This window comes from Pseudoalteromonas sp. SWXJ133 (genome assembly GCF_015864365.1).
GTDB lineage: Bacteria > Pseudomonadota > Gammaproteobacteria > Enterobacterales > Alteromonadaceae > Pseudoalteromonas > Pseudoalteromonas arctica.
On the sequence record NZ_JADYXJ010000024.1, the window covers coordinates 1 to 57,671 of the forward strand.

The 57,671-nt window shown below is 38.8% G+C and carries 57 protein-coding genes, 2 tRNA genes and 1 riboswitch (1 of these 60 running past the window's edge); of the genes, 24 read left to right on the forward strand and 35 right to left on the reverse strand.

Annotation, left to right across the window (positions count from 1 at the left end):
* Positions 1-605: 605 nt before the first annotated feature.
* The 8 genes from I6F40_RS15580 to I6F40_RS15615 all read left to right on the forward strand — a co-directional run bounded on the left by I6F40_RS15580 (position 606) and on the right by I6F40_RS15615 (position 6,636).
* Positions 606-1,538 carry a CHAD domain-containing protein gene (locus tag I6F40_RS15580; RefSeq protein ID WP_166378647.1) on the forward strand — a complete coding sequence of 311 codons (933 nt, stop codon included), beginning with the start codon at positions 606-608 and terminating at the stop codon, positions 1,536-1,538.
* A 26-nt stretch (positions 1,539-1,564) separates the two neighbouring features.
* The gene (locus I6F40_RS15585; RefSeq protein ID WP_024589503.1) at positions 1,565-2,464 is read left to right on the forward strand and encodes a DUF350 domain-containing protein; all 900 of its coding nucleotides are present in this window, start codon (positions 1,565-1,567) and stop codon (positions 2,462-2,464) included.
* Positions 2,465-2,467: 3 nt separating this feature from the next.
* Positions 2,468-4,189 carry a polyamine aminopropyltransferase gene (locus I6F40_RS15590; RefSeq protein WP_166378645.1) on the forward strand — a complete coding sequence of 574 codons (1,722 nt, stop codon included), beginning with the start codon at positions 2,468-2,470 and terminating at the stop codon, positions 4,187-4,189.
* A gap of 79 nt (positions 4,190-4,268) precedes the next feature.
* Positions 4,269-4,682 carry a YjfI family protein gene (locus tag I6F40_RS15595; RefSeq protein ID WP_004335098.1) on the forward strand — a complete coding sequence of 138 codons (414 nt, stop codon included), beginning with the start codon at positions 4,269-4,271 and terminating at the stop codon, positions 4,680-4,682.
* 24 nt (positions 4,683-4,706) lie between these two features.
* Positions 4,707-5,399 carry a PspA/IM30 family protein gene (locus tag I6F40_RS15600; protein WP_004335088.1) on the forward strand — a complete coding sequence of 231 codons (693 nt, stop codon included), beginning with the start codon at positions 4,707-4,709 and terminating at the stop codon, positions 5,397-5,399.
* Positions 5,400-5,473: 74 nt separating this feature from the next.
* Positions 5,474-6,112, forward strand: coding sequence for a DUF4178 domain-containing protein (locus tag I6F40_RS15605; RefSeq protein ID WP_166378643.1), 639 nt, complete (start codon positions 5,474-5,476; stop codon positions 6,110-6,112).
* The gene (locus tag I6F40_RS15610; protein ID WP_010554828.1) at positions 6,109-6,435 is read left to right on the forward strand and encodes a hypothetical protein; all 327 of its coding nucleotides are present in this window, start codon (positions 6,109-6,111) and stop codon (positions 6,433-6,435) included. Before I6F40_RS15605 ends, I6F40_RS15610 begins: the two co-directional genes overlap by 4 nt.
* Positions 6,436-6,450: 15 nt before the next feature.
* The gene (locus I6F40_RS15615) at positions 6,451-6,636 is read left to right on the forward strand and encodes a hypothetical protein (protein WP_024592231.1); all 186 of its coding nucleotides are present in this window, start codon (positions 6,451-6,453) and stop codon (positions 6,634-6,636) included.
* Between the two features lie 29 nt (positions 6,637-6,665).
* Here the strand turns inward: I6F40_RS15615 and I6F40_RS15620 are convergent, their stop codons facing one another.
* The 5 genes from I6F40_RS15620 to I6F40_RS15640 form a co-directional block, all read right to left on the reverse strand.
* Complete coding sequence (locus I6F40_RS15620; protein ID WP_024589501.1) at positions 6,666-7,067, reverse strand: hypothetical protein; 402 nt, start codon at positions 7,065-7,067, stop codon at positions 6,666-6,668.
* A gap of 10 nt (positions 7,068-7,077) precedes the next feature.
* Complete coding sequence (locus I6F40_RS15625) at positions 7,078-7,611, reverse strand: hypothetical protein (RefSeq protein WP_024592229.1); 534 nt, start codon at positions 7,609-7,611, stop codon at positions 7,078-7,080.
* A 110-nt stretch (positions 7,612-7,721) separates the two neighbouring features.
* Positions 7,722-9,098: a class II fumarate hydratase gene (locus I6F40_RS15630; protein ID WP_166378641.1), complete on the reverse strand. Its 1,377-nt coding sequence runs from the start codon at positions 9,096-9,098 to the stop codon at positions 7,722-7,724.
* Between the two features lie 11 nt (positions 9,099-9,109).
* Positions 9,110-9,475 (reverse strand): hypothetical protein, encoded by a 366-nt coding sequence (locus I6F40_RS15635; RefSeq protein ID WP_231609379.1) that lies wholly within the window; start codon positions 9,473-9,475, stop codon positions 9,110-9,112.
* A 101-nt stretch (positions 9,476-9,576) separates the two neighbouring features.
* A complete protein-coding gene (locus I6F40_RS15640; protein ID WP_010554833.1) occupies positions 9,577-9,762 on the reverse strand; it encodes a hypothetical protein in 186 nt (61 codons plus the stop codon).
* 200 nt (positions 9,763-9,962) lie between these two features.
* Here I6F40_RS15640 and I6F40_RS15645 point away from each other — a divergent pair, with 200 nt between their 5' ends.
* Positions 9,963-10,553 (forward strand): DUF938 domain-containing protein, encoded by a 591-nt coding sequence (locus I6F40_RS15645; RefSeq protein WP_166378639.1) that lies wholly within the window; start codon positions 9,963-9,965, stop codon positions 10,551-10,553.
* On the opposite strand, the gene I6F40_RS15650 is transcribed toward I6F40_RS15645, so the two are convergent.
* From I6F40_RS15650 to I6F40_RS15665, 4 genes are all read right to left on the reverse strand, one after another.
* Positions 10,530-11,669: a GNAT family N-acetyltransferase gene (locus I6F40_RS15650; RefSeq protein ID WP_166378637.1), complete on the reverse strand. Its 1,140-nt coding sequence runs from the start codon at positions 11,667-11,669 to the stop codon at positions 10,530-10,532. The genes I6F40_RS15645 and I6F40_RS15650 overlap by 24 nt on opposite strands.
* Before the next feature lie 6 nt (positions 11,670-11,675).
* Positions 11,676-13,076: an alpha/beta hydrolase gene (locus I6F40_RS15655; protein WP_166378635.1), complete on the reverse strand. Its 1,401-nt coding sequence runs from the start codon at positions 13,074-13,076 to the stop codon at positions 11,676-11,678.
* Entirely contained in the window at positions 13,066-15,786 is a 2,721-nt protein-coding gene (locus I6F40_RS15660; RefSeq protein ID WP_166378633.1) for an ATP-binding protein, read from the reverse strand. The genes I6F40_RS15655 and I6F40_RS15660 overlap by 11 nt, the downstream gene beginning before the upstream one ends.
* Before the next feature lie 72 nt (positions 15,787-15,858).
* Positions 15,859-16,314: an Lrp/AsnC family transcriptional regulator gene (locus I6F40_RS15665; protein WP_007579788.1), complete on the reverse strand. Its 456-nt coding sequence runs from the start codon at positions 16,312-16,314 to the stop codon at positions 15,859-15,861.
* 136 nt (positions 16,315-16,450) lie between these two features.
* On the opposite strand from I6F40_RS15665, the gene I6F40_RS15670 reads away from it, so the two are divergent.
* Complete coding sequence (locus I6F40_RS15670; protein WP_197193185.1) at positions 16,451-17,620, forward strand: PrnB family protein; 1,170 nt, start codon at positions 16,451-16,453, stop codon at positions 17,618-17,620.
* A 1-nt stretch (position 17,621) separates the two neighbouring features.
* On the forward strand, positions 17,622-18,746 hold the full coding sequence (locus I6F40_RS15675) for an aminotransferase class V-fold PLP-dependent enzyme (RefSeq protein WP_166378629.1): 1,125 nt from the start codon (positions 17,622-17,624) through the stop codon (positions 18,744-18,746).
* On the opposite strand, the gene I6F40_RS15680 is transcribed toward I6F40_RS15675, so the two are convergent.
* The 4 genes from I6F40_RS15680 to I6F40_RS15695 all read right to left on the reverse strand — a co-directional run bounded on the left by I6F40_RS15680 (position 18,730) and on the right by I6F40_RS15695 (position 20,306).
* A complete protein-coding gene (locus I6F40_RS15680; RefSeq protein ID WP_007579794.1) occupies positions 18,730-19,218 on the reverse strand; it encodes a DUF4124 domain-containing protein in 489 nt (162 codons plus the stop codon). The two genes, I6F40_RS15675 and I6F40_RS15680, sit on opposite strands and share 17 nt — an antisense overlap.
* A gap of 491 nt (positions 19,219-19,709) precedes the next feature.
* Positions 19,710-19,802, reverse strand: a tRNA-Ser gene (locus I6F40_RS15685).
* A gap of 53 nt (positions 19,803-19,855) precedes the next feature.
* Positions 19,856-19,946, reverse strand: a tRNA-Ser gene (locus I6F40_RS15690).
* 219 nt (positions 19,947-20,165) lie between these two features.
* Positions 20,166-20,306, reverse strand: coding sequence for a hypothetical protein (locus tag I6F40_RS15695; RefSeq protein WP_010554841.1), 141 nt, complete (start codon positions 20,304-20,306; stop codon positions 20,166-20,168).
* Between the two features lie 326 nt (positions 20,307-20,632).
* Here I6F40_RS15695 and I6F40_RS15700 point away from each other — a divergent pair, with 326 nt between their 5' ends.
* Positions 20,633-21,502 carry a diacylglycerol/lipid kinase family protein gene (locus I6F40_RS15700; protein ID WP_166378627.1) on the forward strand — a complete coding sequence of 290 codons (870 nt, stop codon included), beginning with the start codon at positions 20,633-20,635 and terminating at the stop codon, positions 21,500-21,502.
* Between the two features lie 37 nt (positions 21,503-21,539).
* On the opposite strand, the gene I6F40_RS15705 is transcribed toward I6F40_RS15700, so the two are convergent.
* A complete protein-coding gene (locus I6F40_RS15705; RefSeq protein WP_007579798.1) occupies positions 21,540-22,469 on the reverse strand; it encodes a DMT family transporter in 930 nt (309 codons plus the stop codon).
* 102 nt (positions 22,470-22,571) lie between these two features.
* Between I6F40_RS15705 and I6F40_RS15710 the strand changes: the two genes are divergently transcribed.
* Positions 22,572-24,014 (forward strand): aminotransferase-like domain-containing protein, encoded by a 1,443-nt coding sequence (locus tag I6F40_RS15710; RefSeq protein ID WP_166378625.1) that lies wholly within the window; start codon positions 22,572-22,574, stop codon positions 24,012-24,014.
* 76 nt (positions 24,015-24,090) lie between these two features.
* Here the strand turns inward: I6F40_RS15710 and I6F40_RS15715 are convergent, their stop codons facing one another.
* The gene (locus I6F40_RS15715) at positions 24,091-24,885 is read right to left on the reverse strand and encodes a YggN family protein (RefSeq protein ID WP_166378623.1); all 795 of its coding nucleotides are present in this window, start codon (positions 24,883-24,885) and stop codon (positions 24,091-24,093) included.
* A 388-nt stretch (positions 24,886-25,273) separates the two neighbouring features.
* On the opposite strand from I6F40_RS15715, the gene I6F40_RS15720 reads away from it, so the two are divergent.
* Positions 25,274-25,459, forward strand: a complete 186-nt coding sequence (locus tag I6F40_RS15720; protein ID WP_007579801.1) for a PA3496 family putative envelope integrity protein — start codon at positions 25,274-25,276, stop codon at positions 25,457-25,459.
* Positions 25,460-25,577: 118 nt separating this feature from the next.
* On the opposite strand, the gene I6F40_RS15725 is transcribed toward I6F40_RS15720, so the two are convergent.
* From I6F40_RS15725 to I6F40_RS15735, 3 genes are all read right to left on the reverse strand, one after another.
* Complete coding sequence (locus I6F40_RS15725) at positions 25,578-26,075, reverse strand: glutathione peroxidase (protein WP_166378621.1); 498 nt, start codon at positions 26,073-26,075, stop codon at positions 25,578-25,580.
* A gap of 73 nt (positions 26,076-26,148) precedes the next feature.
* Positions 26,149-26,448 (reverse strand): AzlD domain-containing protein, encoded by a 300-nt coding sequence (locus tag I6F40_RS15730; protein WP_004335020.1) that lies wholly within the window; start codon positions 26,446-26,448, stop codon positions 26,149-26,151.
* Positions 26,445-27,149, reverse strand: a complete 705-nt coding sequence (locus tag I6F40_RS15735) for an AzlC family ABC transporter permease (protein ID WP_024589490.1) — start codon at positions 27,147-27,149, stop codon at positions 26,445-26,447. Before I6F40_RS15735 ends, I6F40_RS15730 begins: the two co-directional genes overlap by 4 nt.
* A gap of 107 nt (positions 27,150-27,256) precedes the next feature.
* Here I6F40_RS15735 and I6F40_RS15740 point away from each other — a divergent pair, with 107 nt between their 5' ends.
* The 4 genes from I6F40_RS15740 (at position 27,257) to I6F40_RS15755 (ending at position 31,410) form a co-directional block, all read left to right on the forward strand.
* Positions 27,257-27,913, forward strand: a complete 657-nt coding sequence (locus tag I6F40_RS15740; RefSeq protein ID WP_166378619.1) for a cytochrome b/b6 domain-containing protein — start codon at positions 27,257-27,259, stop codon at positions 27,911-27,913.
* 88 nt (positions 27,914-28,001) lie between these two features.
* Positions 28,002-28,074, forward strand: a riboswitch (cyclic di-GMP riboswitch).
* A gap of 96 nt (positions 28,075-28,170) precedes the next feature.
* Positions 28,171-28,734 carry a chitin-binding protein gene (locus I6F40_RS15745; protein WP_197193186.1) on the forward strand — a complete coding sequence of 188 codons (564 nt, stop codon included), beginning with the start codon at positions 28,171-28,173 and terminating at the stop codon, positions 28,732-28,734.
* A gap of 141 nt (positions 28,735-28,875) precedes the next feature.
* A complete protein-coding gene (locus I6F40_RS15750) occupies positions 28,876-30,951 on the forward strand; it encodes a S9 family peptidase (protein WP_197193187.1) in 2,076 nt (691 codons plus the stop codon).
* A gap of 60 nt (positions 30,952-31,011) precedes the next feature.
* Positions 31,012-31,410: a hypothetical protein gene (locus I6F40_RS15755; RefSeq protein ID WP_010554850.1), complete on the forward strand. Its 399-nt coding sequence runs from the start codon at positions 31,012-31,014 to the stop codon at positions 31,408-31,410.
* A gap of 22 nt (positions 31,411-31,432) precedes the next feature.
* Here the strand turns inward: I6F40_RS15755 and I6F40_RS15760 are convergent, their stop codons facing one another.
* Positions 31,433-32,185: a LytR/AlgR family response regulator transcription factor gene (locus I6F40_RS15760; RefSeq protein ID WP_197193188.1), complete on the reverse strand. Its 753-nt coding sequence runs from the start codon at positions 32,183-32,185 to the stop codon at positions 31,433-31,435.
* A 238-nt stretch (positions 32,186-32,423) separates the two neighbouring features.
* Here I6F40_RS15760 and I6F40_RS15765 point away from each other — a divergent pair, with 238 nt between their 5' ends.
* The gene (locus tag I6F40_RS15765) at positions 32,424-35,369 is read left to right on the forward strand and encodes a TonB-dependent receptor domain-containing protein (RefSeq protein WP_197193189.1); all 2,946 of its coding nucleotides are present in this window, start codon (positions 32,424-32,426) and stop codon (positions 35,367-35,369) included.
* A 283-nt stretch (positions 35,370-35,652) separates the two neighbouring features.
* Here the strand turns inward: I6F40_RS15765 and I6F40_RS15770 are convergent, their stop codons facing one another.
* Positions 35,653-36,126 carry a Dps family protein gene (locus I6F40_RS15770; RefSeq protein WP_004334993.1) on the reverse strand — a complete coding sequence of 158 codons (474 nt, stop codon included), beginning with the start codon at positions 36,124-36,126 and terminating at the stop codon, positions 35,653-35,655.
* A 334-nt stretch (positions 36,127-36,460) separates the two neighbouring features.
* Here I6F40_RS15770 and I6F40_RS15775 point away from each other — a divergent pair, with 334 nt between their 5' ends.
* Complete coding sequence (locus tag I6F40_RS15775) at positions 36,461-36,670, forward strand: hypothetical protein (RefSeq protein ID WP_007579816.1); 210 nt, start codon at positions 36,461-36,463, stop codon at positions 36,668-36,670.
* Here I6F40_RS15775 and I6F40_RS15780 read toward each other — a convergent pair.
* On the reverse strand, positions 36,667-37,272 hold the full coding sequence (locus I6F40_RS15780; protein WP_010554854.1) for an alpha/beta fold hydrolase: 606 nt from the start codon (positions 37,270-37,272) through the stop codon (positions 36,667-36,669). The two genes, I6F40_RS15775 and I6F40_RS15780, sit on opposite strands and share 4 nt — an antisense overlap.
* A 184-nt stretch (positions 37,273-37,456) precedes the next feature.
* A complete protein-coding gene (locus tag I6F40_RS15785; protein ID WP_166378609.1) occupies positions 37,457-37,993 on the reverse strand; it encodes a YaeQ family protein in 537 nt (178 codons plus the stop codon).
* A gap of 91 nt (positions 37,994-38,084) precedes the next feature.
* Between I6F40_RS15785 and ylqF the strand changes: the two genes are divergently transcribed.
* From ylqF to fusA, 4 genes are all read left to right on the forward strand, one after another.
* Complete coding sequence (ylqF, locus tag I6F40_RS15790; protein ID WP_024589485.1) at positions 38,085-39,029, forward strand: ribosome biogenesis GTPase YlqF; 945 nt, start codon at positions 38,085-38,087, stop codon at positions 39,027-39,029.
* A 633-nt stretch (positions 39,030-39,662) separates the two neighbouring features.
* On the forward strand, positions 39,663-39,809 hold the full coding sequence (locus I6F40_RS19915) for a hypothetical protein (protein ID WP_197193190.1): 147 nt from the start codon (positions 39,663-39,665) through the stop codon (positions 39,807-39,809).
* A gap of 3 nt (positions 39,810-39,812) precedes the next feature.
* A complete protein-coding gene (locus I6F40_RS19920; protein ID WP_442960750.1) occupies positions 39,813-40,001 on the forward strand; it encodes an HTH domain-containing protein in 189 nt (62 codons plus the stop codon).
* 206 nt (positions 40,002-40,207) lie between these two features.
* Entirely contained in the window at positions 40,208-42,292 is a 2,085-nt protein-coding gene (gene fusA, locus I6F40_RS15805) for an elongation factor G (protein WP_024593825.1), read from the forward strand.
* 721 nt (positions 42,293-43,013) lie between these two features.
* On the opposite strand, the gene mdoH is transcribed toward fusA, so the two are convergent.
* From mdoH to ubiE, 13 genes are all read right to left on the reverse strand, one after another.
* Positions 43,014-44,975 carry a glucans biosynthesis glucosyltransferase MdoH gene (gene mdoH / locus I6F40_RS15810; protein WP_166378605.1) on the reverse strand — a complete coding sequence of 654 codons (1,962 nt, stop codon included), beginning with the start codon at positions 44,973-44,975 and terminating at the stop codon, positions 43,014-43,016.
* Complete coding sequence (locus tag I6F40_RS15815) at positions 44,947-46,566, reverse strand: glucan biosynthesis protein (protein WP_166378603.1); 1,620 nt, start codon at positions 46,564-46,566, stop codon at positions 44,947-44,949. Before I6F40_RS15815 ends, mdoH begins: the two co-directional genes overlap by 29 nt.
* A gap of 319 nt (positions 46,567-46,885) precedes the next feature.
* A complete protein-coding gene (locus I6F40_RS15820; protein ID WP_166378601.1) occupies positions 46,886-49,606 on the reverse strand; it encodes an ExeM/NucH family extracellular endonuclease in 2,721 nt (906 codons plus the stop codon).
* 127 nt (positions 49,607-49,733) lie between these two features.
* Positions 49,734-50,744, reverse strand: coding sequence for a porphobilinogen synthase (gene hemB / locus I6F40_RS15825; RefSeq protein ID WP_166378599.1), 1,011 nt, complete (start codon positions 50,742-50,744; stop codon positions 49,734-49,736).
* Between the two features lie 12 nt (positions 50,745-50,756).
* Entirely contained in the window at positions 50,757-52,610 is a 1,854-nt protein-coding gene (locus I6F40_RS15830) for a sensor domain-containing diguanylate cyclase (RefSeq protein WP_197193192.1), read from the reverse strand.
* Positions 52,610-53,395, reverse strand: coding sequence for a TatD family hydrolase (locus I6F40_RS15835; protein ID WP_166378595.1), 786 nt, complete (start codon positions 53,393-53,395; stop codon positions 52,610-52,612). Before I6F40_RS15835 ends, I6F40_RS15830 begins: the two co-directional genes overlap by 1 nt.
* Positions 53,395-53,910 carry a hypothetical protein gene (locus tag I6F40_RS15840; protein ID WP_166378593.1) on the reverse strand — a complete coding sequence of 172 codons (516 nt, stop codon included), beginning with the start codon at positions 53,908-53,910 and terminating at the stop codon, positions 53,395-53,397. The genes I6F40_RS15835 and I6F40_RS15840 overlap by 1 nt, the downstream gene beginning before the upstream one ends.
* A 1-nt stretch (position 53,911) precedes the next feature.
* Positions 53,912-54,652: a twin-arginine translocase subunit TatC gene (gene tatC / locus I6F40_RS15845; protein WP_004334958.1), complete on the reverse strand. Its 741-nt coding sequence runs from the start codon at positions 54,650-54,652 to the stop codon at positions 53,912-53,914.
* 48 nt (positions 54,653-54,700) lie between these two features.
* A complete protein-coding gene (gene tatB, locus I6F40_RS15850) occupies positions 54,701-55,033 on the reverse strand; it encodes a Sec-independent protein translocase protein TatB (RefSeq protein WP_024599713.1) in 333 nt (110 codons plus the stop codon).
* Between the two features lie 5 nt (positions 55,034-55,038).
* Positions 55,039-55,287, reverse strand: coding sequence for a Sec-independent protein translocase subunit TatA (gene tatA, locus I6F40_RS15855; protein WP_149594401.1), 249 nt, complete (start codon positions 55,285-55,287; stop codon positions 55,039-55,041).
* Positions 55,288-55,367: 80 nt separating this feature from the next.
* Complete coding sequence (ubiB, locus tag I6F40_RS15860) at positions 55,368-56,969, reverse strand: ubiquinone biosynthesis regulatory protein kinase UbiB (protein ID WP_166378591.1); 1,602 nt, start codon at positions 56,967-56,969, stop codon at positions 55,368-55,370.
* Between the two features lie 9 nt (positions 56,970-56,978).
* The gene (locus tag I6F40_RS15865) at positions 56,979-57,659 is read right to left on the reverse strand and encodes a ubiquinone biosynthesis accessory factor UbiJ (protein WP_197193193.1); all 681 of its coding nucleotides are present in this window, start codon (positions 57,657-57,659) and stop codon (positions 56,979-56,981) included.
* Between the two features lie 11 nt (positions 57,660-57,670).
* Position 57,671 carries a 1-nt sliver of a bifunctional demethylmenaquinone methyltransferase/2-methoxy-6-polyprenyl-1,4-benzoquinol methylase UbiE gene (gene ubiE / locus I6F40_RS15870; protein ID WP_024589468.1) on the reverse strand. The gene runs 755 nt beyond the window's last position, so only 1 of the gene's 756 nt is visible here; its start codon lies beyond the right edge, outside the window; the stop codon is cut by the window's right edge — 1 of its three bases falls inside, at position 57,671.

The window sequence follows — 57,671 nt, forward strand, 5'->3', positions numbered from 1 at the left end:
TAGCGACTACCGACGTTAAAATCATGAAAAATCTCCGCTCAGCAATGAGTACGCAGCATTTTCACTATGACTCTCCACCGCTGTGGGCACTACGACATCCTACTGCGTAGCGCACCAACTTTAAATTGTAGAAAGCCCGGATCTAACGATTCGGGCTTTTTTACGTCTGCAGAAAAGTAAAATAAGCGTAATTAATGTACACACATCAACACCTAGCACGTAGGTCGGGTGAGCGCCGCGACTCCCTACGCTGAAAGTACCGAAAGTACCCTTATACCAACCTGCATAAATCTTTAATCAATTTAACGAATTAAATTGCACTATACGTCGTTAAAATTTTTTATTTAGAACTACTAGATACAAAAATTTTTGCCTAGTTCTAGCGTAATTTTCTTAACGTTAAATAGACCCCATATATAAGCAGATTGGTATTATAAAGCTTCTACTTCAATTCTAACCTCACGATACGACTCAATATCTTCACTAAATCACAGTCTGATTTAAAAGCTAGCTACTTCTTCTCATTTTGTTGCAATTTCATTCTTGGTTTAATAAGTGACCTGTGTAAAACTACCTCAGTTAATTTAGTAAATCAGGTGACATGAATGTCGAATATTAAAGCTTGGAAACTTATAAGCCTGTTTTGTTTGTTCGCAGTGCTTATGGGTTGTCAATCGAAAGAAGAGCAGCTGCAACAAACAATTCAAGAGTCTATTAAAAAGGTAGATACGGAGCTGTCTCAGCTTGGTACTGCACTCGATAATGGAAGTGTACGCAATGCTGTGTTACTTAAAGAATATGGCGAGCTTCTTAAAAAACAACAACCAGAGCTTACAAAAGTTGTTGATGTAATTACCCTTGATGCAACGCGCCAAGGCGCACTTTATAGTGGCTTAACACAGCGACTTAAAGAGATTAAAGGAACTTACTTAATTCCTCCTTACGAAGATACGTTACATAGCATTGATTTGTTGCGTGATGCATCTAAACCTACGCTATTTTCTGATGCGTTAACCGATCCTATTAATATGCTAGCTGATATGTCCAAAGGCACTTTAGCGCGTGTAGGCGCAATTAGTAAGCAAGCTGAAGGTGAGGGTGTTGGTAACCAAATGGTAGGTAACCCTAACTATGGTAACTGGCAATCAAATAGTAACGGTATTAGCTTTTGGCAATGGTACGGAATGTACCGTATTTTAGGTGATGTATTTGATCGTGTTGAATACGGAAGCTGGAGTAAGCGCCGAAAGTATAGCTATTACAATGACTATGGCCGCTCGCGTTATTCAAGCCCTAAACAAATTAAAACCCAAAGCGCGCTAGAAACACGCACGCGCCAAACATACCAACGCCAAGGTAAGCAGTTTACAAGCCCTTATGCGAGTAAAAAAACAGGTGCATCAGGTTTAAGCCGTAGTAGTTATACGCCAGCAAAAAGCCGCAGTAGTTATTCTCGTTCGAGCAGTTATAGCAATAGCTCAGGATCGGTGCGTGATAGCGGTAGCAGAACCTCTCGTGGCGTGAGCCGTGGTAAGTAAAAGAATAAAGTTGGAGTTAGAATAATATGTATGAATTTAATGGAATAACTATGTGGTCACTGCAAGCGCTGGCGATTGATTTTGCAATTATTGTTTTATTATTTGTAAGCCTTAAATATATAAAAGGCTGGGTTTCAAACTTACATGCAAATGATGAAATAACAGAGCGTGATAACTTTGCTTTTGGTATTAGCTTTGCCGCTGGCTTAGTGGCACTGGCGATTGTATTAACGGGTGTAAGTAGCGGAGCTTTTGCTGCAACACTGCAACAAGAAGCACTACAAATGTTAGCTTATGGCGCATTAGCAATTGTACTTATTAAGTTGGGTCACTTTTTTCAAGATAAAGTAGCTCTTCGTAAAGTAAGCCTGCACGACGAAATCGTTAAAGGTAACGTTACAGCTTCAATAATTGATTTTGGCCATGTTGTCAGTGTTGCTATCGTTATTCGCTCAGCTCTTTTATGGGTGGCTACTGACGGCTGGCATGGTCTTCCAATTGTAATTGCCGCCTTTATTATAGGTAGTGTTGTATTACTACTTGTTAGCCAGTACCGAGTGCAGTTATTTAAGCGTACAAATAAAAGTGGCGACTGCCTACAACAAGCAATTGTTGATGGTAACTTAGCTGTGGGTATTCGTTACGCTGGATTTTTAGTCGGTAGTGCATTAGCTATTACAGCAGCAACGGGTGTTGCACCTTACGCGGCTGATAATATTAATGCGAGTTTACTATACTGGGCTATTAGCGCAGTAGTGAGCCTTGTTGCATTTATTATTTTGCACTTAGTGACAATTAAAATAATTTTATCTGGTTGCGATATTTCCGATGAAGTTAATCGTCAAAAAAATGTAGGTGTAGCTACTATTTCTGCAGCAGTATCATTTGCTGTAGGTATCACTATGGCAACATTACTAGGCGCATAATCAGTGTCATCAACCACAACTAGCCCAAGTAAGTCTCGCTTACTTGGGCACGATATACTACTTATTACTGTTATGGCCGTGCTTGCTGGGTGCGGCCTTATTTATGAATACTTACTGTCTCATTATGCGGGCCGTGTACTTGGCTCGGTAGAGAGCGCTATTTACGCCATGATCGGTACTATGATTGTAGCAATGGGCTTAGGCGCTTTTTTAGCGCGTTGGTTTAAAGATGCATTTACCGCTTTTGCTTGGCTAGAAAGCATTATTGCTTTGGTTGGCATGGGCTGCATTTTAGCGATAGCGGGTGTAATAGCAGTTAGTTATTCTCTTCCTCATTTATTTTCGAGCATTTTTAATTTACCCCCTGATGTTGTACTTAATGGTTACGTATTTCAAAAGCTACAAGAGTGGTCACGTTTTCTACCTTATGTTTTTGGTTTAATACTGGGCTTATTTATTGGTATGGAAATACCGCTTATAGCGCGTATTCGTCAGCATGTTTATGGTCGGTTTTTAGAAAACAACGCAGGGACTATTTATGGTGCCGATTATATTGGTGCTGGTATTGGTGCAGCCATTTGGGTAAGTATCATGCTCTCAATGCCTATAATGCAAGCTGCAGCGTGGACGGCGTTATTTAATATCATTGCGGGGCTCGCGTTTTTATGGCGCTACCATACCCATGTGCGCTTTGCTAAGGCACTTTTAGTTTGCCATATAGTATTACTGGCATTATTTGGCTTTATTTTAGTATTTGGCAGTAGCTGGATGAACAGTCTAAGTAATGTTTTATACAAAGATAAAGTAATTTATTCGCAAGCAACTAAATACCAACACGTAGTTTTAACCGAAAGATTAAGCAAAAACCAACCTCAGCCAATTACCGATTTATATTTAAATGGGCGTTTACAGTTCTCAAGTATTGATGAGCAAATATATCACTCAATGCTGGTTTACCCTGCAATGCTTGCCTCTAACAGACACGACCGTGTATTAATAATTGGTGGTGGTGACGGGCTTGCACTTAGAGATGTTTTAAAGTGGCCTGTAAGTGAAGTAACGCTAATAGATTTAGACGCGCAACTACTCAATTTATTTGGTCATAAAGACGGTGACTTTACGCCGCCAGAGCACATCAATAAGCGATTGCTACAGCTAAACAATAAATCGATGCATGATTCGCGAGCCAACATAATTGTGGGTGATGCATTTTTAGAAGTTGAAAAACTGCTTGATCAATCTAAGCAGTTCGACACTATTTTAATTGATTTACCTGACCCTAATCATCCTGATCTAAATAAAATGTACAGTGACTACTTTTATAATCATGTACGGCAGTTATTAGCACCCGATGGCGCAATGGCGGTTCAATCAACCTCACCTTATCACGCTAAAAAAGCGTTTTTAAGCATTGCTAAAACAGTTAAAGCTGCTGGGTTTGAGTATGTTGAGCAGTATCAGCAAAACATACCTTCTTTTGGGCAGTGGGGCTGGACTATAGCGACTAAAATGGGGCAGTCGGCCAGTGGCCGTATTAATGATGCGACGGCTATGCCTGTGCCATCAAGATGGATTAGTAAAGAATATTTATTGGCAAGTTTTGTATTTCCTAACCACTACTTTGAACAAGTTAAAAGTATTGAGGTCAATAGGTTAGGGTCTGGTCAGTTGTATGATTACTACCGAACTGCATGGCAAATAGAAAGCGAATTGTATAAAAACTAATAAAACATGGTTGACATAATATGTCGACCATGAGAATCTTAACTCAGACATAATATGTCAAACGACAAAAGGCAGAGACATGGAATTAAATGAACTTTCAATAAAATTAGCTTCTTTTGAAACTGAAGGCGCTAACTTTGAGTCTTTCTTGATTGCCAACCCAGGCGAGCAAGATGTTTTACAAGTCATTGTTGATGGAAATGATGAGCTTCCAATTTTTGTTACGCAAACGCAAGAGCAGTTATTATGTATTAGCTACTTGTTTGACGAAGATGAAGTTAAAAGTGAATTACGCAACGAGTTAAACGAAACATTACTACGTTTAAACGTGCCAATTCCACTGAGTGCATTTGCTAAAATCGATAACAAATACGCGATTTTTGGTGCACTGTCGGTAAATTCATCATTGGATGACGTTACCCACGAACTAGTGACATTAGCCGATAACGCTATCGATGCACTAGAAGCCGTGACCTTGTATTTAAACGATTAATAGCTAGTTAGTGGAGTTAAGATTATGAGTATTTTAAAAAAATTATTTACAGCAGTACGTGGCGGCGCTCGTGAAGCAGGCGAAGCAATTGTAGACAAAAATGGCATCCGTATTTTTGAGCAAGAAATTGCAGACGCGCAAAATGCACTTCACCGTGCTAAAAAAAGCCTTACTGAAGTAATGGCCAAAGAAATGCAAACTAAGCGTAAAATTAGCGCTGTAGATGCATCAATCGCTGAACATGAAGCGTATGCAGGCCAAGCTCTTGAAAAGGGCAACGAAGCATTAGCATTAGAAATTGCAGAAAAAATTGGTGACTTTGAAGCTGAAAAAGCTGAAAACGAGCAAGTATTGTCTGGCTTTAGCAATCACATTGTTGCGCTTAAGCAGCAAGTTAAAGATGCTGAAAAATCGATTAAAGAGAATCAGCGTCAGCTTACAATGGTTAAAACCACTGAAAGCGTACAGCAAGCAACAATGGCTGTTAACAGCACGCTTAATACAAACAGCTCGTCTATGACATCGGCTCGTCAATCGCTTGAACGTATTAAACAGCGCCAACAAGATCGAAGTGACCAGCTTGGTGCTGCAAAGCAACTTGAGTCAGACGTAAATGGCGATGACTTAAAAGCAAAAATGGCTGAAGCAGGCATTGGCGACACAAGTCCAAAAAGCGCTGATATTTTAGCTCGCATCAAAGCGAAGCAAAATAGCTAACCATTACGTTTATACTTTAAAAAGGTAACCGAGTTTTTCTCAGTTACCTTTTTTGCTTAGAAGGCAGCCTTCCTATGTTTAATTTTTTCAAATCTAAAAAAGAGCCAGAACGTCAACTTAATCATCCGAGCGATCTTAAAAAAGGCGACATGTTTAGCGTTATTGATTCATTTGCCTATCCTGCATGGTTAAAGGGTGAAACGTTACGTGTTACTGATATTCAGACTTACCAATATCAGCACAGTAGTGATACTGAATTTGTACTTGAGACAAATAGCGGCCAAGTTGTATTTTTACAAATTGAGCAAGATGACGGCGAAGAGTGGGCTAACTTTTCTATTAAAATTCAGCGAAACGAAGTTGAAGAGATATTTAGCCTTGATGAGTTTGCGCGTATTTTTGATGAAGAGTCGTTAACCCACATTACAGTGCAAAATACACCAGAGCGCTTTATGCAGTTTTTAGCTAAAAGCTACCAACAAAGCGAGTCGCCTTATGTGTGTTATTTCCATAATAAAGACTACCGCAACCAAGCATTACCTCGTTATGAGCAAGAAGGTGGTGAGCCATGTGAAATGATTTGCTTAGCGTCAGATAATGAAGGCTTTGGTTTAAATATCGAAATTTGGGATGGCGGCGAAACCGAAGTATCGCTAACGCTCATTCGTCCAATGTCAGACATTGTAGACTTGTTTCCCGGAGATGCTAAGTGAGTGATGCTAAAGATAAGTGGTTACGTCAGGAACAAGCTGTACGTGCCACACAAATGGCATTCGATCTAAGCAGCGAAGTTCAAAAGCTGATAAAAAAGCAGGCAATTGATCAAGAGCTAACGCCGTCAGATATGATCCGAAAAATACTTGGCTTAGACGTAAAGTCTAAAAAAACGCGTCAACGTTTATCGTTTAACTTAAATGATGATGAAATAGCGCAACTAGCCAGTCGCTTTGATGTACAAAGCGATGATAAGCGAGCCGTAAAACAACAAGTAGCTGATTTATTAATAGCTCACACTAAAAATAAAAAAGTGAAATAATTTAATTAGGTTTTTATGAATATTGTTTTAATTGCTTACTTAATTATTTTTGCGTTGTTTGGTACTGCGGCGAGTTATTTTGTACGTTTTATTTATGCATATTGGGTGCTTAAAACAATGCCCATGAAATACATTATTAAAGCTGGTATTTGCGTGGTACTGGTGGTAGTAATTTCAGCGTTAATTCCGTATTTAAGTTAACGCTGAAATTAGCTTATACGCGGCCGTTTTTATTTTATATCAAACGACTGGCATTGGTGGTTAATACACAGCGATTGCACTTCAAGTACAGGAGAACAATCAGTTAAGCCTTGTGCTTTATTTTGTATGTTTTCTTGTTTTGTTATTTGTTGAGCAAGCTGTTCTGCTTCTTCTTGAGATGTGTTTAGCGTTGAATAAACAGCATATTTACTCGGTCCGCCGCATGCGCGGGCGCCCACTTCAAGTACTTTGCACTGAAAGCTTGCAGTGCAGCTGTTATTACTCACCATGTTATTCAGATCATAGTTTAAGTCAGATAAGTTTTTACTTTGCTCATTTGACGTCACAGTACTAGCACAACCACTTAGTAATAAAATGCTGCTAGCAATGCTTAAAATTGATAGTTTAATTGCCGATGGTAAACAACTCATAACGTTATCCTTAAAATGCACTTACCGCTGAGCCTTCAAGTTTAACACATTTATTTTCAACACACTGTGTGCTTGGCGTTGTTAAATGCTGACAAATGCTCATCATCCCTTTTTGTGAATTATAACTACTTTCAAGCTTAGTAATTTTGTCGCTAAGGACAGCTACTTGTTCCTCAGATGCTGCGTTTGTTGAGTACACAACAAAGCTGCTTGGCCCACCACATGCGCGACTGCCTACTGCACTTATTCTGCATTGGGTGCTGGTATCACATTGCTTATCTGTAATTAGCGTATTTAATTCGGTTTTAGCTGTTTTTATATCGTCTATTGAAACGTTTTTTAAATCAGCTTTTGGTATTTTTTCAGCAACTACGTTCTTTTTAGTATTTTCCTGTAATTGAGTGTTTTCTTTTAGCTTTTGTAGCTCTTGCTTTGGTGCTTCAGCTTCTGAGGTGATTGTTACTTGCTGCGTTTCAGTGGGTGCTTTATCTAAGCATGCAGTTAAACACAGTGGTAAAAGTATGGCTAACAATGGGGTACGCATAACAAACCTTGATAGTGATGAAATATTCATCACTATCATACACGGTGCATTTTTTACGGCAATAAAAACTATATTATCAAGTAATTAAAGCCGTGAAAAATACCGTTTTGTTAAAGTCCACCCTGCGTTAGTTTGGTGGGGTTAAGTAGTTTTTCGAGTTCACTGCGTGGTAAATCAGTTTCTTGTTCGGCTACATCAATAATAGGGCGGGCTTCTTTATAAGCCTGCTTTGCTATTTTTGCTGCTTTTTCATAACCTATCACCGGGTTAAGTGCCGTCACTAAAATTGGATTTTTAGCGAGCGCTTTATCTATATTAGGCTGATTTACCTTAAAGCTGGCAATGGCTTTATCGCCCAATGCCTGCGCGCTATTGGCAAGTAATTCTATGCTTTGTAAAATATTATACGCAATGACTGGCAGCATAACGTTTAGCTCAAAATTACCCGCTTGACCTGCTACGGTAATAGTGGCGTCGTTGCCAATAACTTGTGCGCTTACCATGGCTGCGGCTTCTGGTATTACTGGGTTTACCTTACCTGGCATAATGGATGAGCCTGGTTGAAGCGCTTCAAGCTCTATTTCACCTAAACCTGCAAGTGGTCCTGAGTTCATCCAGCGTAGGTCGTTGGCTATTTTCATTTGTGCGACAGCGAGTACTTTTAATTGCCCAGAAAGTGCGACGATGGCGTCTTGTGAACCTATATTATAAAAAAAGTTACTACTGGGCGTAAATCTAATACCTACATTGGCACTCAGATTTTCTGTAAATTTTGCTGCAAATTTAGGGTCGGCATTTATTCCTGTTCCAACGGCTGTACCGCCTTGTGCAAGTTCGCATACACGCTCTAAGCTATGTCTAATTCCTGCTGCGGCATGATTAACTTGTGACTGCCATGCACTTAGTGTTTGATCAAACGTTACAGGCATTGCATCCATTAAATGCGTACGGCCCGTTTTAACTATATGGCCTACTTCAGCTTTTTTCTTTTCCAGGCTTTGCGATAAGTTTTCAAGCGAAGGAAGTAATTCATACACTACATTTATTGCGCTACTGAGTGCGATAGCAGTAGGGACTACATCGTTAGAACTTTGCCCCATGTTTACATCATCATTAGGGTGAATGCTTTCACTGCCTAATCGGCTAGCAAGCGTTGCAATAACTTCGTTGGCATTCATATTTGAGCTTGTGCCTGAACCAGTTTGAAAAATATCAACGGGGAAATGCTCAACATGCTCGCCATCAATGATACTTTGACAAGCTTGCTCAATTGCATCGGCTTTAGCTTTGCTTAAATGGCCTAGCTCACAGTTACTTTGTGCAGCGGCTTGTTTTATATAAGCCAGTGCAGTTATAAATTGCTTTGGCATAGGTAAGCCACTAATGGCAAAATTATTAACCGCTCGCTGTGTTTGCGCCTGATAGAGCGCATCAGTAGGTACTTTTAGTTCGCCCATGCTGTCTGATTCTGTTCTAAAGTTGCTCATAAGTGTGCTCCTTAAAAAGGGTTGAATTCGTGACTAAGAATACGAGCTTCACGCTCAAGTATTAAAAATTGTGCAGTATTGTTATGCACTTTATAAAACCATTTTAGTGCTAATAAAGGTTTGTATAACTGCTCTAAACATTGTTTACGAATAGCATTATGTATAAGAGGGTCGCACATTTTGTTCATAATTTCATGGTGTGTGCGTCTAAGATAAAACTCTTGAAGCAAGGGATTACGTTGTTGCTCAAATTTTTTGGCGACGTTAAGGGCGGTTTCTATGTAATCGGCAACGAGCATGGGTGCATGCAGACCAGGTCTTAAGCAATGGCAAGAGAGTTCTTGATGGTAACGATGCTGGGCATAATTTGAAGACATAAAAAAACCGACTTAAGTTAACGATAATAGTTATCATTACATTTAATCGGTTTCAGTGTAAACAGTTATTATAAAAATTATTTGCGATACTAATTTGAGTTTTAATTGTAGCCAAGAATAAATATCTGATCTGTTTCATGTTTGGTCATCGCCTGTTGATTATGTTTAGGGTGCGAAAGTAAATCGATTACTGTTGCTCTCATATCAACGGCGTAACTATGATCGTCGGTGGTTTTTTCGGTTATAGCAATAGCTGCGTCTACAGCGGTATAAGGGGGTATATGCATAATTTTATCCTTTGAAATTTAATATAAGTTAAACCCTTTAGTGGGTTAGTTATATAAAAGCATATTACGTACCAATCATAATAAATTAGCTCAACCATATGATAGTTATAGTGTTTAAAAATTATCTTTTTTTCATCACGACAAAATAAGCTAAATTTGCTTTACTGTTGTGCATTAATCTACAATTTTGGTGCACAGTAATGACAAAGCCATTTTCACAAGCCTGTGAAAACAATAAAACCCCTATTTTAGAGCAATTAAAGGACGTATTAAAAAATACTAAAACAGTACTCGAAGTTGGCTCAGGAACCGGCCAGCATAGTGTTTTTTTTGCAGAGCAATTACCACATTTACAATGGCATACAAGTGATCGCGCTATAAACCACGAAGGGATTAACTTATGGCACCGCGAAGCTAATTTAACTAATTTGCATGCACCTCTTGAGCTTGATTTAAATAATGAGTGGCCAGTAGATAAGGTTGACGCTATTTATACTGCAAACACATTTCATATTGTAAGTTGGCAATTAGTTGAGCGTTTTTTTGACGGTGTTAAACGCCACTTAAATAGCGACGGTATGTTGTGTATTTATGGGCCATTCAAATACCAAGGTGAATTTACCAGCCCAAGTAATGATGACTTTAGTGCCTTTTTAAAAGAGCGCGATCCGTTAAGTGGAATAAGAGATTTTGAAGCAGTTGAACAACTAGCTAAGCAAGCAGGGCTTACGCTTATTAGCGATACAGCCATGCCTGCAAATAATCAGTTACTCGTTTTTAAACGGCAGTAATGAGCTACATTGCTCTTTATATATATCAATATGGCCGCGTTCACGCTTTAAGTAGTCGCTTATTGCATTACTGAAGTCGCCATCAACAATATGGTGAGCAGAGTAGGTAAGCACGGGTTCAAATCCGCGTGCTATTTTGTGCTCACCTTGTGCACCAGAATGAAAACAGTTGAGTTTATGCTTTATTGCAAACTCAATACCTTGGTAATAACACAATTCAAAGTGCAGCGAATCTACTTCCTCACTTGCTCCCCAGTAGCGCCCATAAAGCGTATTTTTACCTACTAAACTAAGTGTTGCAGCAATCACGTTATCGTCTTTTTTGGCCAGCATAATAACGAGACTGTTAGCCATTAAGGCATGTAAAAGCGTAAAAAACTCCATATTTAAATAGCCCAAATGACCAGAGCGCTTTAAGTAGGTGCGCTGATAAAACTCACAAAACAATTGCATTATCTCGGGCGTAATTTGCGTTCCTTGCAGCCATTCAATATCAATGTTCTGTTGCGCTATTTTAGCTCGCTCTTTTTTAAGGGATTTACGTTTGCGTGAGCTAAGTATTTGCAAAAAGTCGTCAAAGGTTTCAAAACCTTTATTAAACCACTGAAACTGCACACCCACTCTTAGCATGGCGTGTTGCTCAGTTAATGATGTTGCTTGAGCTTGATCGCAAAAGTTAACATGCCATCCCGACCATCCTTGCTGAGCACTGTGTAAGCTAAGTTGCTCTGTAATGTACTGATATACCGTATTTGGGTTAGCGTGCTCGATAGCAATACGCTTGCCTTCAATAGGGCTAAAGGGAATGCCAGATAGCCACTTGGGATAATATTCTAAACCGTGTTTTTCGTATGCCTCAGCCCATGCCCAGTCAAATACATACTCGCCGTATGAATGACTTTTTAAATACCCGGGTGCAAGTGCAACGAGCGTATCATTTTCAAAAATAGCGAGGTGATGGGGCTGCCAACCGCTTTTTTGTGTTACGCATTGGCTTTGTTCAAGGGCATATAAAAAAGCATGTTGAGTAAATGGTTCATCACCAAATAAACGTTGCCACTGCGCCTGATCAATCTCATTAATACTGCTAAACCATTGGTGCGAAAACGTTCCCATGACTACTTACCTTGTAGTTGTTCTAAGCTGTTCTACGTTTTTAATAAACGTACTAATTTGCATTTTAAGCTCGGTAAAATGAGGATTATAAGTTAAGCGCTGTAAAGCCGGATAGTGTTTTAAGTTGGCGCTTGTATGCTCTCCTAGTTGTGGGTTTTTAGTTGTTTTACATGTTTTATATAGGGACTCGTCGTTAATAAAGCTGCCACAATTGCGATAAGTTGCGTTAATTCCATAATGTGGATTTTGCGGTGAGTTAACAACAGCAATATGCGATATACCATGAACCTTTTTACATTGAGGTGTTGTGCATTGCGGATTATTTACTGTGTAGTCACTAGCAAAGTCTGGCGGTAAAATATCAGTGCTTCCATAAAGTACTAAAGTATCGAGCGGTTTATATTCGGTTGAATTACCTTGGTGTAATGCACTTAATAATTTTAGCGTGGCACGCGTATCTATCGTGGTATCAATGTCGGAAAGTACACTAAAAATAGGCAATTTAAGTGCAGGGCGTTTGTTTAAACTACTTACGCTTGCAAGTGACATTGCATCGTATGAAGCGGCAGCTGCATTTAAAGAAAATGATTCATACTTAGCAAAGTCTACATCGGCGTCTTTATCAATCCAATTAACAAAGGGTATGGCATCAATCCACTTTGCTATCCAGCCGTACTTATTATGTGGCTCGGAGCCTGGCGAATAAAGCATAAGCGCTTTAATTTTAGGGGATACAGTGTGTTTGGTTGCGTAATCAATAAGTAACGCTGCACCGGTAGAGTAACCTGCGAGTATCACCTCATCAAAGTCTTGTACGGAGCGTTCAATACCGTATTTTATTGCTTGTTGCCATTGGCTAACGTCTACATTGAGTAACGCACTTGCGGCGCTTCCATGTCCTGGTAATAAAATAGTACGCACAGTATAGCCTTGCTGATAATACACTTGTGCTAAATCGTGATACGTAAAGGGTGAATCAGTTAGCCCGTGGATTAGTAGTGCAACTTTATTACTGTTTGGATGCGTGAGCTCAAAAGGAGCAATAATATCTGCAATAGTAGGGTCAGGTTTTCGCGTACCTTGTGTTACTAATTGCTGATAGGTTTGTGTAATAACAGGGCATGGCATATTTGCACGTGGATTGGCTTTATTTATATGTTTATATGCAAAATCTAAGTAATCGTTAAATGGCAAAAGGGCGTGGTAATTAAAGCGCTGGTGGTTGTGCTCATTTTCAAAGCGTAATAAGCCTTGTTGCTTACTTTTTGTTATAAATTTAAAGTTGCTCGCCTGCGATATACAGTTTTGAGCGACAGCTGTATGAGAAAAAACACTTAAAACAAAACCAAAAGCTACTCTTAAAAATACTCTTAAAACTATTCTTAAAATTAAACCACTATTGTTCATTAACTTCTGCATATTGGACAAGACACTCGGTTAGCTTAATGAGTTCAAGCGGTTTTGCAAGATGTTGATTAAATCCAACTGCTTGTGCATGTGCTTTATCCTCTGGCATTACGTCGGCAGTTAAAGCAATAATCGGGAGTTCTTGTTTGGTTTTAAACTGCCGAATCAGTGCAGTTGCTCTATAGCCATCCATTATAGGCATTTGGCAATCCATAAGGACTAAATCAAAATGTTGTTTTTTCACTATATCGACCGCCAACTCACCGTTTTCTATCATATACGGCACAATCCCTAACGAGCCAAGCATCGCTTTAATAACCATTTGATTTACTGGGTTATCCTCTGCGACCAAAATGTCTAGCGAAGTAATATTAGTATTATCAAATGTAATAACATGTTCTTTTTTAGGTTCTGTTGTTTCTAATCGCATTGAAAATGTAAAAGTAGAGCCTTTATCTATTTCACTTTTAAGGGCTATTTCTCCCCCCATTAATTGGCTTAGCTCTTTTGCTATTGTTAAGCCAAGCCCTGTACCGCCAAACTGCCTTGAGGTAGAGCTATCAGCTTGGGTAAATGCGTTAAATAATTTTTTATGCTGGCTTGGTTTTATACCTATTCCGGTATCACTAACGTTTATAACAAGCTGTACTTTATTGGCGGCAGTAAACTCTGTTTCTATGTTTAAAGTAACGCTGCCTTGGCTTGTAAATTTAATCGCGTTACTACATAAATTAAGTAATACCTGCTCAATTCGCATAGGATCACCAATAAACCAGGTATTTAAAGGTAGCTTTGAGTTAACTTGCCAGTTAATACCTTTGTTAAGTGCGCTTTGTTCAAACATATTGTCTATGCGTGTTATTAAGGCACCTAGGTCGAATGCAATAGATTCAATAACTAACTTTTGGGATTCTATTTTTGATATATCAAGAATGTCATTAATTAAGTTTAATAAACTTTTAGATGATGAGTTTATTTTATCTAAATAGCCAATGAGTGTACTTGCACTGTCTGTTTCTCGAGCAAGTGAAGAAAAACCAATAACGGCGTTTAATGGTGTACGTATTTCGTGGCTCATATTCGCTAAAAATTGGCTTTTAGCCTGATTAGCTAAATCAGACTGCTGCTTTGCTTGTGCGAGTGAGTGTGTACGCTCAGCAACTTGACGTGTAAGTGCAATTTGTTGCTGATTAAACAGCAGTAAAACCATTAAAATTAAAGAACATACGGCAACTTGGAGTATGAGCAATAATAGAGTTAGTTGGCTATTATGTTGTGTTAAAAAGCTTTCTTTAAGGGCTAGTTTTACAATCCATTTTTGCCCTGCAAAGTCCACGTCAAACGACATTAAACGGCTACCTTTGGCTTGCTGAACATCTTGAGAGTAATTACTATAAAACGGCGGTGTGTTTGTATCTTCGTATATACCAATCGAAAACATATCAGACTGTTCTTTAGAAATGGCCTGCTCAATAATACTACGCACTAAAAATATACCAGTGGCATAGCCTTTAATTGTTTTTTCATCGTTATATTGAGAGTACACAGGGGCAAATAATAAATAGGCTGGTTTAGGTTGTTTGGTTTGCACCAACTGAATTATTTTAGTTCCGACTGGCATGTACTTTATAGCGGGGTTAAGCAGAGAGTTTTTTCGATCAGGGTTTGAAAATACATTAAAGCCAATCGCTTTTTGATTACCATTAAAAGGAGCTATGTATTTTACTATAACAAGGGGATCGTTAATTTCAAGAGGTTCGCCAACTATATCAATATCTAAATGGTAAATGTTTGATATTTCTTGAGCAAAGACTTCGCATTGATCTTGAGGTATTTTTGCATTCCACGATAAAGCGTTAATAAACTCGTATTGAGTTAGTAACTGACTAGCATAAGAATAAAAATCTTGCTGGCTCAGCATGGGAGATGATTGAACCTGACTTGCTAAGCTCTGCACTGCAATAATACTGCGATTTGTATATCTATAAAGGCTGTTTTCTATAACGTGGACTTCACGTTCGGCAATTTTAATAGTGCTTATACGATTTTCCTGATCGTATAATTGTGTTGTTACCGCGACTGATAAAAATAAAACTGAGCATACTGCAATTGTCGGAAATGCCGATATAGTATGTTGATTAGACTTTTGTGGTAATAAAGAAAGTAAAAACGGAGTCGCAATTAATACCCCTAATGTATCGCCAAGCCACCAGTAAATAACATTATTCCAATGATTATCAATACTGTAAATTGAGTTAAATTGACTCAGTGCGAATACGCCAAAGTTAGCTGAAATTAAGCTGACCAATATGGCTATGACTAAAATAAAGTAAATTATATTCTTGCGCTTTTTAAAGCGCAGCGGGTGACCAAGCCAATACTTTAAAAGAGCTGCGCCGACCATTGCCTGTATAACAACACCAAAGGCGATATACATTGCCTCGTTGAATGAGTTGCCGACCAGGACTAGCTCATGAGCTGAACTGTCAAAAATATTTAGGTTAAACGCAATTGCAGCTACAAATAAAGGCGGGATAAAGCGCCACCACCAAATATAACAACCGACTAGAGCTATGCCGGCAGGTAACCAAATTGGAATTATTTGCGAGTTAAAAGCAAGTTTAGTGAGTGCTATGCCGACTAAAAAATATGCTAAAGCAAACATAATGTAAAAAATAATGGAATGATTTTTAGAGTTAAAATTTTTCACATAAGGTCCAAGCAATTATTATTATCGTTTTGAAATATCAGTATAGCTAACAGTAAGTTATTTTGGTTATTTTTATAATGGTAACTGTTTTTTGCTAAATGACTGCTTTAACACGACTGTTGATTCTATATTTGCAATACAACTTAAACTACCTAGTTGATGTTTTACAAACGTTTCGTAGCTCTCAAGATCATGTGCAATGATTTTTAATAAATAATCATAGCTTCCTGATATTACACAACACTCTAATACATGTGGTAATTTTTCTACATGTTGCTCAAATTGCTCTGCAGCACTTACCGAGTTTTGGCTTAATCGCACAAACGCATATACCAACACATTAAGGTTAAGTGCTTTAGGATTTATGGCGGCGTGGTAGCCGGTAATAATGTTTTCTTGCTCTAACTTTTTTATACGCCTTAGGCAAGGTGTATCCGATAGGTTAATACTGCTGGCCAAGTCTGAAACCGACATACGAGCTTGGCTTTGCAGTGCAATGAGTAATTGCTGATCTTTTTTATCTAACATAGTTGTCGGCTTTTATTAATTATTTTTATATTTGTAGTGATTATTGCTAAGTATTGCAGTTTTTACTAATTTTTTTGGCGTTTTACCCTCATTGAACTCTGTTAGCATTTAACTATAAAAATAATAGAGCACACCAATGAACACACATACCGCTATTTTCGATCACTGGATACGAACAGAGTTTGTCACTTTAAATAGTGAATTAGAGCAGCTTTATTGGCAGCAAACCGATAAAGCCAATGTAGAAGGGGTAGGCGAGGCCTTAAAGCAACAATTAGAAAAAGAAGGCAACGTATTAATTAGCAATTTATTAGCCGAGGGAAACACAGATCAAGGCTTTGATAGTGCTTTTGACTTACTCGGTAACGTAGGATTATTTATGGCAGCGTGTAGGCGCCATGAAATTACCGAACCAAGCAGAGAAACCAGCTCCCCACTAATAGATGCTTCAGCGCTTGCTATGCATATAGGCGCATCGATTGGCGTAACTCCTCGTTTTGCTACCGCCCACTTAACTACTCATAACAAAGCACTTAACGGTATTTATAAACGATTTACTAATTTACCCGACGAAAAGCTATTTCTTGATTATAACACTCAAGGCATTTTGGCCTACAAACGGGCAAGTGATGCATTATTAAAAATATTACCACTGGGGATTTCGCATCCTTTATGTGGTGAGTTATTAAAAGTAGCTAAACAGGCACTTATAAATGTAATTGAGGCAAACAATGCACTTTATTCTGAGCTCGATACAGATCGCTTTTTTAACTGTGTTCGCCCTTATTATAAACCGTACCGTGTAGGTAAAGAGGTTTACAGAGGCGCAAATGCTGGTGACTTTGCAGGTATTAACGTGATTGATATGCTGTTAGGGCTGTGTAGTGCAAACGAGCCTAGTTACTCGCAAATGCTGGTGGATAAGTTTTTATATATGATGCCAGAGGATCAACAAACCCTGCGAGAAGCCATGCGTATGCAAAGCTTTATGGATGACTTTTTACAAGCAGAGCAACATAAAAATACAGATTGGTTTAAAAGCCACGCAACGTTATTTATCCAAGTGTGTAAATTACATGGTGACACCGCAGTCGGTCATCATAATCAACTGGTTGAAAAGTTTATTGCTCAGCCTTCAAAAAATATGCAACAGCAGCATATGAGCAAGGTAACAGCAAGTGGTCCGCCGCTTCATGTGTTGCTTGATTCGCTCGAAAAATTAAGAGATAGGCGAGCCAGCGCAAAACGCGACGATATAAAAACACGTTTTGATGATCTAAATACACTTAAAGAATGGGTTAAATAGCATGCTTAAAAATGATTTTTGTATGGCCGATGGCTGTTATTTACTAAACCACTCGGTAGGGCGTCCTCTTAAAAATACGCAGCAATATTTAGCAGAGCGCTATTTTTTACCGTGGGAGAGCTCAAATCAAGAACCTTGGCAGCAATGGCTGCCCGCAGTTGAGCAATTTACTACCGCACTTGGTAAGTTATTTAATGCGCCTAGTTCGCAGTTTTGCCCTCAAGTTAATTTATCAAGTGGCTTAACAAAGTTGCTTATGTCGCACCCTCGGTTACAGCAAAAAAATTGCAAAGTGCTAATGGCGCAAAGTGATTTTCCGAGCATGGGTTTTGCAATGCAAAAAGCATTGCCAGAGTGCGCACAAATTATGTTTATACCAGAGCACGAAAACCTAACTGATATTAGTGTTTGGCAGCGTTATATAACTTGTGATATCGATTTAGTTTTTATAAGCCATGTGTATTCAAATACAGGTGTACAGGCGCCTGTATACGATATTGTAGCTATAAGTAAATTAACCAATAGCTTGTCAATAATTGATGTTGCTCAATCAGCGGGTGTGATACCGCTTGATTTAAGCGTACTCGATGCTGACTTTATGATTGGCTCGAGCGTTAAATGGTTATGTGGTGGCCCAGGTGCAGCTTATTTATGGGTTAACAAAAACCAAATAGAGTATTGTGAGCCTAAAGATGTGGGTTGGTTTTCGCATCAAAATCCATTTGAGTTCAATATAAACCACTTTGAATATAACGCCAGTGCGCTCAAATTTTGGGGGGGCACTCCCTCTGTAGCACCTTATATTATTGCCGCAAATAGCATTGCTTACTTTGCAGAGCTAACTGCTCACAAGGTAAGGGTGCATAACTTAGCTATGCTTACGCTTATTCATGAGCAACTAGGCAAATATGTTGCATCACCTATGAGTAGTGATAAATGCAGCGGGACAGTTATTTTGTTTTTTAACAAGCAGCAAGACCATGTACTTACAGCGCTTAATAAAGCGAAAGTCAGTGTAGATGCCCGTAAATTTGGGATACGAGTATCGCCACATATTTATAATACTCAAGAAGACGTTGCGCAGTTTATTTCTATAGTAAAACGAGCGCTTAAGGGTTTTGGCTAAGCTGCTGCTTTCTTTGTTTTAATGACTCTATTTTTTGCTGCGTTTGATTAATTGATGCGTCGTAAGCTTGCTTTAACGAATTTGTTTTAGTTGCGATAGCATCAGCAATAGACGAAGCGCCTAAACGATTGGCTTTATCTTGAGTCATGTAATCTATTTGCTGTTTTTTAGCTGCGTATTCTTTTTGGCTTTGTGCAATAGATAGCTCAAGGCGCTTTATTTCACGTTCTATTTGTTGAACTTCTAAGTAGTCATCCACAGAGGTGTCGGTAATACCTTTACCGGGTGTAGAGCTTTTGTATGCTTCAATTACGTTTATATCTTTAAGAGTAATAACTTGTGCATCTTTAGCGCAAGGCGTTTGGCTAAAGGTAGGAACGCCCTTAATTACACACTTATACACTGTTGTACTTTGTGCCAAGGTAAAAAATGGTGCTGCCGCGCAAACTGATAGCAATATGAACCGGATCATAGCTAAACCTAAAGTGGCTAAAGTTGTGTTAATAATGCCCTAAGTTATTACTAGGCACAATTTGTTTAGTTTTTATAATTTTTAGGCACAAAAAAACCACAATTAAGTGGTTTAAATTAAGTATGGTCCAGAGGGAGGGATAGATTTGCTTACATCCATATAATCAATCGCTACGCGACGCTTGCAGCGGCCTAAAATGTTCCAGACATTTTGTCGAACCCTGTCGAGGGTTCTCACCCTCCCAATTTTGTACTGGTGTTAAATTTTAGGCACAAAAAAAACCACAATCAAGTGGTTTAAATTAAGTATGGTGGAGAGGGAGGGATAGACTTGCTTACATCCATGTAATCAATCGCTGCGCGACGCTTGCAGCGGCCCAAAATGTTCCAGACATTTTGTCGAACCCTGTCGAGGGTTCTCACCCTCCCAATTTAGTATCGGTGTTAAATTTTAGGCACAAAAAACCACAATCAAGTGGTTTAAATTAAGTATGGTGGAGAGGGAGGGATTCGAACCCTCGATAGAGCTACAAACTCTATACTCCCTTAGCAGGGGAGCTCCTTCGGCCACTCGGACACCTCTCCAACGCATAACCGTTTGTATTGATGGAAGTAAAAAAAAGCCACCAATTAAAATATGGTGGAGAGATAGGGATTTGAACCCTAGATGGGCTATAAACCCATGCCGGTTTTCAAGACCGGTGCATTCGACCACTCTGCCATCTCTCCGTGACGCAGAATAATACTTAGGTGATACCGCTGTGTAAATAGCAAAATGACTGTTTGCCTAAAAAATGTACGTAAATGAGGTTTTTTTTGTAAATAAGGGGAAATTAAGGCAATTTTTAATAAAATAAATAGGTTGCAGCAAACAAGGGGGAGCTAAATAAGTGACTTCATTTAGTGGTTGAGTGTTCGCTGCACCGAAAAATAATCATGGTTGGGTGATTATTTATATTGAGCTGCGCCGCTAAGTGCTAGTCTTTTACCAATAGTGTTAAGTCTAGCTAACATTCTTGCTTTACGGTTAGTTGGTTTAACTGCTACTTGAGCTGCTGCTGTTTGATTTAATGTGTTAATTGGTTTCATTATTTTGCTCCGGGTTGTATATGTTGAAATCGCGTGCATTTTGCACGTTGTTTGATTAAAAAGACAACGATAAAAATTGAGCCTGACGGATTAGTTAAACTAATCCTTATTGATTTTATTAACGTGCGGTTCAGTGTTTTTTATTATGGTTTTTGCATAAATAGTTAAAATAAAATCGGCTTTACTCTCGCCAATACTGGTGTTTCTGTGTTTTTTTATTTATTTATATGCATTTTAAACAAACTTTTTGACTAGTTATTCAGATTAAAAAAACTCAATTAAACTCTTTTTTATTCGTTCTTAAATACATTGTTGGAAACAAAAGCTTGTCACTACTAATAATTATTAAACCAAGTACAAAAAAACAGAGTGAAAAATCACTAATATGGCTTAAAAGCATTTGTAAAAAACGCAGTTTTTCTTATTGTATGTTTACTACAACGGGAAACTTTAACGATGACTGCGCTCAAATAAGGTTGCTACTGAGTAAATTTACCAAAGTAGTTGTACTTGGCGGAGACGGTACATTGAGCTTGGCGGTTAATGCGTTAATAGGGAGTAGCTGTACGTTAGCATTATTGCCTTGCGGTACAGGTAACGATTTCTCGAGAGGGTTTAGTTGCAAAGAAGATGATTGGCGAAAGGCACTATTTAATACACCGACAGCAATTGATGTAGGAAAAATTAATAGCCGCTATTTTATTAATATTGCAGGGGTGGGGTTTGATGCTCATGTAGTTAAAGCGATTAATGCTAAAGCTAGTTTTTCATCTTTTGATTACAGTTGGATGAGCATTAAGGAGCTATTTTATTATCAAGCTCAGCAGTTACAAGGTACGTTTAATAACGATGTTAGGCAGTATAAAAATTTAATTACCGTATTTGCTAATCATAAGTACTTTGGTGGTGGTCTAGAAATAGCGCCAAAAGCAGATTTAACTGATGGGCTGCTTGAGTGTTATCAAATGCGATCGGGTGGGCTTTTTTATAACGTAATAAGCTTTATGAAGTTGTTTTTTAAGCGCCATCAGCATATAAAAAACCTTAACTACAGTCGCTTAAATACAGCTTCCATAAAAACTGAAGGGTTATTGATTGAAGCAGATGGTGAACTGGTAGGTAAAACTCCTGCCGTTATTAGTGTACATGGGCAGGCTTTACTTTTTCATATGCCAATAAAAAAGCGCCTACAGTAGGGTAGGCGCTTTTACGTTAGTTGCGTTAATAACGCGTCTAACTGGGGACGGAGCCACTTTTAGCCATTGCTCTATTAGCTAAAAAGGCGTTAATTCGTTTTGTTGGGGTAAGCACAATGGCGTTACCTAATAGCACTAGGCTAAATCCTGCAAAGGTATTTGCGTGCCATTCAAAGCCTTCAAAAAAGCTACTCAGTGTTACTGCCACTAGTGGGAATAAAACAATAACGTAGCTGGCTTTTTCAGGGCCTATATTTCTAAGTAGAGCAAAGTAGCAACCAAAAGCGATTACAGTGCCAAATATTGATAGATAAAGTAGTGATAGCCAGTAACTTGGTGGAGCGTTTAAACTAAATTGCACATCGTTCATTAATACATATAAAGCCAAGCCTATAGCGCTGTATAACATGCCCCATGCATTGCCTTGCAATACACCAATTTGTTTACGAGAATTACGAACGCTTACCATATTTCCTAATGAAGCCACAAAGGTGCCACCAAGGGCAAGTAGTAACCCGACCAATGCACCATTACTCAAGTCGAACTGCTGTAACTGTGGCCAAAACAGACACGTAATACCTAATACAGCGAGTACAGCACCTGTATAAATTCGTTTTGAGATTGGCTTACCAAAAAATAACCGAGTATTGACTATGTTCATAACCAGCAGCATTGAAAAGGCAATAGAGGTCATGGCTGAGGTAAGGTGATTTTGTGCCCAGTAAAGCATTAAATAATTTAATCCAAAATTACAAATGGCTAATAAAACAAAAAAGCCATGATCCAGTAACTTAAATCGCATGTCGGGTTTTTTGTACGCTACATATAACCACATTAAAAGCGCTGCAATAGCAAAGCGATAAAATAACGATAACTCTACCGCAATATCACCTAACTGAAACTCTATGGCTAACCAAGTTGAGCCCCAAATTAAAACGGTTGTAATGTATAGCGCTGCACTTTTCATGGTTAGTCTCCAAAGCCCGGTTGAATGGCTATTTTAAGACCTATCTGTATACTTACCATATACAGAAAAGTAAAAATGTAACCTATACAGATTTGGTGTGTGATGATAAGACAAAAAAATAGCCAAGGGCATGAGTTTTTATATCAGCAAGTTATTCAGTTGATTAGAGATATGAGCGCTCAACAAGTTTTACTCCCCGGCGAAAAACTTCCATCACTGCGTAAAATGGCAGATAACTTAAGCATAAGTATCTCCACTGTAAAACAGGCTTACCAGTCACTTGAAGATCAAGGGTTAGTAGAGGCGCGTGAAAAATCAGGATATTTTTTAAAAGTCGTTAGCATGGCGCATAATTTACCTAAGCGAGTTAAATTAAGTCGCGAACCTGTTGTGGTAAATAAACAAGCCTTAATAGAGCAGGTGTACAGCGCGATTCATCAAGCGAACGTAGTCCCTTTTGGTATCGCTAACCCAATTGCCGCAGCACCTACCGATAAAGCACTCGCCAGAAACATGCGCCGCGTAATGACAATTGCGGGCAGTAAAGCCATAAACTATGGCCCAACAGATGGGTTTGTACCGCTGAAAAAGCAATTAGTGCATCGCTATTTAGATTTTGGTATTGGCATTGATATGGACGAGCTTGTTATCACCAATGGTGCGCAAGAGGCCATGGCTATTGCGCTTAAGTGCGTGACAAAGCCTGGCGATGTAGTGGCTATTGAGACACCTTGTTATCACGGGATTATAGAGCTAATAGAAAGCTTAGGGCTTAAAGCGCTCGAAATACCACTGTGCCCAGATAATGGCATTTGGTTAAGCGATTTGGATCGCGCTTTGAATGAGCATGACATAAAAGCGTGTTTATTCTCGACAGCAATTAGCAACCCTGTAGGCAGCTTTATGCCAGATACAAATAGGCAGCAGCTGGTGGAGTTACTCGAAAGCCACGACGTAGTGCTTATTGAAGATGACGTATACGGCGATTTATATTTTACGGCAAAACGAGGCACACCTGCTTTAGCGTACTCTAAAAAAGGATTAGTGATCAGTTGCTCATCTTTTTCTAAAACCGCAGCGCCTAGCTATCGTGTGGGTTGGGTCGTTGCCGGTAAATTTGCAACACAAGCGCGGCGATATAAACGAGCACTAAGTTGCTCCGCTTCGTTAATAAACCAATGGGCGTTATCAGAATTTATTGCCAGCGGCGAGTACGACCGTAACTTAAAGGTACTCAGGCAGCGCCTGCGCGATAACAAAGAGCGTATGCGATGGTGTTTGCAACAAACTATGCCAAAAAATACACGTATAAGCGATCCAAAAGGAGGCTGTGTAATGTGGCTAGATTTAGGAGGCGAATACGATAGTCAAAAATTATTTTTACTTGCTCTTGAGGTTGGTATTAGTATTACCCCTGGGCTTATTTTTTCAGCCTCTAATAAGTATAAAAGCTGCGTAAGGTTAAGTTATGGTGTGCCGTGGAGCGAGCAGATAGAGCAAGCAATTATTACTCTGGGTAAGCTCACTTTATTAGCTAAAAAGTAAGTTTGGGAAACACAAAAAAGCAGCATTTAAGTAAACTTAAGTGCTGCCAAAGGGATGTTAAATAACGTTTGCTGTACTAATTGAGTTTAAAGCTAAATAATTGGTAACCTTTAAGCTCTGGCACTTGCATTACTAATTGCTCTTCTTGTTTTGCAATATCAGCAAAGTTTTCACATAAAGAGTTAGCTCTCTCTTCAAGTGCGCTTGCATGTAGCTCTACTTTTTCTTCTATTTGTGCACCCATATTTTCCATGCGTTGTTCAAAGGCATCCATATCGCCGCCTGAACCAAGTAACTCAGAACCTAAAGCCACTAAAATACTGCCCATTGATTGCATTACTGCTGATTCAACCGCTGTTTCTATCTGCTGCTCAAATTGTTGTTCAAAGTTTTCGCCAAATTGATTAAAACTTTGTTGGCCCATTACAAATGTACCTTGCTGGTAAAATGTATTTTCTACCTCAATTTTAATGTCGTCCATAAGCTCAGACATATTATCAAGACCGTCAATATTAAATGCATTGCCTACTTCTTCTAATGCTACACCGGCAATTTTAACACCCTCTAACGCTATATTAGCTACTTCAGGTAATTGAGTGCGTAAGCTGTCAGAGTACTTATTCAGTGCTTCGCGTTGTGAGCTATTAAGCGCTACAAGCTCGCCATTTACGGTTAAGTCACCATGGGCATTAAATTGCATAGTTTTATTATTGGCAGTAAAAATTTCTAATTCGTTTGGTTTAATACGTACATCGTTTTTAAATTCGACGTTACATTCATCGTTACTAAATGAAATTGCAGAATCGTTGTCGTTATGAGCCATAGCGGCTGGCGTACAAATTAATGCGCTAACTAATAGTAATTTTTTCATGTTTGTTCTCTACTTTTTGTTGATGACGATTAATTAATAACAAGTTTGATGCCAGTTTTATTTTTTCATAAAAAACAATTGATTAAGTGTTTTTCTTTATTTTTTAGCAAGTCAAAATAATTAATAAATAGCTATTTTTTAGTCAAATTGGCTAACTAATAAAAATTAATAAATTTTATTTATCGATACGATAAAAAACTCTCACTTTCCTCAATTCAAATTTAGCGCTATTTATTCACATTACTGACATGAAGACTATTTACAGTAGTCGCGTGGCTTTATTTTGATGTTAATTTGCAGAGCACTTTGGCATTAAACATTTTTAATTTTACCGGCTATTGCGATAATAAAATCCTTGGTTGGTCTCAAACACTTTATGGAGTGGGTTGTGGGTAAGACATTTAGTTACGATGCGCTAGATGACGATTTTGTTGAAGACGAGTACGAAATGCTCGGACGTAATCAACACGATAAGAACAAGCAAAAGGTTAAAAAGAAGTTGGAAGACTACCTTGAGCAAAAACGCTTGCGTAAAAATCTAGGCGAAGACGATTTAAGCGATTACACCGATTAAATTTCACTAGTATAAATAAAATACCAATTAATATTGAGAGTTTAAATGTGCAGTTATGCGTATGTTTAAGTTTCAATAGTATTGGCAATAAAGAGGCCTTGCGCCTCTTTATTACTTTTCAAAGCGTACTTTTAGCCTGTGCTAATGCTTTTTGAATTGTAAGTTCTAGCTTTTCGGGTTTAGTAAAAGGTGCATAACGTTTAATTTGTGTACCATCTGCGGCAATTAAAAATTTAGTAAAATTCCACTTTATTTTACGTGTTAAAAAACCAGGTAAAGCCGATTTTAAATAACGAAATACAGGATGTGCATGCTCACCGTTTACATCTACTTTGGCCGCCATTAAAAAGCTCACACCAAAATTAATTAAGCACCCTTGCTCTATTTGTGTTGCGTCTCCGGGTTCTTGTTGACCAAATTGATTGCACGGAAATCCCAGAATAACTAAACCTTGGCTGGCATACTTATTGTGCAAAGCTTGCAGCGACTCGTATTGGTAGGTAAATCCACATTTACTTGCGGTATTAACAATAAGCACAACCTTCCCTTCAAAATCATTAAAGTTGATCGGTTGACCCTGTAAGCTTGTTGCGCTTAATTGATGAAATTCGTGCATATTGGCGTCTTTTTTATTGTTGTTAGCCGCATTTTAACCTGAGTGCAGTATTTCATAAAGTATAAAGATCGCACTAATTTAAAATTAGAAATAGCCCCATACCGGCAAGCGTAGTGTAATAAATATTATGTGTTTTGTAGGCAACAATAATGGCGACTATTGCTGCGCTTAAATAAGGGTTTTGCCAGTTTAAGTTAATGCCATCTTCATTCAAAAACACGATAGGCACCCAAATTGCTGTAAGCACTGCCGGTGCACTAAAGCTTAAAAATTGCTGCATTTTAGGGCCTACTTTAAACGGCAAAGCACGGTGTAAAAATAAATAACGCGTAAAAAATGTAATGCATGCCATGAGTAAAATAGTCGTCATCATGGCGTTACTTCCTTTTTAGTGGTTAGTCTTGCTGTGCTGTAACCTGCGGCCATTGCCAGCAGCGCTGAGCAAACAAGCCATAACTCAAATCCTGTGCTTTTTAAAAGCGTTGCGCTAATGCCTGCTACAATTACCGTAACGAGTGAGGCCAAATTTTTAATGCCCGGAATAACCAAAGCTATAAACGTGGCAGCAATGGCAAAGTCGAGCCCTAAATTAGTTAAGTCGGGCAGCATTGTGCCTGCTACAATGCCAATTAACGTCCAAATATTCCATGCAATATAAAAGCTAAAACCAGCGCTCAATGCGTATATTAAACGTGTTTTTGTTCTGTATGCTTTTCTATGGTGAGAAAATGCAAACAGCTCGTCGGTTAAAACAAAGCTCACCGGTAAGCGCCAACGCATAGGTTGATCAATGACCTTATGACGCACAGCTAAACCGTATAAAAAGTGCCGAGAGCTAATAATAAATGTTGTGAATAAAATTGTGAGCAATGGTGTGTTGCCCGCCATAAGTTCAATCGCAACAAGCTGTGCAGAGCCTGCAAAGACTAATAACGACATTGCTTGGGTTTCTAGTGCACTAAAGCCATTTTGAATCGCTAAAGAACCACATAAAATACCCCAAGGAACAACGGCTAAACACAGAGGTAGCATATCTAAAAAGCCTTTTAAAATAGCTTTTTTAACTGGTTGCATGATATTTACTCGCACGGCTTGTAGAATGGCTCATAAGGATACCTTAATATTATGATGTTAAAGTAGTTAACGAATTAGATAATACTGTTTTTTTAAGGATAGGCGCAATGACGACGTTAAAAGTGTGGGATGGGTTTATTAGATGCTTTCATTGGTTTTTGGTTGTAAGTATTGCAGTGCTTTATTTTAGTATTGAAGAGGGCATGATTGAGCTTCATTTTGTTGCTGGCTTTTTTACTTTAGCACTTATAGTAACACGTTTAATTTGGGGTGTTATTGGTAGTAAAACCGCGAGATTAAGTGGGTTACTGCACTCTCCTAGAGCTATTTTAAAGGCGCTAAAAACACCAAGCGAATCGTTAGGCCATTCAGCACCCGGTAGCTGTATGGTGATAGTGTTTTTTATATTGATCATAACGCAACTTGTAAGTGGCTTAATGAGCAGTGATGGTATTTTAACTGACGGGCCGCTTGCTCAATATGTGTCTAGCGATACGATTGATTTTGCCAATTGGCTACATGAGCTGAATTTTGACATTTTACTTTATGCTATTGGCTTGCATGTATTAGCTATTATTGTTTATAGAATAAAAGGCAAACCGCTGGTTAAGGCGATGATCACAGGCTTAAAAGAGTTAAAAGCGGATGACTCTGAGGCTAAAGTAACAAAAGCGTCTTGGCCTGCGTGGTTAATATTTATATCTTTATTGGTGTTGCTGGTATTTACGTGGGCGAAAGAACCTTTAACTTATTTATTTAGTTAAAAACACATTAAACCAACCTTAAAGGGTTGGTTTTTGTTTTTGGTTACATTCTTTTGTTTGATTGTTATGCGAGGCCGAATTATAATCGCCGCATTGCTGGCAAACTAGCCGAAAGGTTAGGATGCAAAGTTTCCAAAAGCTATGGTAGCGGGACTACTGCATAACGTGTTGTTATGTATCACTTGCCCTCAGTGTATTTTTTGTGTATCCATAGTGTATGGATAAGATTTTGTAACTCTTAAGGTGTTGCCGTGTTTATGCATACGTCGTTGGCCTGTGGAAAGTGGTCAACAATAGGTTGCTTAAATCATCATACCCAATTGTTTATTGGCGATGTGGTGAGTGTAACCTTTTATGACATGCAAGGAGAGCTAGCTAGTTTATCATTTGATTACAAAATCACCTCGCTTGAACAAGGTGAACCTCACGCATGGCCACGTTTAGTTGCCGAGCATATTAACGTGCATGTACCCCTTGTTAGCGCAGGTAAAATGACCGAACAAGGTTTAATTGTTGCCTATAGAAACAATGAAATTTTTGCTTTGCAAAGCAGTGGTATATGTAAAGCGCATGTCGATTTTCATTGTATTGCAAAATGCGATGAGCGTGTTGTTAATAACCTTGATACTTATGATTACGTGTACCCTGAAAATTGTGAAAACTATAATGCGGGTACAAAGGTATTGCAGCCAAAAACAGGGCATGTTTATCAATGTAGGCCTTGGCCATTTAATGAGTTTTGCCGCGCGAGTGACGATAAAAAGTTTATGTTCGAGCCCGGTGTAGGACAAAGTTGGGCTATGGCTTGGCAGCAAATATAAAGCTCAAGTGAATTATCTTCCCAAAGGTATAGCGGTTTTAGTAATGAAGCGTTTACCGTTTTAGCCCATCCAACTATTGGATGGGCTTTTTTATTTTTATGATAAACTGCAAATCACATTATTTTTTTAATTGGTTTTGTTGTGTCTCGTCCTGACTACTCTTTAAGTTTATTACCTAATTTCCCGATTGCTAAACTGCAAGCCCATACATTAAGTACCCACAATAAAATACGTACCGATAATTACTATTGGATGCGCGATGACGATCGCCAAGATGAGCAAGTACTTGCGCATTTACATGCTGAAAATGCGTACTGCGATGAACAGTTAGCTGCTATGAAGCCACTACAAAATACACTTTTTGAAGAGTTAAAAGCACGCATTGTAAAAGATGATAATTCGGTACCCGTTAAAGACGGGAAATACTGGTATCACTCAGAAGTTCGTGGTGATGATGAATACTCGCGTCATTATAGAAGTACAAGCATAAAGGCTGATAATAAAGAGCTTTTACTTGATGTGAATGTATTAGCTGAAGGATTTGAGTTTTTTGAGCTAGGAGAGGTCGCACTAAGCCCATGCGAGCAGCTTATGGCTTACTCTGAAGATACTGAAGGTCGTCGTATTTATAATGTTCGCTTTAAAAGCTTAACGACCGGTGAAATGCTACCTGATGTACTTGAAAATACAGAAGGGCAGGTTGTTTGGGCTAACGACAATAAAACTGTTTTTTATGTAAAAAAAGATTTAAAAACGCTACTAGGATACCAAGTATTTAGGCATGAGCTTGGCAGCGAGCAAAGCCAAGATGTAATGGTTTACGAAGAGCAAGACAGCAGCTTTTTTATGGGGCTTGGTAAAAGTCGCGACGAAGGCTTAATTATTATTGATTTAGCATCGACAGAGACCAACGATACATGGGTGCTTGATGCTAATAAGCCCACTGACGAATTTAAAGCATTAATGCCGCGTGAAGATGGCCACGAGTTTGACGTAGATAAGCTAGGTGACACATTTTATATTGTGACTAACTGGCAAGCTAAAAACTTTAGATTAATGACAGCAACAAACGAAACGATTGCTGATAAAACACAATGGTTTGAGCATACAGCTCACAGAGAAAATGTACTGCTTGAAGGTGTAGAGTTATTTAATGACTTTTTGGTATTGAGTGAACGCGAGCAAGGGCAAGCTCGATTCGTAGTTGTTAATAGGTTAGGGGATCGTATGGCACTTGAGTTTGCCGATCCTTGTTATTATGCTGCAATAGCAATGAACCCAGAGCCAGACACTCGCACTGCGCGTATTTATTACTCAAGTTTAACAACACCAGGCTCTTTATATGATGTTGATTTAGCAACTGGCGAAAAAACACTACTTAAACAGCAAAAAGTACTCGGTAGTTTTAATGCCGATGACTATCAGTCGGAGCGATTAATGGTAACTGCTCGCGACGGAGTTAAAGTACCTGTATCTGTTGTTTATCGAAAAGACAGCTTTAAAAAAGATGGCACAAATCCGTTATTTCAATACGGCTATGGCGCCTATGGCTATACGATTGATCCTAGTTTTTCTAGTTCGTCACTGAGCTTGCTCGATCGTGGCTTTGTTTATGTTATTGCGCATGTTCGAGGCTCTGAAATGCTAGGTCGCGAATGGTATGAGCAAGGTAAAAAAGAGCATAAACAAAATAGCTTTAGTGACTTTATTGATGTGACAAAAGCGCTTGTTGATCAAGGTTATTGTGATAGCAATAAGGTGTTTGCCTCAGGCGGCAGTGCCGGTGGCCTATTAATGGGGGCGGTTGTAAACCAGGCACCAGAGTTATATTGCGGTGTTGGCTGTCATGTACCATTTTTAGACGTATTAACCACAATGCTTGATGAAAGTATTCCACTCACAACAAATGAATACGATGAATGGGGTAATCCAAATGAGCCTCAATTTTATGATGTAATTGAAGCTTACTCACCTTATGACAATATTAGCGCACAAAACTACCCGAACATACTCGTTACTACCGGTCTTCATGACTCACAAGTACAGTATTGGGAGCCTATGAAGTGGGTTGCAAAAATGCGTGAACTTAAAACAGACAGTAATATTTTAGTATTTAAAACCGATATGGATGCAGGTCATGGCGGTGCATCAGGTCGTTTTAAAAGCTTAGAAGAAAAAGCCCTCGAAATGGCCTTTTTTATTGCGCTGTTAAATTAACTGCAAAATCGGAAAATTGTATTACTCTATATATAGAAGTTGATATATATAAGGTAATTTATGTTTGGAGCACATGGCGAATTTCAGATTTGTTCACAGCCCCCTCATATGTATTTAAAATTGAAGGGGAGCTTTAACAATGAAGGTATAACATCATTAACTAATGGTGTTATTCAAGAATTGAGCACTCACCCTGAAAATACGATTAAGTTTGTGATTGTTAACTTAAAAGAGTTTGAACTGTTAACTTTAGATAGTCTTGATTCGTTAGAGGCCTATTTTGCGGGTGTAAAAGAACTTGGCTATCAACGAGTTGACTATATAAACATTAATATCATAGCTAAAAACATGTTTGAAAAAGTATGGAAAAATAGCGATGTAGAAGTTAATTTTTATAAAGATACCGAAAGCTATTTATTAGTGCATCCAAGTGATAGTTATATAAAACAGAACTGGTAATTAATATGAGTATTATAAACCGCTACTGAAGAGGGCTTATAATACTCTCTAAACACCCTTTATAGCGCCTTGAAAGGTTTAAGCACATATCGTTTTTAAGTCTGACTTTATAATCGCCACTGTCAGTAGGCATCAGTTCGCAGATAGCTTGTTTTCTTACCAGCGTTGAGCGATGAATACGAATAAACCCTTCTGGCTCTAGCTGCTGTTCAATATTTTTCATGGTTTCGCGGTGTAATACCGGTGTACTACCTTGGGTAAAATGCAGCTCTACATAATTGCCCGCACCATTAATCCAAATAATATCTTTTATATCAATTAGCCTTACCTTACCTACATCTTTAACTACGATATGTGATGATGGTTTTTCGGTTTGTGTGCTTTGTTGATATTGACGTTCGGCCGCGCTTGCAATCGGGCAAAGGTGAATCAGTTTATCAAAGCATTTATCGATACGTGGTGCAGTTGAATCTATTATTAAAAAATCAACAGCGCCAACTTCAAAAGCAAAACTCGCAAAATGACCCGACTGGGCAATAATGACTAACTTAAGCTTTTTAGCTAGCTCTGTTAAATGCACTATTTGCATAGGGTCTGCCAGATTAGTTAGTTCGTAAAACAGTACGTTGTATTGATCTGTATCTATCTGATCTAATCTGTTTGCCTGAATAAAAGATTGAGATTCAAAGTGTCGGTGCTCTTGCACGCGCTTTGTTAAAAATGTTGCAAACTTAGTGTTACTAACAAAAGTTAATGCATGAAAAGAAGCGACCATTATTTTATATCTCTTGCTGTATATAATAATAAAGACCGTGCTTAGCGGAAAAACTGTTATGAAAAGTACAATATATTTATAAAATAATTGTGACGTACTGATTCATCCCATCAAACTAGCTATTCATACCAAAGATTACGCCTAATAAATAACGTACGTAGAGTGTTTAAATAAATCCCCTTACTGTAATCCGCGAAGTAACTATTTAGTTACAAAAATAACAATTCAGGGGAATTATATGACATTAACTAACAAAGGTAGCGCGCGGTTATTTAAAAAATCGTCGTTAACAGTTGCGCTAAGCAGCGCGATACTTGCAAGCATTTCATTTCAAGGTGTGGCTGCAGAAGATGACGAAATTACTAAAATAGAACGTGTACAAGTTACAGGCTCTCGCATTCGTTCAGCTGAGGCGATGTCATCAGCGCCTATTCAAGTTGTAGATAGCACAGCAATCGACGCATCTGGTTCATTAAATATTCAAGATTTACTACTAGATAATCCAGCATTTGGTTCACCGGCAATCAGTCGTACTAATTCAAACTTTAGTACAGCTAGTGCAGGTGTTGCGACTGTAGATTTACGTAATTTAGGTTCTAACCGTACATTGGTATTAGTTAACGGTCGTCGTTATGTATCAGGTGTACCAGGTAGCTCTGCTGTCGATTTAAACACTATTCCGAGCCAATTTATTGAACGTGTTGAAATTATGACAGGTGGTGCTTCATCTGTTTATGGCTCTGACGCTGTTGCTGGTGTAGTTAACTTTGTTTTAAAAGATGACTTTGAAGGCGTTGAGTTTGATGGTCAGTACGGTGAATCGAGTGAAGGTGATGATGAGTCACGCCAATTTAACTTTACCTCAGGCTTATCAAGTTCAGATGGTAAAGGGCACGCGATGTTCCACCTTGGTTACTCTGATCAAGGCGCTGTTTTCTCACGTGATCGTGACCGCTCGGCAGTAGACCAATTTTCAGGTATTTTCTTCGAAGATGATCCAGTAGCAAATCCAAATTCTGTATTTGATGCAGTAAGCCCTTTTTTATCTTCATTCCCACCACAAGGTCGTTTTAGTGCTGGGGATGAAACATTTACGTTTAATGATGCAAACAACCTACAAAACTCATTTAGTGCAAATGGCGGCGATGGCGTAGCTGCAAATGGTTTTAACCGAAGCGGCGTACGTACAATAGCAATACCTACAGAGCGTTACTTATTCGCCTCAAATGGTAGTTACGAGTTAAGCGACAAGCATAGCTTTTTTTATGAAGGCACTTACGCTGCAACAACAACCGTTTCTGAATTAGAGCCATTTCCTTTTGCCTCTGACGACATTTATGCAAATGGCCGTGTTCCAATTGAATTTAATGTAAACGGTGAAATATTACGTAATGCATTTGTACCAGATGATATATATAACGCAGCAACTGATACCGACGGTGATGGCGCACGAGATATTTTCTTTGCAAAACGTTTGAGTGACATTGGTAACCGTGGAGCACGAGCAGAGCGTGACACATTCCGTTTAGCTCTTGGTTTTCAAGGTGAAATAGCCGATGGTTGGTTTTACGATACTTACTACGTATACGGTAAAACAAAAGAGCAGCAAGTTTCTGGTGGTCTAGTTAATGTACAAAGTTTCCGCCAAGGTTTAGAAGCAGTTGTTGATAGCCAAGATTTAGATGACGACGGGATTACTGATGAGGCTATCTGTATCGATGCGACAGCACGTGGCTTTAATTGTGCACCAGTAGACATTTATGGTTTTAATTCGTTATCGCAAGGTGCTATTGATTTTGTAAGTGCACCAAGTTCACTTTCAACGTCGGTTGAGCAAGAAATCATTGGTGGTAATATTTCAGGTGATTTATTTGATTTACCAGCAGGTACGGTAGGTATTGCAGCTGGTTTTGAATACCGTGAAGAATTTTCACGCAGTGAATTTGATGCACTACAGCAAGCAGGTCTTAATGCGGGTAATGCAATCCCAGCAACAGAAGGCTCGTTTGATGTAACTGAGTATTATGTAGAAGCAAATATCCCAGTGCTTGATACTGTAACAATGAACGCAGCTGTTCGTTTATCTGACTATTCAACTGTAGGTAGCACTGAAAGTTGGAATGTGGGTGTTGATTGGGAAGTAATGGATAGCCTACGTTTACGTGCTACTCGTGCTCGTTCAACACGTGCTCCAAATATCGATGAACTATTTTCTCCGCCTTCACAAACTTTCCCAAGTGGTTTAAACGATCCATGTTTAGGTGTTACTAATAGTGGCGGCGGTGGTGCTGCTGGTGATGCTTGTCGAACAGATGGTGGTGTTACAACTAATATCGCTTCAAATGGTGAGTTCACGCTTAACCAGTCTGACTTACAAGGCATTAGTGGCTTTAACCGTGGTAACCAAGATTTAAAAGAAGAAGTTGGTGACTCTGTAACAGTAGGTTTAGTATTTACACCAGAAAACCTAATATCAGGACTAGATATTACGCTTGATTACTTTGATATCGAAATTACAGATGCAATAGTATCCACACCTCGTCAGTTTATTCTTGACCAATGTTATGGCGGCGGCGATACAAGCTTTTGTGACTTTGTAACTCGTCGTAGTGCGCCATCAGGTAATAATAGTGCTGGTTCACTAGAGTCTATCGACAGTGGTGTATCTAACAGTGGTGGTTTGGGTACAGAAGGTGTTGATTTAACACTAACGTACTCTGCTGATATTGGTCCTGGTGCGTTTAGAACTCGTCTTGCTTATACTTACCTAATCGATGGTTATAGCATTCCACTTCCAGGCGCTGATAAAGATGAGTTTGCTGGAGAAATTGGTGCATCAGAGCATAAAGCTAACTGGAACTTTGGTTATAAACTTAACGACTTTGATTTTAACTGGAGCTTAACTTACATTGGCGCTGCAGACTTTGATGATCAATTCTTAAGTGGTTTTGGTATTGCTCCAGGTGGAGTAGGGATTGGTTCAGTAACGTATCATGATGTTCAAGCAAGTTACCATATCAGCGATTCAACAGAGCTTTACGCTGGTGCAAGTAACTTATTTGATAAAGAGCCACCACGCATTTTATCGGGTGTGAGCGGTTCAAGTACTGGTACTGAAACTGATGCTGGTACGTATGACCCAATTGGTCAATCATTCTACATAGGTTTTAGAAGTAAATTCTAACCAACAATAACGACACTAATATAGTTACTTAATTAGTTACGTTCACAAAGCCTCAGTATCGCTGGGGCTTTTTTATTGGAAAAAATAATAAGAGCAGTAATGCTTATACATTGTTTATCCCAATATATGAGCATTGTGCCCACTTAAACCAAAAACAACGCCACTGGTAACAGGGGCGTTGTTTAGTATTGGGAGGAGACTAATATAGTAACCGAATCGCTTGATTATTTAACGATTTATCCCTATTTTTGGCCCTCTTCATTGAGGGCTTTTTTTTGCTGGTTTAGTCTAAGTAAGCCTTTAGCATCCAAACCAATTTTTCTTGCTCTGAGATGTAATCGCTCATTAGTGAGGCTGTACCTTCATCGTCTGCATCACCAGCTTGGCTTAAAATATCACGCTGCATGTGAATTAATGTGCTGTAACCAGCAAGTAGGTTTTCTACGGCTGTAACACCATCACTAATACCTTTAGCTTCTTTAATTTTACTTACTTCAAGGTAATCAGAAAATGCATGTAGAGGTGCGCCATCTAACGTTAAAATACGTTCTGCAACTTCATCTACTTTTAGAAGTAGTAAGTTATAAATTTCTTCAAACTTAACATGTAGTTCAAAAAAGTTACGGCCTTTAATATTCCAGTGAAAGCCACGCGCGTTCATGTATTGAATCTGGTAGCTACTCAATAATGTATTGAGTGACTTTATGATGTCTTCGCTTTTTGCGCTGTTTAGACCAATTGCGTTTACATGTGACATAACTTGCTCCTGAATAACCGTTTGTTTGTGAACTTGTGATAAGTATTACTAATTTCGATAAATTAGTAAAATCGTTTAAATGTATCTAGTTAATAGTTTTAACCTATTAGCTGTTTTTGATACCTATATTCACTTTAGACTATTAATAGAAGTGGGTCTGATTAATAAAAATACTACCCCTCAAAAGTAAATAAACCTCAAAAGTATATAAATCATGATCTAAAACAAACTTTATTCAAGGTAATAACTTAGCTATTTTTTTATTGATGCAGGTCAAAAATCATCCAGCCTAACGGCGCATAATAATGTTGTCGAAATAATTAGGAGAGATAACATGCATGCAAAAACAGCGAAACAAAATAAAGCAGAGTTAATAGTGGTAGGAATTGCAGTCATCGCATTTGTACTTGGGTTAGTAGCGCACTTAGCGGGTGCAAGCTTTGCGAACTCAGATTTTTTTGGCTACATTGCGGCGCCGATTCCGCTTATATTGGCAGTGGTATTTTTAATTAGTTATAAAATAGCAGCCAATGCTGAGGATTAATCTTTCTCGTTTAAGCACTTTAAAATGTAATCGAGTACTTGGCGCGAGTAAATCATACTGGTATGGCTTAAATGAAACACTTTATGTTCGGCCATACCTTTAAGTTTGGTTTCATCTAGTAATACAGTGCCATCTGACTGGCTACCTTTAACTATTAAGGGCATAAGCCCAATAGGTAAATCGCCCGCAATACTGTAAAGCTTAGCTTTAAAAGGCCAATTACCATTTTTAGTGAGTAAAAATTCAACACTATTTTTTAAAAATGATTCAAACCCTTTTTGCTTCATCTTTTGCGCAATATGACTGCCTTTGTGTGGAGTACCCAGTGTAATTACCTTCGTAACATTCTGGCTAGCAGGAGAGTTTGCCTCTAGGTAAGCACGTGCAATAAGCCCTCCCATTGAGTGGCATACAAGCGCTGCAGGTTCGTTAGAAATACACTCATCAATTTGTGCAAATATGGTATCGCGGTGAGGGTCGAGCGTATTATAGGTAATGTTTAATACCGTCATCCCCGATTCTTCAAGTCGTGAACAAAGTGGGCGCATAACAAAGCCAGACATATACAAGCCATGTAAAACAATAACGTGTTTAACTTTCATATGCTCCCTAATACCAATTTTATTAAAAACATGATCATTCTAGCGTATTAAATAATCCGCTACCTGCGTTAAAAATTATTTATATAGAACAACTATATGTCATAATTTTCGCCTTGTTATCGACTTATTTCCTTGTCGCTATAATAGATAACTAATTTAATGCAATTGGTATAACCTATCTTAGTTACATCAATTGCTGTGGTTTTATCTCAATGTTTGTTGTATCGGTATTTACCCATACTTCACCATCTTGAATGGTAATGGCGAGCTTAATTCCACGATCAACCAAAGCAGCAAGTGCTTGTGTTGCTGCATAATCAAGGCTAAAAATACTTAGATTTTTAAATTCATACAATTTAGGTTGGTGTTTTTGCCACCAAATTGCTTGATTGTTTTCACCATAAGTATATAGCACCACTTTTTTAGATTTATTACAGGCTTTTTTAAGGCGTTTTTCATCTGGTAAGCCAAGTTCAATCCATAGTTCTATTTCTTCACTATAGCTTACATGCCAAAGTTCAGGTTCATCATCAGCGCTTAATCCTTTAGTAAATTCTAAACCATCACAGCTATTTAGCGCAAAAGCGAGTAAGCGAATCATCAACCGCTGATCTGTTTCTGAAGGGTGTTGAGCCAAGGTTAAATTAAAATCTTGATAAACGTGGCGGTCCATATCGCTAAGCGATAACTGCACTTTCATAATGGTGGATTTAAGAGCCATAACAACTAATCTGAAAAAATTTGCGTCAGTATAGCGCAATTAAATGAATTGCCAGTTAAAATAGCGGTTAATTATACGTTAGGAGTTAAAAATGGCTATCCAGTGGTTCCCTGGGCATATGAATAAAGCCCGCAATGAAATTAAAGAAATAATGCCACAAATGGATGTGATCATTGAAGTGCTTGATGCGCGCATTCCCTACAGTAGTGAAAACCCGATGGTGGCAACCTTGCGTGAAGGTAAGCCGGTCATCAAAATTTTGAACAAAGCTGATTTAGCTGATCCTAAAATGACTCAAATCTGGAAAGATTATTTTGAGCAAGAAAATGGTGTTAAAGCGATTTCTTTTGGACATGATAAAGCAGCTGAAGTAAGTCGTATAAATGAGCTTTGTAAAAAGTTAGTGCCGCATAAAGTGGGTGCCGATAAGCAGATTAAAGCCATGATAATGGGTATTCCTAACGTGGGTAAATCTACGTTAATTAATGTACTGGCTGGACGTATAGTTGCAAAAACAGGTAATGAACCTGCGGTAACCAAAGCACAACAACGCATTAAGCTTGAAGACGGTATTATGCTTTACGATACGCCAGGTATGCTTTGGCCAAAAGTAGAGAATGAAAACTCAGGTTATCGTTTAGGCGCTACCGGTGCCATTCGTGATACGGCGCTTGAGTATGAAGAAGTAGCAAGTTACACAGCTGAGTACTTATTGCGTGCATACCCTGAGCTTTTAAAAGCGCGTTATAAAATAGACGAATTACCAGAAAGTGATTGGGAATTTGTTGAAATGGCGGGTAAAAAACGCGGCTGTATTCGTGGTGGTAATCAAATAGACACATATAAAATGTCTGAAATACTAATCAACGAATTACGCGACGGTATTATTGGCCGTATTACTATGGAAACTCCGCAAATGCGTGAGGAAGAAGAAGTAATGGTTGCTGGTTTACGCGCCGCTGCAGAAGCTAAAAAAGCAGCTAAAGAAGAAGAAAAGCTTCAACGCCGAGCGCGAGCTCGTAAAAACCGTCGTTAATATTTAACCAGAATTCAGGTTATTTAATTAAAGAGATTTAGTTTTACTAAATTACAGACATAAAAAAAGCCCGTAAGGGCTTTTTTAGTTTCATATCTACCGTCACCGATATGAGCAATGTAGCAAGTAAAATAGTAGGGCGGTTACTCATCATCAACATCAAGGGGCGTTGCGGTTCATAACAAGTAACCATAGCTGTTTACGTGCGCCACACGTTGTTTCAGGGTCGAGAAACAAATCAATTCATTCCTTAACAAGTGGTATGCAATCCGTCTTGTTGATATTGATTATCAGTTAGATCTAACTATCTGTCAACACCTAAATGCAAATAGTTCTTATTATCCCCTTGTTTGTTTTGTAAGCTAATGTTAAATATAAAAAAAGAACAATAACTTAAACTATTTAATTAACCAGCAGAACTTTAATTTGCTCCACCTAAATTTCATTTATTAGAACTAATTGATTAATGCAGGAGAGGTTTTCGTTTGTATTTAAGCCTAGAGCTATGTTCTTGGGAAAGTTGAGCGAGCTTTAATTTGAATGCCCAATGATATTTGGACATAAAAACCCCGCAGTAATTGGTATGTCCAACTATTGTGGGTCACTTAAGTTAGGCTTTTAGTAAAGGCATTAATGTTATCTGGCCTTGGTGCGCGTCAGCAATGTTTTTCTGATGCAAGTGAAGTAACGCAGTCAATGGTTGATACGTTATTTGGTTCAAAGCAGCAAACCAACACGTCTGTTCGTTTACCAAAAGGGGTCGATCAACTTACCCTGTAAAAAATACATGATGCTTTTGTAGAGCACGCAACCACTGCATTTACCGCTCAGCAAATGGGCGATTTGGTTGGTGTTAGTCGCTCTACAGCACGCCGTTACTTGGAGTATTTGCTTGAATCAGGTAAGTTAACAGCGGATCAAAGTTATGGCAGTATTGGCCGCCCTGAACGTTGCTATAAAATAGCGAAGTAACTTTTTGCACCTAAGGCTTAAATATTAAATTCTATTTATTTCAATGCCTTACATTTTTTTTGTTATGTTTGATATTTAATAGATTCTGACGATAAAAAAAATATGTTGAATTGATTGCATTTTAAGCGGCTTGTATGGTGATGTTCGGTTTAAGTGATGTTATACTCCTGCGGAATAATTTATCGACTTTATTAAGAGCAAAATTAATGGCAGATTTATCGAAGTACAGAAACATTGGTATTTTCGCGCACGTTGATGCGGGTAAGACCACGACTACTGAGCGTATCCTAAAGCTTACTGGTCAAATCCATAAAACTGGTGAGGTTCATGATGGTGAATCTACTACTGACTTCATGGAACAAGAAGCTGAGCGCGGTATTACTATTCAGTCTGCGGCTGTAAGCTGTTTCTGGAAAGATCACCGCTTTAACGTTATCGATACTCCTGGACACGTTGACTTCACAGTTGAAGTTTACCGTTCACTTAAAGTACTAGATGGCGGCATCGGTGTGTTCTGTGGTTCTGGTGGTGTTGAACCACAATCAGAAACTAACTGGCGTTATGCTAATGATTCAGAAGTTGCACGTATTATCTTCGTAAATAAATTAGACCGTATGGGTGCTGATTTTTACCGTGTAACTGAGCAAGTACGTAAAGTACTTGGCGCAACTCCACTAATCATGACTTTACCAATTGGTATTGAAGATGAGTTTGTTGGTGTTGTAGATGTTTTAACTAAAAAAGCATACGTTTGGGATGACACTGGTCTTCCTGAAAACTACGAAATCACAGACGTTCCTGCAGACATGGTAGATAAAACTGACGAGTATTATGAAATGCTTGTTGAAACTGCCCTTGAGCAAGACGATGCACTACTTGAAGCTTACATGGAAGGTGAAGCACCTTCTTTAGAAGACATCAAACGTTGTATCCGTAAAGGTACTCGTGACCTTGCTTTCTTCCCAACATACTGTGGTTCTGCGTTTAAGAACAAAGGTATGCAGCTTATTCTTGACGCTGTTGTTGATTACTTACCATGTCCTACAGAAGTTGATCCTCAACCTCTTATGGATGAAGAAGGTAACGAAAATGGCGAGTTCGCAGTAGTATCTACTGACGAACCTTTCAAAGCGTTAGCATTCAAAATAATGGATGACCGTTTTGGTGCATTAACATTCGTACGTATTTACTCAGGTAAACTAAACAAGGGTGATACTATCCTTAACTCGTTTACTGGTAAAACTGAGCGTGTTGGCCGTATGGTTGAGATGCAAGCAGATGACCGTAACGAATTAACTAGCGCACAAGCTGGTGACATCATTGCTATCGTAGGTATGAAAAACGTGCAAACTGGTCACACTCTATGTGATCCTAAGCACCCAGTAACACTTGAGCCAATGGTATTCCCAACTCCAGTAATCTCGATTGCTGTACAGCCTAAAGATAAAGGCGGTAATGAGAAAATGGGTGTTGCTATCGGTAAAATGGTTGCAGAAGATCCATCTTTCCAAGTTGAGACTGATGAAGATTCAGGCGAGACTATCCTTAAAGGTATGGGTGAGCTTCACTTAGATATCAAAGTAGATATTCTTAAGCGTACTTACGGCGTAGACCTTATTGTTGGTCAACCACAAGTTGCTTACCGTGAAACTATCACTAAAGAAATTGAAGATAGCTACACGCATAAGAAACAATCTGGTGGTTCTGGTCAGTTCGGTAAAATCGACTACCGCATCAAGCCAGGCGAAGTTGCTTCAGGTTTCACGTTTAAATCATCAGTTGTTGGTGGTAACGTACCTAAAGAATTCTGGCCTGCAGTTGAGAAAGGCTTCAAGTCAATGATGGGTACTGGTGTTCTAGCTGGCTTCCCTGTACTTGACGTTGAAATTGAACTTTTTGACGGTGGTTTCCATGCCGTGGATTCATCTGCAATCGCGTTCGAAATCGCTGCTAAAGGCGCTTTCCGTCAATCGATCCCTAAAGCGGGCGCACAACTTCTTGAGCCAATCATGAATGTTGACGTGTTCACTCCAGAAGATCACGTTGGTGACGTAATCGGTGACCTTAACCGTCGTCGTGGTATGATGAAAGACCAAGAAGCTGGTTTAACAGGCAGCCGTATTAAAGCTGACGTACCGTTATCAGAAATGTTCGGTTACATCGGTACACTACGTACAATGACATCTGGTCGTGGTCAGTTCTCTATGGAGTTCTCACACTACGCTGCATGTCCGCAAAACGTTGCTGATACAGTAATCGCTGCAGAAAAAGAGAAAAAAGCTGCTAAGTAATTAGCTCTTTAACTCTTTAGAAAACCCGCACATGTTGCGGGTTTTTTATTGCCTATAATTTGGTTTTATTTTTGTAGTTGTTTACGACTACTCTTTATTATTAAGTAGTCTTATATTATCAATTAGTAAAAAGGGATTAGAGGGTACTTTAATTGATTAATTAGATAAGGAAGTCTCCGCATCAGAGACGTTCGCATATTAATTTTATATAAGATGTAATGATTATTAAATCTACTAAATTAGCACCAAACTGGTGGCTATAATTCACAAAATATATTTTAGCATTCAGCTTAATATTTTTAATTCATATTATATTTTCTGTGAACCTAAAAATCGTTTTTCTCACTGTAATGCCAGCTTTACTTATTATTCCTTTCAATATTCTTCATCTTCGTTTTTTACATTGTCATAAAGCAGGCATTTGTTATACGCGTTTATGCACAAAGCGTTACATCAACAGCGAGGAAATTGGTTGCGTATCATTTAGTTCATTTTTTCTTTTCACCATTTTTAATGGTGGAGTTAGATAATGGTAAAACGTTCCATTTTTATGACTGGCATCTTGATGATGAAACGCAATCAGTTATTTCTAAAATGTACTGCAATAAGGTAGCTAACAAAATTGAAAATATTAGCGATAAATACAATGCTTGATCTTTAATTTAGATAGCAAAAAGGAGCGATTAATCGCTCCTTTTTTATTTTTGTATTTTATAACGCGCTAATTAAACTTTTTTATAGCCTTAGCTTTTAGCGCTTTCATCTTTAGCCTGCGTGGCTTCTTAAAAGACTGGATAGGCATTGTTACCAACTGCTCTTGTGGTAGTGCCGGTATTGTTTGTGGATAAGCACCTTCCTTTGGTACCGAAATTTCTTTTAGGTGTATTTTAAGTGCTTCTAGAGTTGAGTCGTTATCAACTTCACTAGGGCAAATAAATATACCCAACTTTCTTAGTTGTACACCGAATTTAATACTACTGGTATAACGGATAATCGGAGCACCTAACACTAAGCCTAATAATATAGGCGATAGCCACCAGAAGAATACTGGCGTGAAGTAGTAAGCAGTACAACCCCATGCAATAGCCACAATAGTTGAGAATAGCGTATAACCAAAAGCTTCCTTCCACGGAACCATACGACCTTCACGCGGTTGTGCATCCCATTTTACTTTTTTACCTAAAAACACACAAAGTACAAAGTAAGCATGAAATACCATCATTAATGGAGCAACAATAATAGCAAATACGGTTTCAATGATTGAACCTAGTATTAGCTTAATTGAACCACCAAAGCGTTTGTTTCTATGTATTAGGGTTACTATTATACCCATCAGTTTAGGCATTAATAAAATAACAATAGTTAAATACAATAGTGAATCAATAAGATCTGTCTTAGCTATTTGCCATGTAGGGAATAATTGATAAACACGGTTAAAGTACACATCACTATTTAATGCGCGAGTCACTGCATCAATTGTACTTAACGCTAACATTGAGAGCCAAATTAGCGATGAAATATAGGCTGTGGCACCTAATAGAAAGTGCAGCTTACTCATTAATTTTAATTTGGATGAAGATAGTAAACCTAAGTGCTGAATATTACCTTGCACCCAGCGTCTATCGCGTACAGCGTAGTCTAGAATGTTACTTGGTACTTCTTCATAGCTACCTTCAATATCTGATAGCAACAATACATCCCAACCAGCACTGTGAAGCAGTGAAGCTTCTACAAAGTCATGACTTAAAATTTCGCCGCCAAAAGGTGCATTACCTTTCAGTGTTGGCAAGCCACAGCACGTTATAAATGCTTCAACTCTAATAATTGCATTATGACCCCAGTAGTTTGCTTTATCAGTTTGCCAAAAAGCTGAGCCAGTAGCGAGCATTGGGCTATATAGCACTGATGCAAACTGTAAAAAACGGCCAAAAAAGGTATCTTGACGAACAGGGATCGGAATAGTTTGGATCAGGCCTGCTTGTGGGTTGTTGAGCATACTTGTAGTAAGCTCTAACATACATTTCCCGGTCATTACGCTATCTGCATCAAGCACAATCATATGGTCGTACTGGCTGCCCCAGCGCTCACAAAAGTCGGTTAGGTTACCTACTTTACGGTGTTTGTTATCTTCGCGACGACGGTAAAAAACGTGTTTTGCTGTATCACCTAAACGTTCACACAATGCATGCCATGCACTTAGCTCGTTTTTAGCTATTTCTGGGTCTTGGGTGTCGCTTAATAGATAAAAATCGAAGTTTGCAAGTTGACCTGTTTCTTTTAACGATTGCAGACTAACTTCAAAGCCCGCGATAACACGGTGGGTGTCTTCGTTGTAAATAGGCATTACAACAGCGGTTTTTTGGGCGTTAATTGCCTCACTATTGAACTCAATTGGTTTAATACGCTTCAGCGTAAGTGGGTCAATTCGAAACAACTGTAATACAAAGCCGATTGTTCCACTACAAAAGGCCGTTACAATCCAGGCAAAAGTGATTGAGAATAATACTAAAAGAGCATACTCAAGTAATGTCATACCGTTTGAGCTTAAAATCTCAAACATAATAGATATGCCGTAGCCAGATGTGCCAAGCGCTGCAATAGCAAATAGCCAAACTCTTAATGTTTTGAATGGCATTGGAGTGCCCTTACCTTTATTACTTGATGTCATTTGGGTACCAAACATAACTCCATACCTCGCTAATTTCTTTGTCACGCAATTTTAACGATAAACGCATATCAACGGGTTGATCGTCCTGTGGTGCAATTTTAAAGGCTACACGCCATCCTCGTGAATCAGGCAGTTTTTGCACATTCACGTCGGTTACTTCGCCTGTTGTAAGTTGAATATCGGCATCTAGCTTTAACTGTTCAGAGAGTTGATTTATTTCTGACCCAGTAAAATCAACAGTAAATTGGCGATGGCTTTTTGGTGGTGGATTGTCCTCACCTGGTAAAGCAGCGCTACCGATCCTTGTGCGCAGTACACGCGCTTTCTCATGCTGAGTTAAAGCTGCATTAAAGGTCGTCATTTTGTAGCTTAGCTTTAATGAATCACCGGCTTTCATTGGCTTTTCTGGTACCCAGTAGCTTACGATATTGTCGTTAGTTTCCGTATCAGTCGGTATTTCTACAAGTTCTACACGACCATTTCCCCATTCACCTTGTGGTTCAATCCATAGACTAGGGCGGTTGTGGTAGTGCGCTTCTGTGTCTAGATAGTTATTAAAGTCTCGATCTCGTTGAGCTAACCCAAAACCTTTTGGGTTATTGTACGAAAATGAAGTAACACTCAGCTGTGATGGATTGTTAAGAGGGCGCCATACCCATTTATTATCAGCAGACTGAGTCAATAAGCCATCCGAATCATGAACTTCAGGGCGGTAGTCATCAAAAAACTTAGTACTGTTTTCACCGTGATAAAACATACTCGTCAATGGTGCTACACCTAGCTTTTTAATATCCTTACGTGCAAATATCTGCATATCAACATCAACTAGCATGTTAGTTGTAGGATCAACGTTAAACTTATAGGCACCAGAGATTGATGGGCTATCCAATAATGCAAAAATAGTAATTTGTGTTTGGTCAACTTTTGGTTTAACTAACCAAAACTCTTTGAACACAGGAAATTCTTCACCTGAATTTTCAGCAGTATCAATGGCAAGACCTCTAGCTGATAGGCCATAGACTTGCTGGGGGCCAACAACTCTAAAGTACGATGCCCCCTGAAATACCATTACTTCGTCTTTATACTCGTTAGTATTCAATGGGTAATGTAAGCGAAATCCTGCATGGCCTAGTTGAGTACCTGCAACACTTTTAGCTATTTCTTCTTGTAGTGGTGCGGCAGTGCCATCGTATTGGTAAAAGTCAGTGCTGAAAGGCAAGCGGCTACGTTTAGAGTCGCTATCAACGGTGTTTATTGTTACAGGTGTTTTATATAAAAAACCAGGATGGAATAATTGCAGCTCGTAAAGGCCCTCATCTTTCCACACTGCCTTGTCTTTTTTAAATCGAATTGCCCTATAATCTTGATAATCAATATTATTTAATGCTTCAAGCTCAATATTTTTAGGGGTCACGTATTCTTCACTTGCTAACTTTTTAGCGCGAGCGCTAATTACGTCAAATAAGCTACTTTGTGGAATTGCTACATCAACTGTTGCAGCAATCGCTGGGTTGCTATTGCCCCAAGCCGAAAAAATAATAAGTAGACCCAGTAATGGTGCTGACTTTTTTTGCCATTTAGGCAGATTATGGGTTAATTGTTTCATTTTCATTCCTTTATAAAAATACGACTTATTTTTACGTTTAGGGTAAATATTAATTTTTGTAAGTACCTTTAAAATACCTAAAGCAAAATACGAACCCTTATAAAAATTCATATTTTTCAATAGGTAAAATCTATATGCGTAACCGACAGAGGCTTTTTGTGTAACATTCACTCAAATGTATGTAGTTATTACTGATTAATTACTAAAAAATTTATAGATCCTATGAACATATTACGGGAGGTTTAATGAAGCTTGTCTGAATTACATTTGTATAAAAATAAAAAAAGCCGCAAATGCGGCTTTTAAATACTCATATTAATTATTTCTTTTTAAATCTGCGCACGATTGATAATGGCGCTAAAAGAAGTGATAACCAAAATAATGAACCTGAATCGTTACCATCATCCCTCGTTTCAGTAACATTGATTGTAACCGTTACCGATTCAGACATGTTGCCTACACTGTCTTTTGCTTGCACTGATAGTGTTATTATACTTTCAATGTCTGCATCAAGTTCACCGGCTACGATAAGTTGACCTTGTTCATTGATTGAAATTGCTTCACTCCCTGATACAATAAATTCAACCACTGGTGATACATCTGCATTTGGATCACTAAATACTAACTGACCTATTACAGTATCAATTGAGCTGCTTTCATCAATTGAAAATACTTGATCTGCGACAATGACCGGTGTCTGCTCTTGCGGTGTTAGCATACCTTCAGATTTAATATCGATGATTACAGGGTCATGATCTGATGCGCGGTAGGCACTTTCAGAATAAAGACTAGACTGCTGAGCATCACTCTTAAATTCAACGTTGTAATCAAGTAAAATTGGCTCGTCAGCATTTATGTGCCAATCTTGCGCTGAGACAACTTTACTAAGCAACGAGTCGCTTGCCACAGCATGATCTAAACTGCCTGCTCGGCCAGAAAAGCTATAAGAATAGCCCAGTGTATTACCATCAAGTTCTGCAACTACATTTTTATATCCTTTGTCTGCAAATGCACGTATTGGATCTTCCATTGCGTAAGCATTCATGTCTCCAACTAAAATAGTGTCTTCGTCGTCAACACCGGTTGGTTTGCTGTCTAGCCAATCGGCATAGGCAGTGGCACCTTGTGTGCGTATTTCATTCCAGCAAGCTTGACCATCGTTCTGATCTTCATTTGCACCACTTGCACTGCCACAACCGCCTTTAGATTTTAAATGAGCTACGGCAACAGTGAACACTTCGTCGCTCTCAATTGATTTGAAGCTTTGCGCTATAGGAGTACGGTTGCTAAAATCAAATGGGGCTTGCGTTGTAATTGCAGCAGTACCCACTTCTTCTACTTTATTAGCACGGTAGATCAATGCAGTGGTAATTGCATCAGTACCTATTTGATCAAGATTAAAATCAACAAATGCATACTGGTTTGCTGTGTCTGCTTCGTTTAGTGCATTTACTAAGCTGGCAATTGCGCTAAATTCACCAAAGCCATCGTTTTCTATTTCCATCAAACCAACAACGTCAGCTTGCATTGCGCTAATTGCACTTACTATTTTAGCTTCTTGGCGGATAAATTCGGCTTCTGTGTCTGCACCGCGATCGGTAGGGAATCCACCTCCTTGACCATCACCATTAAAGTAATTAAGTACGTTAAAGCTTGCTACACGCAAGTCGGCCGAGGCATTTAGTTCAGGTGCGTCTTCGCGTGCATTTGTAGCAATAAACTGAGGTACTGCTGTTGGGTGAATGCGGTAAAGGCCAAAGCTATAAGCAAGAGCACCAGTTACTGTATTTATTGTGTCGCCAGTACGTAGGGTGTTCTCTGCTGATAATCCTGGAGTTGGGTATGCGGTAGGATCTGAGTTTTGTACTGTAGAGCCATCGTCTAGCAGAATCTTTTTAAGTAAGTTTTCTGTTTCGACTGCATTAGCTGCATCGCCAGGCAGTGCAACTTGGGTGCCTTGGTATAGTCGTTCTGTTGCTAATTCAACCTCACCATAGCGACCAAGACCAAAGTTATCGGTGACTACCAATTGTTGCTCTAGTGTTACTAACATACCTTCAAAGCTTTCTAAGTCCGTTAACTCAGCTACAGGCAGTGTTATTTTTGTCGCAGCTACAGTTAAATCCGTATTACAAACGGCCACTTGGGTGACGTTATCAATTTGTGTTGAATCAAAATACTCTGCTACATTACCTTGTACACGTACATGGTCGCCAACGCTTACGTCGGTATCTGCAAAATAAACAAAAATCCCTTCAGAAGTTAATGGGTTTTCATCTATATCAACAGCAAGAGAGCTAACAAAAAAGCCTTTTAATTGATCATCACCCTGAAAGTCAGCCGTTACAATCCCTTCAAGTTCAACAGGTGTATCGACAAGTGGGCTCGTTGCACCATCACCTTGAATTGCATTAATTAAAGTTTTTTGCGTATCACACACAAGTGGTACAAGAGGTGCAGGTGCTGGCTCAACAGGAACGCTGCTACCAAAAACACCTAAACCGCTAAAATCATCTTGGTCGAATTGAACCCACTCTTCACTTGGGTTAAAAGTAGCATCAGGTGTTGTGCGTCCAACAAGGATGGTTTCTTTACGACGAAGTGTTTTATTTTGCGTTTGCACTCCACCTTCAGACCAAAAAGAACCAGGATCAACACCACGTTGGCCAAAGCTATCTACAACAGTCGTACCTTGGGTTAACACTAGGGCATCATCACCATTAAAATTGGTTACACCACTTTCTTCATCGGCTTTTGCTTTGAGTTCGTCAACCGAGCTTGAGTTTATAATTACGTACGTGCTATTAGCAGCAAGAGGACCCGTTAAGTCGATTGAGCTAGTTGCTGTAGTGCTACCATTTGAATATAAGGTTAGCGTATAGGTATCGAGTGAGATTTCACTCGCAGAGGTGTTATAAAGTTCTACTGCTTTATTATTGCTTCCACCTTCAACATACTCAGATATGATTAAACTTGCTGAAGCTGGTGCACTGAGACTTGCTATAACAAGTGCGAGTGGTGTTATTTTTGTTTTAAACATTTTTTTATTATTCCCGTGTATTAATCCCAAAATGGGACAACAGTTTAGAGAATAAATGTGACGTAAATAATACAAAAACGTAAACGAATGTAAATAAAAGGCGGTTTAACCGCCTTTTAATAAAAAATTACTTTTTAGCTAGATATTTTGCGGCTTGTTTAGCAAAGTAGGTTAATATTCCATCAGCTCCTGCACGCTTAAATGCAAGTAGAGATTCCATTATGGTGGCCTCTTCGCTCAACCAGCCGTTATCAATAGCTGCTTTGTGCATAGCATACTCGCCACTTACCTGATATGCGAAAGTAGGCACACCAAATTCGTCTTTCACACGACGTACAACATCTAAATAAGGCATGCCAGGTTTAACCATAACCATATCAGCGCCTTCTTGTAAGTCTAAGGCTACTTCACGTATTGCTTCATTAGAGTTTGCAGGATCCATTTGGTAGGTTTTTTTATCAGCACCTTTTAAGTTACCAGCAGAACCTACCGCATCTCTAAATGGGCCGTAGTAGCTAGATGCATATTTAGCGGAGTAGGCCATGATGCGAGTATGAATAAACCCATCAGCTTCAAGTGCTTCACGAATAGCGCTAATACGACCATCCATCATATCAGAAGGGGCAACAACATCTGCACCGGCTTGAGCATGAGAGAGTGCCTGCTTAACTAAAATCTCAGTAGTGATATCGTTAATAACATAACCAGTGTCATCAATAATACCGTCTTGACCATGCGTAGTGAATGGATCAAGCGCTACATCAGTAATTACACCCAACTCTGGAAAGGCTTCTTTTACCGCTCTTACGGTACGCTGTGCTAAACCATCATCGTTATATGCTTCTTCGGCAAATAATGATTTTTTATCTCCAGGTGTTACCGGGAAAATAGCTATCGCAGGTATTCCAAGTTCAACCAACTCTTTTGCTTCAATGAGTAGCAAATCTATTGATAGGCGCTCAATACCAGGCATTGATTCAATTGCCTCGCGACGATTTTTACCATCAAGTACAAATATAGGGTAAATTAAATCGTTCACGCTAAGTTGGTTTTCGGCCATTAAGCGGCGAGAGAAGTCGCTACGGCGCATTCTGCGCATCCGAGTGTACGGAAAAAGATCTAATCCTGATTGGGCCATATTAATATGCTCCTACTGCGGTAAGGGAAAAGTGATTACTTGATTACGCCCATGCTGCTTTGCGTAATAAAGTGCTTTGTCGGCGCACTCAGTAAATATCTGAGGATTGCTAACGTCATCAGCAATACTGGTGTATATGCCAGCGCTAATTGTAAATTGAATATCATTATTGGCAACCGTTACTGTACTGACTGAGATAGCTGAGCGTATTTTTTCAGCTATGTCTTGTGCACCTTTATTTGGGGTATTAGGTAATAGCACTACAAATTCTTCACCGCCATAACGGGCAACTTCGTCGAGTGGTCGCTTTAAATGATTTTTTATTAGGTCAGATACAGTTTTAATAACTTGATCGCCAATTATGTGTCCGTACGTATCGTTAATGCTTTTGAACCGGTCTATATCAAGCATAACAATGCTAAGTGGTGTTTGTTCCCGACGAGAGCGACGAAGTTCCATTACGAGTCTTTTATCAAAAAAACGTCTGTTTTTTATTCCGGTTAAAGCGTCTTCGGTATTAAGTAACTCAAGTGAACGGTTTTTTTCTTCAAGCTCTCTGAGCGTAACTTGCAATTCAAAGGTGCGTTCGTCCACTTGTGACTCTAGTTCTTGGTGTGTTTTTTCTTGTAACTTTAAGCGCTCTTTAAGTAGCGTATCTTGAGCTGCATTTTCAGCAATCAAGGCTTGCTGAGCAGTTACTTCTTCATCTCGCTGTAAAATAAATAACTTCATCACGCTATAACATAAACAAAATGTGCAGCTAAAAAAGCATGTAAATACAAATGCTAATATACTTAGGCTAAAAGTATATAGCCCCATTACTGCAACAGTAAAATAAAGTATCATCACCAAGAAAAAAACCAATACGAGTAATAGTGCTTTATTGGGTTTAGAGGGTGCTAAACGTACGCATAAAAGCGTAGTTACAATATAAAAGCCTAAAATGATAGGGGTGGCGATTAAGCAAAATAGTGTAACTATGTGGTTTGGAAGTAGCCAAATAAATAATAACGAAATGGCTAAAGCGTTCACTAAAAATTTTTGAATCGTCAGTAAAAATGAGGGCCTTGGATAACAAATTTGCTTTTGCAAAGGTAAAAACATTAAAGTAATAAGCATAAGTAATATAGGGATCATAACTTGCTGTAACGCTGGCAAATTAGGGTGAATATATCTTAAGCCAAACCCACAAAGGTAGGCTAATACACAACCCAACGTGAGGGTTATTAAACCAGCATAAATAAAATAGCGTTTACGTGAAAAACCATATAAAACTAAGCAACTGACACCTAAAGAAAATACAAAACCAATCAACAATCCATAGAGTAAATTAAGTTTACCTTTATGTGCCAAATAAGCCTCTGGTTGCCACAGCGTTAAAGGGACTCGCAAGCCGGAGCTATTCGTCACTCTCATAATAATACTCGTTTCGCTATTTGCAGGGCTGATCAGTTTAACTAATAAAGATTCACTCTTAATCGTACGTTTATAAAGAGCGTAAGCATCACCAATTTGAGCGTGAGAAAGTAATTCTGAGTTATGTAACTGATATACTTGAACGTCGTTTAGCAGAGGATTGTTTAATGACAATAGTTGCTCGGTATTATAACTAAGCGTGTTTTTTATTCTAAACTTTATCCATACAGGACGCTGCTCTAGCCCTAGATTAAGAGGTTCATCTGTGTTTTTTTGCCACTGTATATGGCTACTTTGTTGTGCATCTAATAGCGAAGTCGGTTCAAAAGAGTAATACAGGTTATTGATGTTTTGGGAGTTGAAATCGTGTTTTATTATTACCGGGTTTGCGAAAGAGCAAAAAGTGCAAAGGAATACTAATAGGCTTAAAAATGCCTTTGCATAGGCCATTAACGATCTTCTAAACCAAAAACACGGTGAAAGTTTTCTGTAGTTTTACGGGCCACAACTTCTTCATCTATTTGATAAAGTTGTGCAACCGTTTGACAGATATAAGGAAGCAGTGCAGGTTCATTTTTACGTGATTTAGGTTTTGGCTTAACTGTTCGTGGAATTAAAAATGGAGCATCAGTTTCTATTAATAATCGATCTAGAGGAATACTAGGCACTAGCTGTTGTAGCTCTTTACCACGTCTTTCATCACACACCCAACCCGTTATACCAATATAAAGACCTAAATCTAAATAGTGTTTTAGAGCTGGTGAATTACCGGTAAAGCAGTGAAGTACACCGCGAATATTAAATTCTTTTAGAATACTTAGCATGTCGTCACTTGCATCTCGTTCATGTAAGTAAACAGGTAAATCTAATTTTTGAGCAAGTACTAACTGGCGTCTAAAAACACTACGTTGTACATCGCGAGGCGAAAAGTCACGGTTATAATCAAGGCCACATTCACCTATCGCTATGACCTGCTTATTATTTGCAAGGGTAGTTAATTGTGCTTCTAGTTCATTAGTCACTGATTTTGCATCGTGCGGGTGGATACCCGCCGTAGAATATTGAAGATGTTCTATTGCAAGTTCAAGTGATTGCTGACTGCTTGCAATATCACAGCCTATAATAAGCATATTTGTAACGCCCGCCTCACTGGCACGGGTAATTACGTCACGATGATGGTCATCAAATTGATGATTAGATAAGTTAACTCCAGCATCAATTAACGTATATGACATTATTTAGTACGTTTAACGCGAATAGAGCGGTTTTTACCATCTTTCTTCAATAGAAAAGAGCTGAATGCACCGCGGCTAATTACAATTGTATCGTTTTCTTTTAAACGCATGCTATCAGAGCCGATTTGACGCCATTGTTGGCCGTTATCTAGCGAAATAATTAACTCGCCATAAGCAGCCTCATCAATTGATGTAACCATGGCTTTTATTTCAGTTTCTTTCTCTACTTGTGATTCTTTGTGCTCTAAGCCAAAATCGTCAGCTTTTGCCTTTGCTTGAATTGGTGCAGCAGCTACGACTTGAGGTACATTGTTAGTAGTTGGTGGGGTAAGCGTTTTTGTTACTGTTGGCTTTGTTAGTGATTTACCTGCAATTGTATTGTCATAGCAAAGCAACCGGTTAAAGTCGTTCTCAATAAAGCTACATGCTTGTAACGCTTGAGTATTAAATTCTGTTTGCGCAGCAAAAGTCGGTGCGCTTAGTAAAACCAATAGTGGGAGTAGTTGTTTTTTCATTTTATTCCTCAGATTCTTTTTGTGGTTTGGCGGTATAAAATTTTGCTAAAATTAAACCTAGTTCAAACAGAAGAAGCATCGGAAATGCTAATAATGTTTGTGATAATACATCAGGCGGTGTTAAAAACATCGCGACTACAAAAACACCCACCACGATATAAGGGCGCTTCTCTTTTAAGCTTTTTGTTGTAGTTGCCCCACTCCAACATAGCAGCATAATTGCCACTGGAATTTCGAAAGCGACACCAAATGCAAAAAACAGTTTTAATACAAATCCTAAATAGCTACTTATGTCGGGCGCAAGGGTCATCATTTCGGGGCCGGTACTTGTAAAAAAACCCAAAATAATTGGCAGAACTACAAAATAACAAAAGGCTATACCGCCATAAAATAATATTATACTTGAGGCAAGAATAGGCATAAGCATTTTCTTTTCGTGCTGATATAAACCTGGTGCTATAAATCCCCAAACCTGATGCAATATCCACGGGATCGACGCAAATAAAGCGACAAATAAAGTAAGTTTGAAAGGTGCAAAAAAGGGGGCCGTTACATCGGTCGCAATCATGGTTGCAGTGCTTGGCAAATGCGAAACTAACGGTTGTGCAACAAAGGCATAAATATCATTCGCAAAATATACTATGGCAATGAAAATAACAAAAATGCTTAATAGTGCTTTTATTAGCCGATCACGCAACTCAATTAAATGAGCTACAAACCCCGATTTTACTTCCTCAGCCATTATTTTTTATACCATGTAGTAAGTTGACCACAAAGTGAGAGATAAATTTCACTTTTTTTCATCAAGTTGTTGGTTATTTGATGTATCAGGTTGTTTTTTCTTGTAGCTGTGAGTAACTGACTCAGCTGCTTTTTGTAGCTCTGTTAACGAGCTTTGTAGCTCGGGGCTTAAATCTTTTAGTTCTTGTTGTTCTGCTTTTTTAAGGTTTTCGTGAAGTTCATGAATACGCAGTTCTTCACTTACTTCGGCTTTTACCGAGTTAGCAAGTGATTTAGCGGTTTTAACCCATTTACTCACTGTTCTAATAGCAACAGGTAAGCGCTCAGGGCCGAGCACCACTAAGCCAACAATAAAAATAACAACAAGCTCCCACATCCCCATACTAATTAAACCTTATTGCTATCTTTGCTTTTTTCAGTATTGGTTGAGTCGTCAACGGTGCTTTTTTCTGATTGTTGAATTTGCTCTGATTTTTCTTGCTCACTCGCTTGATCATCCGACATTGCTTTTTTGAAGCCTTTAACAGCGCCTCCAATATCACCACCCATACCGCGTAGTTTTTTTGTGCCGAAAAGTAAAACTATGATCGCCAAAACAATTAATAATTGCCAAATACTAATACCACCAAAACCCATGGTTTTCTCCAATATGTAAAATGGTTAAATGTCTATCTTAAATACTAATTATACGCCCAATAGCGTAAATAGCACTCAGTTTATGCGCTGCGCCATGCCGCTATAAAGCTAATAGCCGATAAGCTTATTGCAATACTTGCAGCTATTAAATCGTGTTGTAAATAACAAAGTGTTGCCATAATCATTGTAGCACTACCAAATAAACTCAATATTAAAGGTTTATGAGATACCTTTTGTTCTTGAGGTTGAATGTGTGGTGTACGCTTTAAATTTTGATAAATTAGATCAGGTAACTCAGGCATTTTTTCAGCCCAAAATGGCAAGTTAGCATACATTTGCTTCAGTACTGATAGCGGTCCAACTTGTTGCTTTACCCAGTCTTCTAAAAAGGGCTTAGCTGTTTTCCATAAGTCGAGTTGCGGGTAAAGCTGACGCCCTAATCCTTCAACGTATAATAAAGTTTTTTGTAGTAGTACTAATTGCGGCTGTACCTGCATGTTAAAACGACGTGCAGTATTAAATAGATTTACGAGCACGTGACCAAATGAAATTTCAGCTAAGGGTTTATTAAATATAGGCTCGCAAACCGTGCGAATCGCAAATTCAAATTCTTCAATGCTAGTATCTGGTGGTACCCAACCTGAATCAACGTGTAGCTGTGCAACTTGGCGATAATCACGATTAAAAAAGGCGATAAAGTTTTCAGCTAAATAGCGTTTATCTTCTTTGCTTAACGTACCAACTATACCGCAATCAATACCGATATACATTGGGTTTTCAGGGTGCTCGCGAGAGACGAATATATTGCCTGGGTGCATATCCGCATGAAAAAAGCTGTCTCTAAACACCTGCGTAAAAAACACTTCTACGCCGCGCTCAGCCAATAACTTCATATTGGTGTTTTGTGCCATAAGCGCATCTTTATCAGAGACGGGTATGCCGTAAATACGCTCCATTACTAGGACATTACTACGGCTATAATCACTGTAAACTGAAGGGATATACAATGAATCAGAGCCCTCAAAATTGCGCTTAAGCTGAATGCCATTGGCACCTTCGCGCATTAAGTCGAGCTCGTCTAAGAGTGTTTTTTTGTATTCTTTGACTACTTCAACGGGGCGCAGGCGTTTTGATTCGTTATGGACTTTTGCAAGTACCTTTGCGAGCTTTTCCATCAGCGCTAAATCGGCATTAATTTGATCGTAAATATTGGGTCTAATAACCTTAATTACGACATCTTGCTCAATGCTTTGCTCATCAATAAGCTTTGCTGTATGTACTTGCGCTATGGATGCAGAAGCCAGTGGAGTTTGTGAAAACTCACTAAACAATTCACTTATATCGTTAATTTCGAGCGCTTTTTCTATGATTTTTTGTGCAAGTGCGCCTTCAAATGGCTGAACTTGATCTTGTAAAAACGCAAGCTCTAAAGCGATATCATGAGGGAGTAAGTCACGACGGGTAGAGAGCATTTGGCCAAATTTGATCCAAACAGGACCAAGCTCTTGCAATGCTAAACGTAAACGTAGCCCCGCAGGTTTTTCTTTGTGCTGATTACGCAACCAAAACAAACTGCCACGAGCTACCTTACCAAACCAAGGTATCTTATGTTTTGGAATTAGTTCGTCTAGCCCATAGCTAAGTAACGTTTTGGTGATGTTATACAAACGTGCAGTCGACACAAAAAATCCTTAGCGGGTGTTTGAAGGTAAAAAAGAGTTTAACAGAGCATCTATACGCTGCTCAACAGCAGCTACTTGACCTTTGAGTTCTCTATTTTTTTGTTTAAATTGCTCAAGTTCTAATGGATGAATAGTAATTGCGAGCTCATCTTGGCATAAACTTGTAAGCATTGTACTTATTTTAGTATTGGTTTTGCTGCTCTTTTGTTTTAGTTTTTTTAAGTGCAGATATAACTGCTGAGCGGGGGTATCGCCAATGTATCTAGAGAGCTGTTCAGGCCAATCAATATCAATGCCTGAAAACGCATTGCTATAAGTTTGCGCAATATTTAAATCGCCTTGTAAGTCGAGCTTATCTTGGCGAATTAACTGGGTAAGCATAGCTGGGTTTTTAAGTGCTAAAAGCGTGTCTATGTCTGCGCTGATCATACAATCTGCGTCTTCATTATTTTGAGCACTGTATAAGTGTAATTGCTCAGCGCTATAAACAAGTTGGATGCTTTGTTGCCAATCTCTTACTTCAACCACTAAGCGCTGATGTTTAACTGCGCTTAGCTTTTGGGATAATTGTGGGTCAAGGCTAAGTGCTTGATTTAGTACACGCTCAATAAGCGAAAGTACAAAATTAGGTAACATAAAAAATTCAGATGGCATTGCATCATTATTTTTTGTTATTTTCTCAAGCGCCATAGCTGCTAGCCT

What these genes read in the sequence shown, in the direction of transcription:
- I6F40_RS15580 (WP_166378647.1), top strand. Translation starts at nt 606, where the DNA reads ATGTCGAATATTAAAGCTTGGAAACTTATAAGCCTGTTTTGTTTGTTC.
- I6F40_RS15585 (WP_024589503.1), top strand. Translation starts at nt 1,565, where the DNA reads ATGTATGAATTTAATGGAATAACTATGTGGTCACTGCAAGCGCTGGCG.
- I6F40_RS15595 (WP_004335098.1), top strand. Translation starts at nt 4,269, where the DNA reads ATGGAATTAAATGAACTTTCAATAAAATTAGCTTCTTTTGAAACTGAA.
- I6F40_RS15600 (WP_004335088.1), top strand. Translation starts at nt 4,707, where the DNA reads ATGAGTATTTTAAAAAAATTATTTACAGCAGTACGTGGCGGCGCTCGT.
- I6F40_RS15605 (WP_166378643.1), top strand. Translation starts at nt 5,474, where the DNA reads ATGTTTAATTTTTTCAAATCTAAAAAAGAGCCAGAACGTCAACTTAAT.
- I6F40_RS15615 (WP_024592231.1), top strand. Translation starts at nt 6,451, where the DNA reads ATGAATATTGTTTTAATTGCTTACTTAATTATTTTTGCGTTGTTTGGT.
- I6F40_RS15620 (WP_024589501.1), bottom strand. Translation starts at nt 7,067, where the DNA reads ATGAGTTGTTTACCATCGGCAATTAAACTATCAATTTTAAGCATTGCT.
- I6F40_RS15625 (WP_024592229.1), bottom strand. Translation starts at nt 7,611, where the DNA reads ATGCGTACCCCATTGTTAGCCATACTTTTACCACTGTGTTTAACTGCA.
- I6F40_RS15630 (WP_166378641.1), bottom strand. Translation starts at nt 9,098, where the DNA reads ATGAGCAACTTTAGAACAGAATCAGACAGCATGGGCGAACTAAAAGTA.
- I6F40_RS15635 (WP_231609379.1), bottom strand. Translation starts at nt 9,475, where the DNA reads ATGTCTTCAAATTATGCCCAGCATCGTTACCATCAAGAACTCTCTTGC.
- I6F40_RS15640 (WP_010554833.1), bottom strand. Translation starts at nt 9,762, where the DNA reads ATGCATATACCCCCTTATACCGCTGTAGACGCAGCTATTGCTATAACC.
- I6F40_RS15645 (WP_166378639.1), top strand. Translation starts at nt 9,963, where the DNA reads ATGACAAAGCCATTTTCACAAGCCTGTGAAAACAATAAAACCCCTATT.
- I6F40_RS15650 (WP_166378637.1), bottom strand. Translation starts at nt 11,669, where the DNA reads ATGGGAACGTTTTCGCACCAATGGTTTAGCAGTATTAATGAGATTGAT.
- I6F40_RS15655 (WP_166378635.1), bottom strand. Translation starts at nt 13,076, where the DNA reads ATGAACAATAGTGGTTTAATTTTAAGAATAGTTTTAAGAGTATTTTTA.
- I6F40_RS15665 (WP_007579788.1), bottom strand. Translation starts at nt 16,314, where the DNA reads ATGTTAGATAAAAAAGATCAGCAATTACTCATTGCACTGCAAAGCCAA.
- I6F40_RS15670 (WP_197193185.1), top strand. Translation starts at nt 16,451, where the DNA reads ATGAACACACATACCGCTATTTTCGATCACTGGATACGAACAGAGTTT.
- I6F40_RS15675 (WP_166378629.1), top strand. Translation starts at nt 17,622, where the DNA reads ATGCTTAAAAATGATTTTTGTATGGCCGATGGCTGTTATTTACTAAAC.
- I6F40_RS15680 (WP_007579794.1), bottom strand. Translation starts at nt 19,218, where the DNA reads ATGATCCGGTTCATATTGCTATCAGTTTGCGCGGCAGCACCATTTTTT.
- I6F40_RS15695 (WP_010554841.1), bottom strand. Translation starts at nt 20,306, where the DNA reads ATGAAACCAATTAACACATTAAATCAAACAGCAGCAGCTCAAGTAGCA.
- I6F40_RS15705 (WP_007579798.1), bottom strand. Translation starts at nt 22,469, where the DNA reads ATGAAAAGTGCAGCGCTATACATTACAACCGTTTTAATTTGGGGCTCA.
- I6F40_RS15710 (WP_166378625.1), top strand. Translation starts at nt 22,572, where the DNA reads ATGATAAGACAAAAAAATAGCCAAGGGCATGAGTTTTTATATCAGCAA.
- I6F40_RS15715 (WP_166378623.1), bottom strand. Translation starts at nt 24,885, where the DNA reads ATGAAAAAATTACTATTAGTTAGCGCATTAATTTGTACGCCAGCCGCT.
- I6F40_RS15725 (WP_166378621.1), bottom strand. Translation starts at nt 26,075, where the DNA reads ATGCACGAATTTCATCAATTAAGCGCAACAAGCTTACAGGGTCAACCG.
- I6F40_RS15730 (WP_004335020.1), bottom strand. Translation starts at nt 26,448, where the DNA reads ATGATGACGACTATTTTACTCATGGCATGCATTACATTTTTTACGCGT.
- I6F40_RS15735 (WP_024589490.1), bottom strand. Translation starts at nt 27,149, where the DNA reads ATGCAACCAGTTAAAAAAGCTATTTTAAAAGGCTTTTTAGATATGCTA.
- I6F40_RS15740 (WP_166378619.1), top strand. Translation starts at nt 27,257, where the DNA reads ATGACGACGTTAAAAGTGTGGGATGGGTTTATTAGATGCTTTCATTGG.
- I6F40_RS15745 (WP_197193186.1), top strand. Translation starts at nt 28,171, where the DNA reads ATGCATACGTCGTTGGCCTGTGGAAAGTGGTCAACAATAGGTTGCTTA.
- I6F40_RS15755 (WP_010554850.1), top strand. Translation starts at nt 31,012, where the DNA reads ATGTTTGGAGCACATGGCGAATTTCAGATTTGTTCACAGCCCCCTCAT.
- I6F40_RS15760 (WP_197193188.1), bottom strand. Translation starts at nt 32,185, where the DNA reads ATGGTCGCTTCTTTTCATGCATTAACTTTTGTTAGTAACACTAAGTTT.
- I6F40_RS15765 (WP_197193189.1), top strand. Translation starts at nt 32,424, where the DNA reads ATGACATTAACTAACAAAGGTAGCGCGCGGTTATTTAAAAAATCGTCG.
- I6F40_RS15770 (WP_004334993.1), bottom strand. Translation starts at nt 36,126, where the DNA reads ATGTCACATGTAAACGCAATTGGTCTAAACAGCGCAAAAAGCGAAGAC.
- I6F40_RS15775 (WP_007579816.1), top strand. Translation starts at nt 36,461, where the DNA reads ATGCATGCAAAAACAGCGAAACAAAATAAAGCAGAGTTAATAGTGGTA.
- I6F40_RS15780 (WP_010554854.1), bottom strand. Translation starts at nt 37,272, where the DNA reads ATGAAAGTTAAACACGTTATTGTTTTACATGGCTTGTATATGTCTGGC.
- I6F40_RS15785 (WP_166378609.1), bottom strand. Translation starts at nt 37,993, where the DNA reads ATGGCTCTTAAATCCACCATTATGAAAGTGCAGTTATCGCTTAGCGAT.
- ylqF (WP_024589485.1), top strand. Translation starts at nt 38,085, where the DNA reads ATGGCTATCCAGTGGTTCCCTGGGCATATGAATAAAGCCCGCAATGAA.
- I6F40_RS19915 (WP_197193190.1), top strand. Translation starts at nt 39,663, where the DNA reads ATGTTATCTGGCCTTGGTGCGCGTCAGCAATGTTTTTCTGATGCAAGT.
- fusA (WP_024593825.1), top strand. Translation starts at nt 40,208, where the DNA reads ATGGCAGATTTATCGAAGTACAGAAACATTGGTATTTTCGCGCACGTT.
- mdoH (WP_166378605.1), bottom strand. Translation starts at nt 44,975, where the DNA reads ATGTTTGGTACCCAAATGACATCAAGTAATAAAGGTAAGGGCACTCCA.
- I6F40_RS15815 (WP_166378603.1), bottom strand. Translation starts at nt 46,566, where the DNA reads ATGAAACAATTAACCCATAATCTGCCTAAATGGCAAAAAAAGTCAGCA.
- I6F40_RS15820 (WP_166378601.1), bottom strand. Translation starts at nt 49,606, where the DNA reads ATGTTTAAAACAAAAATAACACCACTCGCACTTGTTATAGCAAGTCTC.
- hemB (WP_166378599.1), bottom strand. Translation starts at nt 50,744, where the DNA reads ATGGCCCAATCAGGATTAGATCTTTTTCCGTACACTCGGATGCGCAGA.
- I6F40_RS15830 (WP_197193192.1), bottom strand. Translation starts at nt 52,610, where the DNA reads ATGGCCTATGCAAAGGCATTTTTAAGCCTATTAGTATTCCTTTGCACT.
- I6F40_RS15835 (WP_166378595.1), bottom strand. Translation starts at nt 53,395, where the DNA reads ATGTCATATACGTTAATTGATGCTGGAGTTAACTTATCTAATCATCAA.
- I6F40_RS15840 (WP_166378593.1), bottom strand. Translation starts at nt 53,910, where the DNA reads ATGAAAAAACAACTACTCCCACTATTGGTTTTACTAAGCGCACCGACT.
- tatC (WP_004334958.1), bottom strand. Translation starts at nt 54,652, where the DNA reads ATGGCTGAGGAAGTAAAATCGGGGTTTGTAGCTCATTTAATTGAGTTG.
- tatB (WP_024599713.1), bottom strand. Translation starts at nt 55,033, where the DNA reads ATGGGGATGTGGGAGCTTGTTGTTATTTTTATTGTTGGCTTAGTGGTG.
- tatA (WP_149594401.1), bottom strand. Translation starts at nt 55,287, where the DNA reads ATGGGTTTTGGTGGTATTAGTATTTGGCAATTATTAATTGTTTTGGCG.
- I6F40_RS15865 (WP_197193193.1), bottom strand. Translation starts at nt 57,659, where the DNA reads ATGGCGCTTGAGAAAATAACAAAAAATAATGATGCAATGCCATCTGAA.